The following is a 57671-nucleotide window of genomic DNA, read 5'->3' as shown; positions in this document are numbered from 1 at the left end:
ATGTTATTCCCTCTATTATCCAACTGCTTGACTCATTCAATGGTGAGCGAATTCCTTTAAATCACGTAAGTGTAAAAAGACAAGCTGACATAGAACTGATGAATAAATTTGAAACAACAAATGTACTTTTATTGACTGGGATCTCTTTCTGCGGGAAAACACATATTGCACGAGAGATTGCAAGTAATTATCAAGAGAAAGGATACAGATGTATTATTGAATCAGATATTAAAGAGGCAACTCGTTTTTTAAATCAGATTTCTATTGAAGATAGGTTGTGTTTAATTGAAGATCCTTTCGGGCAAGTGGAATTGGAAGTTAAATATTATGAAGTGTGGGCAGAATTAAGTGATTTAATAACGAGATCAACACCAAATAAAAAAATTATTGTAACAAGTAAAATTGAGCTATTGAGAGGTATTAGTAGGGGAGATGATCCTGATCAGTGGATGATACATGGTCATAGATGGAATGATCTCACCGTAACTAGTCATGAATTTGTTATTGATATATGGGAAACTTACTGTAATGAGAAAAAAATACCGGAAAATGTGTATCATCTTGTAAAAAATAATCTTACCAATACATCTAAAGAAAATTTGCTACAGCCTGGCCAACTTAGATATTTGGCTTATAATGATATATCAAATTTGCAAGGTAAAGATTTTTCTCAATTAATAGAGTTAGCGACTTTCGATGCCCAAAAGCTTGGAATGTACTTCGGAAATAAGTCGGATAATTTCAGGAAAACATTGATAGCTCTGGGGTTGGGTGCGAGCCCAAGGCAAGCCATTAATACAGAGGAACTTTCTTTTATTTTATCTGACTCTGATGCACATCCCAGCATAATAATTTTAGAAGATGATTCTTACAAAAGTATGAATTTTCCAGGTGAGGAAACTCCACCGCCATCTTTTCCTACGTGCGATGTTACTACATTACAGGATTGGGTTCTGGATCAGCTAGACGAGCTGGAATCACACGGTTATATTTCGATAATTAACAATAAGATAAGGTTTACACATCCAACCTATCATGAAGCCGCAAAATATGTAATCCTTCATCAACCAAGATTAAGATTGAGGTCAATGGAAGGTATTATATGGAAGGGAGTGTCTTGCCTGGAAACAGGTACAGCCCTATCCTTTACGAAATATTTAAACAAGCTTTACCAGGTGTATGTTGAGTATATAGATTTTCAAAAGAGAATTATATCATTCGCTATAAATGGTCTGAACTCGATCTTCCCATCTGTAAGAGATGCATCACTTGGTTTATTGATTTCTCATATCGATCATTTGGATAATGAAATTCAGTTAAAGGTCTTCAATTATGTTAAACATGCTGATATAGATAATGAGAGATTGCTTTGGCATGATGGCGAGCCTTGGATAGAGATTACTGATACTTATAACTTTCTAGATAGAATTCCTGATATGCTTAGTCAAAATCAACATGAAGATATTGATATTGTGGCAAATAGATTAATCAATCCAGCAGAAACTCATACCGTTTCATCAGAGGAAGCTTGGAGTATTCTTTCAAGTGGGTTTCTATTCGAAAAATTTGATGAAAATTTAATATTAATCAATCAGTTGTTATCTTATAAAGAGTCTTTCATTAGAGAAAAAATTGCATTTACATTTATGGATCAATTTTGTGAGGGTCAAAACGAATTAATAGCAATAGTTTTTGGTGATGAACATCCTAATGTAATATTCCAAGCTATAAGAGGGGCACTAAATGGATGGCATAGCCGATCAGCAGATTCAAAAATGTATCTATTGAGCCATATGAAGGAGGCAATGTTAAACAAAATAATCGCTGCTAAAGCCAATAGATTTATGGTTGATTTTGGTGATGAATACGGAGCAGATAGTATTGAAAGAAACGAAATTGATACTAACCAAAAAAAGGATTTATGGGAAGCCTGGAGTGAACTATTTGCTGTATTCTTACAGAGCGTACCAGATAAATTTGTATCAGTGGATGAATATCATCTATTTAATACCGTTACCAGTTCAATAAATAATATTTCTTCGGATAAAGTAGTTCAAGTTTGTGAATCGTGGTTAGATTGGATAGAAAGAAACATTCAAAATAGTATGTTATATGAGGCTGGATATGCTATTTCTGATTATCTTTTAGCAGGTACGCAGCCCGAACTAAGGGAACACTTAACTACTCGGATACTTAATCAACAGGATACTAATTTTCTGACTGTTTCTTTGGCAGAGTATATAAACCAATGGGATCACTTAAGTGAGCGAGAACAAGGAGAAATCTTATCTTTGTTACTGAGTCAACGGATAGATGTACAATGGTTAAAAGCAGTTAGTTTAACAAGAACTATTGTTTCTCCTGAAATTTTATCTGCAATTTTAGGTGAAGAGAAAAAGAATATCCTAGCGGAAGATATTGATGGAATTATTGAAAAGTTTCCGTCGGATCTCCTTGTGGATTGTATACGAGTTTATATTGGACATCCCCAGCCGCTGTGGTGGCTAGGGTATCATCATGCGAGATTAACTAAGTGGCCTGAAATTATATTGAGGCTTATTGAGTTACCGAATCATCCTGCTTTTACTATAGCAACCCAAAATTTCGTGAGTAGATTTATAATGGGTTATTTTAAAGGTGAAATTAGAAAAAAAGTAGTGGAGATTTGGGGCAAGCATATTCGATCAAATGAAGATGATGTAATTAACTTAGTATTTGATACTCTAAGAATACAATGTATTTCATACAACGGACCAGACAGTGAAGATCTATGGGTAAGTTTCTTTGATAATATAGATCGAAAGAAAAAAGAACACTATTTAGGTAGGGTAATTGAAGAAATTGAGGCTTACTCATACTTTAATGACCTAGAGGAAATTTTCGGAAAAAACATTTTGTTTAATCAAATACTACCGAGAGTACAAGTAGATTTTACAACTATTAATTTCATGATTTTATCTGGGGAAATGATTTCAAAAGAAGTAGATCCAGAAATACTTCAAGCAACATATGAATTTCTAATAAGAATTTATACTGAGGAAAAGCCTAGATTGGCACTCACAAATAAAATAGCTAAAAGATTCTCAAAAAAATTCCTTGTGAATGTAGACAAGGAAAATAAATTACTGGCACTCATTGAACAGATGGAAAAACAGTGCAGTGAAACAGGACGGATAATAAAAGAAAAGCTTAGTGACCATTATGACTTGGAAAACTGGATCTCAGTTCATAAGTAGGTTTAAGGCTACTGATAATTAATAAATTTACTTTATCTTAAGAGTTCGTTCCTTTATATTGCGCTATAGGATGGTTTTTTTTAAAAATAGTTTCCGATTTTTTTGCAAGATGATTTTTTAGTAGTTCCACACTTTCTTTTTTCATCTTTATCACGTGCCGCAGCAACCCCAATAAACTCAACAAAATCAGCTACAGAGTTTTTTATTACCCAACAGTTTTTTGATCAAAGCTGATATGAAAATATTCATCGATTAAGTTAATTCATCTTGAGCCGTCCTGAGACATTAGGACGGCTCATTTTTGATGGAAAGATACCAAAAAATAAATCAAATTCATCGTTAAATCCGGTAGAGTCTGCACGATTACATCCTGCGGGGCCTAGGGTAGTTAAGGTATCATCATTTTCAAAGAGACAGTAGGCATAGAACAGTAAACAGGTTGTCATGAAGGAGGGAATCCATATGCTTTATATTTTCGGCGGGTTGCCAGGCACCGGTAAGTCTACATTAGCATCAGCTTTAGCAAGCGAACTTCGGGCACCGTATCTTCGGGTTGATGTTGTAGAACAGGCTATGCGCGTGGCCGGGGGTAAGGATGATGGACCTGAGGGTTACATCGTTTGTTACGAGATAGCGAGGCAAAATCTCATTTTGGGTCTGGACGTGATCGCGGACACGGTCAATCCCATTCACTATACCCGCCAAGCTTGGCGTAATGTAGCAGAGTCTCTAGGAATTCCGTTTGTCGAAATCGAAGTGGTCTGTTCGGACGAATGTACACACAAGCATCGAATTACCACTCGTACAACGGATATTCCCGGCTTTACCCTCCCCACTTGGAGTGAGGTGAAGAACAGACATTACGAGGCTTGGGACCGTGACCACATCGTGATCGATACAGCGCATCAGACCGTGACGGAAAGCTGGATGTCGTTACGTGAACAGCTAGGTCTGAAGAAGTTAGCTACTTAGATAACCCAAGAATCCCCTGGACATCCGACATCGGAGGTCTTCCGTACTGGCGGGCGTATTCGCGGCTGAATTGGGAGGGGCTCTCATAGCCTACGCGGAAGGCGGCATCGGAGGCTTGGAGGGATTCGGTTAGCATGAGGCGGCGGGCTTCCTGCAAGCGGATGACCTTCTGGTATTGCAGCGGACTCATGGCAGTGACGCGCTTGAAGTGCTTGTGGAAGGCGGAGGTGCTCATATTTACGGACTCTGCAAGCTGTTCAACGACAAGGGATTGATCGTACTGCTTAGTGATCACTTGGATAGCTTGAGCAATCCGGTGCGCATGGCTGCCGATGATGGCGAATTGATGCAGGTGGGAGCCCTGGTCGCTTTGAAGAACGCGATACAGAATTTCGCGGATCAAGAGCGGGGCCAGAATGGGAATATCCTTCGGCGCGTCGAGTAACTGGATAAGCCTTACAATGGCTTCGAGTAAGTGCTCAGAGGTTCGGGCCACGGTGATGCCAAGAGATGTTTCACCCGCAACAAGGGTGGAGTCCTCCATCTCTTTTACAATGTCCAGGATCGAAGCTTAGCTTGATGCCCAGAAACGGATGATCAGGCGAAGCTCCGGTTATTCTCCCGTTGATCGGCAGTTCAACCGAAGTGACCAGGTAAGTGGAAGGATCGTAATGATAAGTTTCGCTGGACAGGGTGGCTGCTTTGGCTCCTTGGGCAACGACACAGATCGACGGCTTATAGACAGACTCCAGCGGTTCAGCTGTATCTGTGGCGTGCATCAACTGCAAGGAAGGGATATGCGTCTGGTAGGTGCCTGCAGATGGAGCATGGCGAAGAATCAGCGCAGCCAATTGCTGCAAAAGCGGGCCGGTCCGCAATGTATCGTTCAAGTTAGTATCCTCCTTTTTACATATACGTAGGGTTTGCTGTTAATCATAGCGAGTAGAAGAGAAATAGGCAAGAAGTGAACAGGTCTGTTATAACGGGATGCTCACCGATTGATTTACAATGAATCCATAAGGCCAACAGATCATCATCCGGCCTAAGCGAACTTAAGGAGAGTGGTCTAAGTGAGTCAGAACGGAAAAGTAGCCATCGTCACAGGTGCGTCACGGGGTATTGGAAGACAAATCGCCATTCAACTGGCCGGGTTAGGAATAAAAGTGGCTGTCAATTATTCATCTAACCCTGGGAAAGCGGACGAGGTCGTCCAAATCATTAAGGAGTCTGGCGGGGAAGCGATAGCCGTTCAAGGCGATGTAAGCAAGGTGAGTGAGGTCGAAGCCCTGTTCTCGGAGACAATCGGGCAATTCGGGTGCATCGATATTTTGGTGAATAATGCCGGAGTTATGGAATGTATGCCTATCGCAAACGTAACGGAGAAGATGTTCGACCGGCATTTTGCTGTAAATGTAAAAGGGACCTATTTCGCCTGTCAGCAAGCGATGAAGCATATGGAGCGGGGCGGAACGATTATTAACTTCTCGACCTCTGTATCGGGAGCGATGCTGCCAACCTATAGCGTCTATGCCGCAACCAAAGGGGCAGTCGAGCAGTTAACCCGCCAGTTAGCGAAGGAATTCGGAGTGAAGGATATCGTTGTGAATTGCGTCGCGCCTGGGCAAGTATCGACGGAGTTATTCCTGAACGGGAAATCTGAGGAGATGGTGGATTCCTTCCGGCGGATGAATGCTTTTGGACGGCTTGGCGAGCCTGAGGATATTGCGAATGTGATCGACTTGCTTGTCAGTGACAAGGCCCGCTGGATTACCGGACAGACGATTCGCGTCAACGGCGGATTCAACTGATCCAGATGATGAGTTCCTGCCTCTATCGTCTATGGTTTATAATGGATGAAAAGGAGGGGACGAAATGAATAAAGGCATGTTGCTTGTTCTAAATGGAACTTCAAGCTCCGGGAAGAGCTCCATCTCGGCTGAATTGATAAAGCAGAAAGAGATTCCATTTTATCATGTATCGATTGATGATTTTTTCATGAATTACAATGATTTCATTAATCATAAATTTCCAGACGAGCCTGTACGGGAAATAGACCATCAGGTGGTCTCGCAAATACTGGATGACTCCATAGTCTCCGTGTACTATTCGACGATTAAGCTGTTGTCGGAAATGGGCTTCAATGTCATCGTGGATACCGTATTCGACAACGATAAGAGATTTAATGAGTTTTGGGATCATTTTGCTGATCGGACTACGCTATTTGTTGGTGTCCTATGCTCCCGGGAAGAGCTTATCCGAAGAGAGCAGGCCAGAGGGGACCGGCAGATTGGACTGGCGGATGCCCAGTTCGACATCGTCTATCGTTATGATGAATATGACCTCGAAGTGAACACAGAAGAGCTGAATCCGGCAGAATGCGCCGAACAGATTTTAAACTACATTAAGTCAAAGCAGGAATACTCGGCATTTCAGAAATTGCGTAAAAGAGCCTAATTAACGGCATGAAGAACAGGCTTCTGTAAGTGGATGCTCCCCATATGGCAGGCAGGTGAGATGGTTAAACCTGTTAACTGTATGGGGAGTTTTTGCTATGTGCTTGACTATGACGTTGCGTCATAGTGCATAATTCACTGTAAGAATAGATGACTGGAAGTGATTAAGATGAATATAACAGCATTGCGTTCAGACCCCATTTATCAAAAGGTGATTCAAGCCTCGCCGGAAGACAAGCTGGAGTTATTCCGACACGAAATGTTGGCTCCCTTTATGAAACAATGGCAAATCCAACAGATTCCTTTTAGAGCTGAAGAAGCAAAAGGTTTCGACGTGATTTCGTTTAATAGTATGATGAACCGGGCACCTGATCAGATGACCCCGATTATTTTACCTGAAGTAGAATGGATCTCTTCGGATTCGCTCTGGTCCGAGTGTGAGCAAGCCGTAACCACAAGCCTCCGTCTATTTATCGAACATGGAATAAGTCTTCCTGTATCTGACTATTTATTCACTGTTCAACTGGGAGATCCAGAGAATCGTGCCTTGACTATAAACGAAGGGTATAGCGGCTTTGGGGGGATTCCCGGGTTTATCTGGATTACGCTATTGCCCAATCAGCATACCCTTTCCCGGATAAAAGCAGCGCTGGCGCATGAATGCAACCATAATGTCCGCTATCAATACATTCAGTGGGACCATACTGTTGATCTGGGCGAGCTTATTGTAAGTGAAGGATTAGCGGAGAATTATGCCACCTCCCTGTTTGGTGAAGAATTGCTGGGGCCTTGGGTAACGAGAACTGATACGGAAACCCTTAACAGGCGTATTAAGCCCGTGCTCCGCGAGCAGCTTCAACTAACCGGATTTCATCATTTTGCCCCGTATCTTTACGGTGACGAGCTTGCGGAGCTTCAGAACTTTAAGCCGGTCAATATGCCTTACAGTGCTGGTTACGCATGCGGGTATCATCTAATCAAGTATTACTTGAGAAAAACAGGCAAGACAATTTGGGAGGCCACCATAATGCCTGCTGCGCAAATACTGGAAGAAGTAAAGGGATATTGGGATGAAGAAACCATTATTAGCGGTTAAAGAGATCGTTCAGATTACAGGCATTACGGCGCGGTCTCTGCATTTCTACGATAAAATCGGTTTATTTAAACCGGCACAGCTAACGGAAAAAGGATATCGCTTATATGACCGCAGCAGTCTGGAGAAACTGCAAACTATCCTGATCTTGAAGGAAATGGATTTTTCCCTGAAAGAAATTGCGGACATTGTAAAGCTGACCCGGGAAGAACAGAAGCAAGTATTGAAGAAGCACAGACAAACGTTATTAGCAAAAAAACAAAGACTGGAAAATATCATGACAGCTCTGGATGAATATGTTTCAGGGAATGATGTTAGTACTCTGCATATTTTCGACCATTCTCCGATCCTGCCCTTGAAGGAACAGTATGCGAATGAGGCGGAGATTATTTATGGAGAAACAGAGGCGTACCAAGCCTATGATGAAGTGATGGCCAAGATGTCGGCAGAGGATCAAGAGAGATACTTCTCCAGTTTTGAGGAAATATTCAAGCGAATTGTGACTTGTTCGGGTCAAGAACCTTCCTCTGATGAAGTCCAGCAATTGATTGAAGAGTGGAAAAAAATTCTAATGCAATTCATGCCGTGTGATGCGGAGTTGCTAGCTTGTATTGCCCATAATTACAAATACGATGCCCGGTTCAACAACTATTTCAATCAATTCAAAGAGGGGACGGCAGATTTTCTGTATAGTGCGATAATGTACAACATCAGCTACTGACATAACGTTGTCAGGAAGGGTGGGTATAATGAAGACTATATTCACCTACAAACAAGAATATTAGGAGGCTATTATGTCAGTCATTGGACCCGATTTCATCTCCCTTCAGGTCAGCGATCTTGAAGGCTCTGCTGAATTTTATCAACACTATCTTGGACTCGTCCGTTCACAGGCGGGCCCGCCTCATGCGGTGGTTTTTGACACCAAGCCCATTGCATTTGCACTTCGTGACCTCATGCCGGGAGTCGAACTCAGTACGGGGACTCAGCCTGGACTTGGTGTTGCGCTATGGCTCTATGCCCCGGATACGCAAGACATTCACGATAAACTCGCAGCAGCAGGCGTGAAAATCACATCCGCCCCCATCGACGGCCCCTTCGGACGTACCTTTACCTTCGCCGATCCGGACGGTTACCTGATAACTCTGCACAGTAAAGGCTGATTCGCACCACAAGAAGACAGTGTTTCTGTACTGATTAGCTCCCCACACGGTAGACAGGCGAGATAAGGCCTGATACTTTGTGGGGAGTTTCTGTTTGACCGAATTGTATTTTATAGAGAAATCAGATGCGTGAGAGTAATTTGTGGTGAATTATTTAAGAGGAGGAAATATTATGATAAAAAAATGGACAATTGCATTGCTTTCATCAGCATTTCTTATGCTATCTTTAACAACTGGGTCTAGTTATGCGGCTGAGGTACAAACATCTACAACGATTAACAATGGTCAAATAAACAATGGTCGAGTATTAATCCCCCTACGTGCTGTCTCCGAAAATCTTGGCGCAAGTTTGGAATGGTTTCAAACAGATAAAGTTGTTAAAATCAAAAACGGGAATTCGACGATATGGCTTGCGGCAAATTTCAAACGTGTGATTATTGAATCTGCTCCATCGAGTGAAACTCCAGATACACCGTCACGGAAATATGTCGATTTGGATACTGCAACACAAGTCATCAATGGAACAACTTATGTCCCTCTGCGTTTTGTTAGTCAGTCGTTAGGGGCAACGGTAGTGTGGAACCAACTGTCTAAACAAGCTGCAGTAACAATGGGCAACAAAGGATTGGTTGTTCATATGGAGACCCCGCCCATTCAAATTCCGGAAAAAAATAAAATTTCTGACGCGCGTTTGAAGCTCCTATCTGATAAATTAAATCAAGCCTCAAAGGTATCCTCCATTAAGAATGTAAATTCAACCTTAAAACCGTACTTCACGGATAGATTCATGAAGTCTATTGTTCAGAACAAAGGATTGGAAACAGCGGGTACTTATGAAGCGCCTGTCACTTTACCCGTTTATACTAGTAAGAATGCTGCTACACTTTCGCAGTCTGTGATAGTGGCAAATGGTCTTACAGGTGAAGACCAATACGCAGAAGATCGGATAGTCTCGCTAGTATTCGCGAAAGGAACGTGGAAGGTGGATAGCGTCACTAAAGGGTCTAGAGTTCTGATTTCGGGATTCTCTGATTATTATCCACATTGAACAGGAGGTGAGGCATTTGAGTCCAGGGGTGAAGTGGTTGGGCTTTTTCTTATCCCTACTGGGTATTGGACTAAGTTTTCTGTTTCTGTTTGATAACCCTTACAGTGAGCAGGCGGTATCCAACAGCACACAAGTGATTGTGGTCCTCATGCTCATTGTACCTTCAGCCGTCATGGCCATTTCAATCTGGCGTGGTCTTCGCTTACTTATGGCCATTTCTTTGATCTGGCTGGCACCCTAGTCCTTCTATTTTGCCATTGCAACTATTCCGAGCATTTGGAACGTTTTTTTTCTGATCCTATTGGTTCAATTCGTAGCTACCATTTTAGGACCAATACGTTCCAAATGAACAGAAGCCCCCACCCCTTGTCTTTTCTAACACCACTGTGTTATCTTAGGATATATTTTCAGGGAGTCATACAGAAGAGGTGAAGCACCATGATTATCCGGCAGATTTTCAATAACAATGTGATTCGGGCTGAAGATCAGGTCGGACATGAATACGTTGTCATTGGGAACGGATTAGGCTTTAAGAAGAAGGCGGGGCAGCGGGTCGAAGAGGAACGGATCGAGAAGACCTTCATGCTCAAACCTGAGAAGGTTCCGCGCAAATTGATTGATCTGATCGGGGAGACGTCTGCTGAATATTTCTCGCTGGCCGATGAGATTATCGCTTATGCCAAGGCGGAGATGGGCGACATTTTCAATGACAATATCTATATCACATTAATTGATCATATTCATTTTGCGATTGCCCGCTACCGGAAGTCGATGAATCTGAAGAACGCCTTGTTCTGGCAGATCAAGAAGTTCTATCCCAAGGAATTCGCTATCGGTGTGCAGGCGCTGAGTCTAATCCGCAAGCATTTTGACATCGAGATGGATCAGGATGAGGCGAGCTTCATTGCGATGCACTTCGTCAATGCCCGGCAGGATGGGCAGGAGATGCAGCGGACGGTCGAGGTGACCAAGGCGATGAGCGATATCTTCAGCATTTTGACGGAGGAATACCAGGTTAAGCTTAATGAGAATTCGTTCAATTATTCCCGGTTCCTCACCCATCTCCAGTACTTCCTCCAGCGTATGATCAGCGGGGAACAGGAGCGGTCTGCATCGGGCGACAACTTCCTGTATGACCAGATTAAGGTGAAGTTTCCTAAGGCTTTTGCGTGTACGGGCAAGATCAACCGCTACCTGGAGCAGACGTACGGGAATGCCATGTCCATTGACGAGAAGGTCTATCTGACGATTCATATTCAGCGGGTAACCTCAAGAGATATGAACCCGTTGGAGTAAAAAGGAAGTCAAAAAGGGCTTGCAAACGATTACTTAATCCGCTATATTGGAGTCACAACTTAAATCTAAGGATTGTTACTGCTACAGCAGGCGATACCTAAACGAGATGTGGATCACACCGGTGTGATCTCACAACTTTCGTTTAGGTTTTTTTTATGCCCATTTTTGGCGGTAAAGCAAAGGAGAATCAGCATGGATAACCGAAAAATGTCGGAAGACATCATCCGTCTCGTAGGCGGAGAACAGAATATTAACGATCTTGTCCATTGTGCCACCCGGCTGAGATTCAGCCTCAAGGATAACAAGAAGGCCGAGCGGGAGACGCTGGAGAAGCATCCGGGCGTCATTACCGTGGTGGAGAGCGGAGGGCAATTCCAGGTTGTCGTGGGAAGCAACGTAGCGAATGTATATGCCGAAATTGTCAAAAGCACCAGCTTCCTGTCCAGCACCTCCACAGATACGCAGAATTCCGGCCAGAAGATTTCGGCGGTATCGAAGGTGTTCGAGGTTATCTCCGGGAGCTTCTCCCCGCTGATTCCTGTAATGGCCGGATCGGGGATGCTGAAGGCACTGCTGACGGTACTTACGTTGCTGGGCTGGATGTCTGATTCAGGCGATGCCTACAAGATTCTGTCTGCGGCCGGCAATGCGGTCTTCTACTTCCTGCCGATCTTCCTGGGAATTACCCTGGGCATCAAGTTAAAAGCGAACCCGTACGTAGCAGGAGCAATCGGCGCAGCGCTAATGGAACCGAACTTTACGGCGATGCTGGAGGGGGATGGCGGACATTCCTTCCTCGGAATTCCGGTGGTGATGGTCAGTTATGCCTCCAGCGTTTTCCCGATTTTCATTGCGATCAGCATCTATGCCTTACTGGATAAGTTGCTGAAGAAGATCATCCACAAGGATCTGCAAATCTTCATGGTCCCGATGCTCTCCCTGATGATTATGGTACCGCTGTCGGTGATCGCCTTCGGTCCATTCGGTACAAGTGTCGGCGACTGGATTGCTTCCGGTGTGACCTGGCTGATTGGCGTAAGCGGCATCCTGTCGGGGGTTGTGCTCGGCGGGGGGATGACCTTCATGGTTGTGTTCGGACTCCACTGGGGCTTCACCCCGATCACGCTGCAAAATATTGCGAACGGCGGTGACCCGATTGAAGCCATGGCTTCAGCGGCGGTGTTTGCCCAGATCGGGGTGGCCTTCGGGATCTTCCTGAGAGCCAAGAAAGACCGGAACCTGCGGAGTATCGCCGCCTCTTCCGGGATTACCGGACTGCTGGCCGGTGTCAGCGAGCCGATTGTGTACGGCCTGATTCTCCGCTACAAGCGGGTGATTCCAATCGTTATTATTGCCGGGGCACTGGGCGGAGCGATTAACGGACACTTCGGTGTGCTGTATACGGCGTATGTGTTCCATAATATTTTCTCGATTCCGGTGGAGCAGCCGATGTCGATCTTCATTGTCTCGATGGTGGTCTCCATGGGTACAGGGCTGCTGCTGACCTGGCTGTTCGGATATGAGAGTAAGAACAAATTGGAGGCTTCCGCTCCAGCAACAGTAACTGAACAGATTCAGCCGGACAAGCCGGCAGCACCAGTGGTGGACTTGAAAAAGGAACTGATCTTCAGCCCGCTGACCGGCGCAGCCTTCCCGCTTAGCACAGTGCCGGATGATGCATTCTCCACCGGGGCCATGGGCAGAGGGCTGGCGATTAATCCTGTAATTGGAGAAGCGGTAGCCCCGGTGGACGGGACGGTGACCTCCATTTTCCCGACAGGTCATGCCATTGGCATCACGTCCGCAGCCGGAACAGAGGTGCTGATTCATATCGGAATTAATACGGTTGGCCTGAAAGGCAAGCACTTCACACCAGTGGTCAAGGAAGGTGACCGGGTGAGCCAAGGTGATCTGCTGATCCGCTTCGATCTGGAGCAGATCCGGGCGGCCGGGTATCAGACGATTACGCCAGTGATCGTAACCTTGACCCCCAAAGAGGTCGAGATTTTCGAAACGAACCAGCAGCAGATTGAGCAGAACGAAGTGCTTTTGACATTGGTGGATTAATACAAGACTGAGGAGGAATAAGGTATGCTGCACAAACAACTTCACGCTTTTCCAGAGAATTTCTTGTGGGGCGGGTCCACTTCGGCTTATCAGCTGGAGGGTGCCTGGGATGAGGACGGCAAAGGGCCTTCGGTGATTGATCTGGCCAACCATGTGGAAGGGGTGACGGACTTCAAGGTAGCCAGTGACCACTACCATATGTACAAAGAGGATGTGGCCCTTATGGCAGAGATGGGCTTCAAAGCCTACCGCTTCTCCATCGCCTGGAGCCGGATCTATCCGCATGGAGACGGTGCTGTCAATCCGAAGGGGCTTGAATTCTACAGCAATCTAATTGACGAGCTGCTCAAATACGGCATTGAGCCTATCGTCACGATGTACCACTTCGATCTGCCTTACGGGCTTGAAGAGCGTGGAGGGTGGTCCAATCGGGCGACGATCGATGCTTTTGAACAATATGCCAAGACATTGTATGAGAATTACGGGGACCGCGTAAAGTGGTGGCTGACCATCAACGAACAGAATATGCTGATTCTGCATCCGGGATCGATCGGAACCTTGAATGAGAATATGACCGATCCGCAAAAAGAGCTCTACCAGCAGAACCACCATATGCTTGTTGCGCAGGCAAAGGCCATGGTGCTGTGCCATCAGATGCTGCCTGAAGCGAAGATTGGTCCTGCACCCAACATCGGTGTGATCTATCCGGCCAGCTCCAAGCCAGAGGATATGCTGGCCGCAGATAACTATGCTGCGATCCGCAATTGGCTCTACCTGGATATGGCGGTCTATGGACGTTATAACCATATTGCCTGGAGTTATCTAGTGGAGAAGGGCTATGAGCCGAAGATTGAGGAAGAGGATATGGATATCCTCCGGCAAGGCCATCCGGACTTCATCGCCTTCAACTATTACACTTCGCAGACCGTTGGGGAGAGCAAAAATGACGGCAACGACTTCTCCCACACGGGCGATCAGCACGAAATCGTTGGCGAGCCGGGAGCATACCGGGGGTCAGTGAACCCTAACCTGCAAACTACGGAGTTTGGCTGGGAGATTGACCCGGTGGGCTTCAGAACAACGCTCCGCCAGATTTATTCCCGTTACCACCTGCCGCTGATTGTTACAGAGAACGGGTTAGGGGCATTCGACAAACTGGAAGCGGACGGAACCGTAAATGATGCGTACCGGATTGAATTCTTTCGCAAGCATATCGAGCAAATTCAGCTCGCGCTTACCGACGGGGTAGAGGTGTTCGGCTTCTGTCCATGGTCTGCCATCGATCTGGTCAGCACCCATCAGGGCTCCAGCAAACGTTACGGCTTCATCTATGTAGACCGCGAAGAATTCGACCTGAAGGAGCTGCGCCGCATCCGTAAGATGAGCTTCTACTGGTATCAGAAGCTGATTGCTTCCAGAGGCGAGATTCGCTGATTATAATTACAGAGGGTTGTCCCGGTAGCCACGAGCGGCTGCTTGGGGCAGCCCTATTTTTTTCTTCCAAATCATGCACAACAAAACCGGTACAATCGCCGTCTATACATAAAGAATGGAAAATAGTCTCAAAGGAGTGTGAACCGCAAGTGTTAAAAAAACTGGCTTTAACCCTACTTATGACGACGATGGTGTTCAGTGCAGGTGTAACGGGTCCATCGCAGGACAAGGCCCAGGCCGCCGGTGCTGGTACTGTGCAGGCCAAGACAGCAGATCAATTATATCCGGTTGAAGTGAACGGGAAATACGGCTTCATCAACGGCAAGGGCAAGGTGGTTATTGAAGCGGTGTATGATAGTTATGGTTACTCAGGAATGCCCGGAGGGACGGTGTATGTCGAGGACCATGCAGCCAAAAAGCAATATTATTTCAGTTCGGCCGGTACGAAGCTGTTCGAATATAAGCTGAGAGACGCCGGCATTCTGTATAATGACCGCGCGCTGTATACAGCGAAGGTTCAACTCGCCGGCGGGGCCACGGCGACCCGGTACGGGTATATCGATAGCCAAGGCAAGGTGGCCATACAGCCAATCTATGTCCGGGCATTTAATTTCTCCGAAGGTCTGGCCCGGGTCAATATGGGTAAAGCCTCGGGTTACATTAACACGAAGGGCAAGCTTATCGTTCCTTACAGATATAGCTTTACTTCTGATTTCTCTGAAGGTATGGCAGCCGTTACACTTGCCGTTGGCGGCAAATACGGCTATATCGACACCACTGGCAAGCTTCGCATCACCCCACGGTATGATTACGCCACACCGTTCTCCGGGGGGGCGGCAGTTGTGTATGTGAACGGCAAATACGGATACATCGACAAAACAGGCAATTACCTGATTAAGCCGCAGTTCAGCATGGCCCAACCGTTCTCGGAAGGTCTGGCGTTCGTCGAGCGCAATGGAGCCACCTTCTATATTAATAAGAAGGGCACCAAGGTCATTCAGGGATTCACGGCTGGAGGTTTGTTCAAGGGTGGTCTGGCTCCGGCAAGCCCGGGGCAGAGGTACGGCTATATTAATACCTCCGGACGCTTCGTGGTTAAGCCGCAACTCTATTGGGCCTCTGATTTTAAAGGCGAACTGGCAGAAATCACCCTGCTGGTTCCAGATACTCGCGAGGAAATCAGAGGGTACATGAACCGCAGCGGAACCATCGTCTGGCCGCCGGCTTCCGAGCTTCCGGGCGGAGTGGTGAAACCGTAACTAAATCAATCAAGGGTAGAGGAGGCAATAATATTCCATGGGCAACGACTTATACAGAAAACTAGGGGCAGCCTTTCTGATTACGGCCGCGTTAATCTACACGATCGAACGTGTAGGGACATTGAGCGCTCGAATTCATGAAATTTCTGCGTTATACCAGGCGCAAATGTACGATGTCCAGCCTAAAACTCATGTCGCAGGCTTCTTCGATAATCTCTTTGTGCCAATCCTTACGTTAATTGGTGTGATACTATTCGTATACGGTTTTCCGAAGAAAACAAAATAGGAGAGTGAACAGCGATGAACAGTGGTGAAAGGTTTACAGACCGGGTCGATTCCTATTTGAAGTATCGCCCAAGCTATCCACAAGAGGCTATTGATTATTTGTACGACAATATTGGTCTGCGCCCGAACAGTAAAATAGCAGATATCGGTTCTGGCACTGGGAGCCTGTCCAAGCTGCTTCTGGAACGCGGCAGCGAGGTAATCGCGGTCGAGCCCAATCAGGCCATGCGTGAAGCCGCAGAGCAAAGGCTCTACAGCAATCCGAACTTTCAAAGTAAATCAGGGTCTGCGGAAGCTACCGGGTTACCGGAGCAGTCGGTTGATTTTATTGTCTGTGCGCAGGCATTTCACTGGTTCGACCAGGTAGCCGCGCAAACGGAGTTCCGGAGAATACTACAGCCTGGCGGGAAAGTCATACTCATATGGAATTCCCGGCTTACACACGGTACTTCATTTCGAGAAGAGTATGATCAGCTGCTTCACACCTACGGAACCGACTATGAACAAGTGAATCATAAAAATATTTCTCCGGCGATGCTTCGCTCTTTTTTCAAAGAGAATACGATGTATACAAGCCGGTTTGAAATGACTCAGGAGTTCGATTTCGAGGGTCTGAGCGGCCGGCTGTTATCCTCCTCCTATAGCCCTGTTCCCGGACATCCGAATTACAATCCGATGATGACAGAGCTGCAGAATATATTTGACAGGCATAATCAGGGCGGTGTGGTTCCATTTGAATATGAGACTGAGATTTTTTGGGGAGAAGTATAGTTAAAAGGTATAGGTTGGCTGATGTGTAAACCGAGGGCGCATTAACACTGGCGCTGAAGGTTGAGAAACGGATAAATGGATAATCGAGAACGCAGAGTTGTAATCAACAACTCTGCGTTGTTCCTTCTCAGAATAAATCAATATTAGTGTCAAAATGTAGTTTTCTCATTACTGCCAATTATTTGGTTTCGTTGTTTTTCAATCCGGGGATTGGTTTGCCTCTTGGAAGGTCTAAAGACCATTGAAGATCTGAATAATACCGATCGACAATACTTCGAATTAAAGTTAGTCTCATTGGTATATTGTTTAAGCCTTTAACGATAAAAATTCCATCTTGTTCTTTCTCTTCGAGACTCGTTCTCCCTCGAAATTCTACTGGATAATTATTGCCTTTATCATCAATGGCTTGCCATTTATCAATATCAGGACTGCCCGTATTTACATAGGCACCCTTAATTTCGAAAACTCCCGCCGATTTTGGTTCTTGATTCTTGATAACTCCAGCCGCTATTGCTGCTTGTTGATCAGGGTCCTGAGTGATTTTAAAGGATTTGAACCTTACTATATCACCAGAATTATTAAATACGGCATTTTCTTTGCTTAGCTTTGATGGATAAATGACTATGGAACCCTCGCTCTTCTCGGGTAGGGAGTATCCATCTAAAACCATCTTTATGTGTTGTGTATCATAAGGCAGATCAATAAAGGTATAAGCCCAATGAACCCCTTTTTCAGTACGCTCTGATATATCTCCCACCAACATATTAAAAGAACCTAGTCCATTAACTTGTGATATTATTCTTCCTTGTTCATCTTCAAAGTGAAATATCAGTTTCTGCTTCTCTTCCATATCAGCCGGAACTTTATTTCTTGCTTGTTGGCTTAGTGATGTTGTAAGTTCCAATTTTACTCCGCTCGGAGTACGGGTCAGTCTATCCATCTGAATTGTCAGGCCTTCTGGGGTAACATAGCGCTCATTCAACTCATTTACAGTAGTCAGAGGAGCTGCTATAGTCAAATCCACAGGAAAAGAAAATTTCCAGTTCCCTTTGGTTTCTTTGATCTGATCAATATGGCTTTCTACAATAATTGTTGATGAAGTAAGTTCCCCTTTATAAGTATATTTATAAACATATACACCACCAACATATCCTGCAATCCCACTCCCTAAGCCGACTTCATTTCCTTGCTCATCTTTAACGATAAGTTTCTCTGGATCAAATCCATCTTTAATCGGTTGTCCAAAACGGTCAGTGATCTTCAACGCTATGGTGAGTCTGACCGCATCTGCTGAAACTTCATTTACCTGAATTCTGTAACCGTGATTACTAACATTTATTCCTGGATCTTGAATCAGCCCTAATTCTCTGGATTGTAGCAGTCCAGGGTCTAACGAGGCGTTAGATGAAAACATGGATCGAACGAATTCCGCTATAGATGGACTTGCAAATACTAAGGACCCACACAATATAAGAATCGTCGCAACAGCCGTCCATCGTTGTAAGGTTCTATGTGTCCGGTGAGGAGAATTTTTAGAAGGGAGATTCATTTGCACTGGCTCTACGACAGGCTCTATTAAAGTTCCTTGTAGTGATTCCATGACTTGATTGGTGAATGAAGATGGTAATACAGCCGGGAATAAGGCATCAGAGAATTCAGATTGTTCTTGCAGGAGCTGATTATAACGCGCCAAACAACCCGGGCAGTTTTCAATATGCTTCTCCAACTCATCCAGGTGCCCCCTAATGAGATACTCTTCCATCTCCGCAATGCTCCAACATTTCATTTAAGTTCACCCCTTCCTTTATGAGTAATTTATGAAGTCTTTTTTTAGCCCGATGCAATCCGTTTCTGATTTGATTAATACTGTACCCTGTAATTTGCTCCATTTCTTCATAAGTCAAGTCATTTGTATATCTCAGTAGTATCATTAATCTGTATTTGCTTGGAAGCTTGTTGACTAGAACGGAGAGCTCTTTTCTATTCTCCTGATGTATAGCTTCACTTTCCGGATCAGGTAACGAGCTTAAGAGATCGTTTGTGATTTCTAGATGAACCTGGTGCTTTTTTCCTCTGTATCTATTCTGGAAGATATGAATCGAAATGGTATAAATCCATCCTGCAAAACTTCGGTCTGTGCGATGACTTCCCAGCTTCCGATAAGCTGTTATAAAGGCTTCCTGTGTCATATCTTTTGCATCTTCAGAGGAGGCACCCATTTTTAAAAGTAGGCCATAAATCTTGTTTTTATATTTGTCTACCAGGAAAGTGTAGGAGGCCTTATTTCCTCTTAAAATATCCTGGATTATGCTAAGCTCCTGTTCCCTGTCATTCATTTGTAATCCTCCTTTCCTGCTGTTCTACTTCTAAGATGCAAAATACCATTCATTATTCTCACTTCATTACACAAAAATTTATAACAGACCAGTTTTAGATAGGAAAGTGGAGCATAAAGAAGTAGCGTTCGCTGTTGCGATTCAGGTTTCTTTTCTGCTATAAAGCCTGCAACCCCATACCGGGATTGCAGGCTTTTTGCGGAACTAGATATAGGATATGATCTCAATGTCCGTCACTTTTACTCAAAAGGTATACACATGATCCTTAATATCCGCCCAAGCCAGCGTTCCGTCCGGCATCCAGCCCAGCAATGTGCCTGCGGATACGAACGTGAAGGTCCGCTCCTGTGTGTCGTACACCTGAATGGCGCCTGTGCCGGATTTGAAGGCTGCGAATCTGTTGTCGGGTGACCAATTCAGTCCGGATAGCAATAGGTCATTATGCGGCTGCCGCTCATGCTCTGCGAGATCCTTCTTTAGCTGGTCCGTGATTCGCTGATCCTGCATCACCGTGGACGTTCCGCTTCCGGTGTTGTAACGGACTTGTCCAAGCGGGTTATGCTCACCTCTGTCTGCGGGAAGGATCAGATTTGAATCGTCCTCCCAAGTCAGAGAATACACGAACAGGAAGCCGTCACTATGGGAGATGAAGGCGGCGTTCTGCTGCGAATGCAGTATTTTCCCCTTCTGATCCAGCACCGTCAGGTCCGCCCCAGGTCCAATGTATTCGTCATGAGCAGTTAATACAGCTATGCGCTTGCCGTCAGGCGAGGAGGACATGCCGTAGACCGGCTTGCTGAATACATGAAGCTTCGTACGGGTGAAGCCCTTCAGGTCTACCCGATACAGCGTCTTATTGCCTGAGATCATATAAGTAAAGTCCCCATAGAAGCGGTCAGAATACATCTCATGGTAACCATAGTCATTGCCGTAGGCATCCTTCTCCTGAGCAAAAACCGGAATCTCCAGCGCCTCGCCTGTCAGGGCGTGCACCAGATGATGCTTCTCCTGTCCGTAGAACAGATAGGAAGCGGCAACCGATTCCCGGGTCTGAATGGACTTGATCCAGCCCGTGTTCCAGGCAGGTACTACGCGCCGGGTACCGGAGGTGACGCCTTGGAACAACAGACTGCCCTCGCCGTCTCCAGCTCTGATCACTACCGTGTTACGGTACGGCTGCTCTGTACTAGCATACTTGCGCCCGTCTGTGGTGACGGCTTCGTCCAGATTGAACGTCCCGGACCAGACACTGCCCTCATCGAGATGCAGGCGGATTTGCAAAAACCGCGGGGACTCCCATTCCAGCGTGTAACGGAATTCAGTCTCGGGATCACTGGTCTGCAGACTATTCTTTATCGCTTGCTCCAATGATTTTTTATCGATATCGCTGTTCGACTTCACTTGTATCAGTTGTCCACCGCCGCCGATCACTTTCAATTGCTCAATATAGAGCAGCGGCTCCTCCTCGCTTGAAGGTGCTGAAGTGGTAGGTGTGGCTGACATAGCCGTGGGTGACCCTTCTGCGGGTGAGGATGGGGACGGGGAAGAGCCGTTCACACCGGCCTTGTCTGCCCCCTGACACCCTGAGAGCAGAGCTGCCGCCAGCACAATTGCTGCCATATAGCGCATATAGAAACCTCCTGTAATGTTCGATTGTCCTATTGTTTTCAGAGAATAGATAGATTTTCCATATTGTTATGGACGCGGATGCTGCACAGAAGTTGCAGATGCGGGTTTGACTTCAATGCTCTTCATGGATACCATGGAAGCAAAGATCTGGCTGTTATGCCACAAACAGAGGTGATCCTAGATGATAAAAGAAGTAGAGATGTGGACCCATACCTTAGAAGAAATGAAATACTTTTATGAGAATACTCTTGGGCTGACGGTAGTCCAGGAACATTCAGCCTGCTTCAGTGTACAAGCGGGAGTGTCTACTCTAACCTTTACTGAGTCTAACCCAAGCAGACAGCCGAAATATCATTTTGCCTTTAATATTCCTGAGAACCAGATCAATGAAGCGTTGCGCTGGATTACTCCTAAGGTGTCTGTCATTCCCGACGAAGGGCAGGAGGTTGTGCGCTTCGAGTCTTGGAATGCCGATTCCATCTATTTCTATGATCCGTCAGGTAACATTGTAGAGCTGATTGCCCGGCACAATTTGAACAATTCCGCCAATGAAGCCTTTTCTCCGGCCAGTCTGTTATGTGTCAGTGAGATTGGTCTGCCTGTACCCGATGTGGAGGAAGCACTCCTTAAGCTATCCCGGGTAGGGATCGTTCCTTGGCAGGACTATAGTAACCAGTTCGCTGCTGCCGGTGACGAGCATGGGCTGATTATTGCTGTGAAGCAAGGCCGGGTCTGGTTCATGTCTGATCAGGAGGAAGCCTATCCGCATCCGCTAACGATCAGGACAGATGTCTGTGAAGTGACGCTGGATGCTTCAGAGGGGTTGAAGGTCCAGGGGCTTCGTTAAGCTAACCGTACAGAATGAGTATAACGGTACAAACATATAAGAATAAACTAGGCAAATGAACCTTTTCCCCGCTCCGTTTGTTTATAACTTGCCAGGCTCTGAGTAGTGAAGCTTAACAACCAAAGCGGGGGGATTACAGGTGTCTATGATATTGGCAATGCATATTGCTACACATCTGCTTACGGGCAGTTTTATTGTATCGATTGTGCTTATGCGCAAGGCGATTTCTTTTAAGGAAAAAGTGGTTCTGCTCGGACTGACCTCGTTCCTTGGAATTGTGCCGGATCTGTTGGGGAACAGGTATGTATCTCCTTGGTCGCATTCCATTATAGTCATGGGGCTGGTTATGGTTCCGATTGTGTTCCTGTTCAGGCTGCTGCTGAAAAAATATTCGTATACCCAGTTATATCTGTGTCTAGCGGGGAGTGTGCTGGGGCATATTCTTGTGGATTATTTGGGACATGGGGTCCATTTGGTCTATCCGCTGTCCAGCGAAGCTTATACTCTGCCCTTGATCTATCTTGGTGATCCTACGGTTTGGATGCCTATGTTAGTGGGGGTTATGAGTTTTGTGCTTCCGGTGTCGTTGGGCAGGAGACGGGTGCTAAGTACGGGCTGTGCTGTGTTTATTGTCCTGTATCTCAGTCTTAAGCTTGCCATGCTAATGCAACTGGAACAAGGGCTTCCGCGTAAATTCACACTCACTCCACAGGCAGCCGTTCAGGTGTATTCGCTCGGGGATTATCAGATTCACAAGCTGAGTGATTTTTGGAAAATGGGGTTTGACGTCATCGACTCCCAGCGAAGGGTGCTTGGGGTGTTGCCTGTCTTGGGCGGAGAGGTCCGTTTAGACTTGAATATGATCTTTGCCGTTAAGAGTGACGTTGTCCGCAGCAAGACGGGAAAAGACGGGCTGGAGCAAGTATACCGGAAGCTCCCTGCCGGGGATGAGGCTTCATTTGAAGTGATGGAGGAGAGCGGGGAAGGGCCTGCCGGAGAGATTGTTGCACGCGACCGGGAGGGGAATCCCCGTTATTTCATCTATAAGGATGGAACTTGGGTGGAAGAACAGAGGGAATAGACTATTGCAAAGTAGGGATAGCACGTGGAAGATATTCAAGCACTTATTCAAAAGCTAGACTGGGACACACCTGAAGCCGAACAAGCGGAGGCTATGGGTCCATCAGCCAGCCTCAATATCTTAATGCAATCTTAATATCTATGCGTAATCCTTAACGCTATATTAATGCCGGACATGATATGTTGAAGGTCACAGAACATTCTTCTGTGGTCTTTTTGTTGTGTCCGAGAATGGGAGCAGATGGGGTACAACCAAGATCCTACAAATAACAAGCGAGTGGTGAAACCGAGTGATTTCATTTTTAAAACGATTTTTAATTGGCAGGCCCTTAAAGTCCAGTGAATTGGGCGAGCAAAAGTTAAATAAAAAGAAAGCGCTGGCTATACTGTCTTCAGATGCGCTGTCATCCGTGGCCTACGGGCCGGAGCAAATCCTGATTGTTCTGGTTACGATTGGGGCAGCCGCCTTCTGGTATTCGATCCCGATTGCGCTGGGTGTGTTGATCCTGCTGACCGCGCTCATTCTGTCCTACCGGCAGATTATTTTTGCGTATTCCCACGGCGGGGGCGCCTATGTGGTGTCCAAGGAGAACCTGGGCAAGTATCCGGGGTTAATTGCCGGCGGTTCGCTGCTGGTTGACTATATTTTAACGGTGGCTGTAAGTATATCGGCGGGTACGGATGCCATCACCTCAGCTTTTCCCAGCCTGCATGAGCATAAAGTGGTGATTGCCATTGTGTTTGTGCTTCTGATCACGATTTTGAACTTAAGAGGGGTCACGGAATCTGCCTCCGTCCTCGCTTATCCGGTCTACTTATTCGTCTTGGCCTTATTCATCCTGATTGGTACAGGTCTGTACAACATCTTGTCTGGTAACGTTCCGGCGGAACTGCATACCTCACTGGGGACTCCGGTAGCGGGGATCAGCCTATTTCTATTATTGCGCGCATTTTCTTCCGGGAGCTCTGCGTTAACGGGTGTAGAAGCGATCTCCAATGCCATACCGAATTTCAAAAGCCCGGAAGCGTCCAACGCCTCCAAAACCTTAATCGCCATGGGAGTTTTATTGGCTGTGATGTTCTCAGGCATTGTGGTGTTAGCCTATTATTACGGGATTGCTCCCCGTGCTGATGTTACTGTTGTCTCGCAGATTGCCGAGCAAACCTTTGGCCGGAATGCGATGTACTATTTTATCCAAGGAACGACTGCATTAATCCTGATTCTGGCTGCCAACACCGGTTATTCCGCCTTTCCATTGCTGGCCGTGAACCTTGCCAAGGATAAATTCATTCCGCGAATGTTCACCATGCGGGGGGACCGGCTGGGTTACTCCAACGGTATTATCATATTGGGTGTGCTGTCCATGATTCTGATTTATGTCTTTGAGGGGAAAACGGAGCAGCTGATTCCTTTATATGCTGTAGGTGTGTTCATTCCCTTCACGTTGTCGCAGAGTGGGATGATGGTGAAATGGCTCCGGGAAAAGCCTGCGGGCTGGGTGCAAAAGTTCATCATCAACACGGTTGGCGCGCTGATCAGCTTCGTTGTAACGATGATGTTCTTCATGACCAAGTTTACGCAGGTCTGGCCGGTATTTGTCTTTCTGCCGATTCTGCTCCTGGTGTTCCACCGGATTCATAAACATTATGAGGCCATTGCGGACCAGCTTAGAATTACTACCTGTGAGGAAACGGTCAAGATTGAAGGCAATGTGATTATCGTGCCGGTTGCCGGAATCACTCATGTCGTGATGAACTCCCTGGAATATGCCAAGTCGCTGTCTCCGCAGCAGATTATAGCCGTCTACGTGCCCTTCGAGCGGGAAGATGAAGCGGTGTTCGAGGAGAAGTGGAGAAAGTGGCAGCCGGACGTAAGGTTAGTAACCCTATATACTCCTTATAGAAGCATTGTACAGCCGTTGACCAAGTTTATTGATAAGGTGAATTGGAAGGCTGCAGAGTTGAACCATAGGGTAACGGTAATTATTCCACAGTTCATTCCGAAGAAAGGCTGGCATAATATCCTTCATAATCAATCGAGTCTGCTGATACGCGCCCGTCTGCTGTTCCGCAGCGATGTGATTGTCACTACAGTGCCTTATCATTTGAAGAAGTGATTGAGTATAAAAAGCCTGCACCCCATGCCGGGAGTGCAGGCTTCTTGCTGTTATTAAGGTTCGTTAACTTAGCCTAGCTTAAGCAGCCTGCTTCGCAGGCAGCAGCCGGCGGATCAGCTTCGCCAGCTCCATCACAATGACTGCGCCTAGGGCGAGTCCGGTGGCGGTTAGCCAGTGGTTCATCCCGAAGGTGGCAGGGATCGAGAAGATCTCTCTGACACCTGGCAGGACCGCAATGCCGTAGAAGGCAAAGCAGATCAAGACCGCGCCGATTACATATTTGTTGCTGAAGAAGCCGGCCTCCACAGAGGTCTGGCTGTTGGAGCGGGCAGCGAAGGTCTGCAGGGTGCGCGCCAGAATCAGCGTGGTGAAGGCCATCGCAATCCCCATTTCATCCGAATGCTGCAGCCCGATATACTGGGAGATAATCACGGCAATCCCGATCAGCAGACCGCGGGTGATCACTGCCTGCATCATCCCGCCTGCAAAAATGCCCTCGCTGATGTCCCGCGGCTTGCGGCTCATTACATCCGGCTCGGCCTTTTCCATGCCCAGCGCAATCGCCGGGAGGGAGTCGTTCGCCAGGTTAATGAATAACAGCTGAATGGCCGTGAACGGATTGATCCAGTCGAAGATCAGGGCGAACAGGATGGCGATAATCGCACCCAGATTGCCGGCGAACAGATAGGCGATCGCCTTCTTGATGTTATCGAACACCGTCCGGCCCACGGCCACCGCATTGACGATGGATACGAAGTTATCATCCGTTAGGATCATAGCCGCCGAATCCTTGGCGACATCGGTTCCGCTGCCCATCGCAACCCCAATATCGGCCTGCTTCAGTGCCGGGGCATCATTGACGCCGTCCCCGGTCATGGCGGTGATTTTGCCCTTACGCTGCCACGCCCTGACGATCCGGATCTTGTTCTCCGGGGAGACCCGGGCATACACGCCGATCTGCTCCAGTCTGTTGTCCAGCTCCTCATCGGACATGGCATCCAGCTCCTGGCCGGTGACGGCGATCTCATCCTCTGCCATCAGCCCAATGTCGCGGCCGATCGCCTGGGCCGTAGTCTTGTGGTCCCCGGTAATCATAATTGTGCGGATACCGGCTTTGTTCGATTCGGCGATAGAGCCATATACGGCCTCGCGCGGCGGGTCAATCATCGCCGACAGGCCGACCAGCACCAGGTCCTGCTCATCGTCAAGCCCCACCTCAGTCACTGTGTCCGGCACGTTCTTATAGGCATAAGCAAGCACGCGCAGCGCTCTGCCGGAGAACTGTTCATTCGCTTCATTGAAGTTTTCCAGGACCTCTGCCGTCAGCGGAACCTCCTGGCCCTCCAGCAGGACATGGGAGCATCTGCTGAACAGAACATCCGGGCCGCCTTTGGTAAGCAGAGCTTTCTGTCCTTCGAACGTATGCAGCGTGGTCATTAGCTTGCGTTCCGAATCGAACGGCAGCTCGGCCTCGCGCGGGAAGTTATCGCGGATCTCGCGGTAATCCCTGTCTTTGCTGTTGCTGAAGGCAATCAGCGCTACCTCGGTCGGGTCGCCCAGCTCTTTGCCTTCCTCATTAATGTTGGAATCGTTGCAGAGCACGGCAATATGCAGCAGCTTGCGGGCTTCCTCCGACCAGTCATCGGCCTTCAGCTTGAACTGCTCTTCTGGCCCTCCGGGGAGAAAATAATCGACAACCGTCATTTTATTCTGGGTCAGCGTCCCGGTCTTGTCCGTACAGATGACGCTCGTTGATCCGAGTGCCTCTACAGCAGGCAGCTTACGGATAATGGCATGCTGCCGGGCCATTTTATTCGTGCCCACGGAGAGTACAATGGTCACGATAGAAGACAACGCCTCGGGAATAGCGGCAACGGCTACTGCTACAGCGAACATCAGGGCATTCAGGATGGCTTCGGTGGTGTCCACCGTGTCATTCGAGAGCCAGACGCGTGCGGCCTGAATGCCGAAGATCAGCACCGACAGCAACAGGACGGCGATCCCCAGCTTTTTGCCGAAGCTCTCCAGCTTGCGCTGCAAGGGCGTCTGCTTGGCTTCGGCACTCTCGATCAGCCCGGCAATCTTCCCGAGCTCGGTGCCGAGTGCCGTTCCTGTAATGACCAGCGTTCCCCGGCCATAGACGACCAGCGAACCGCTGAAGGCCATGTTGCGCCGGTCGCCCAGCGGAGCCTCCTGCAGGATCGGTTCGGTATGCTTATCGACGGCTTCGGATTCGCCGGTCAGCATGCCCTCATCAATCCGCAGACTCCCGGATTCAATAATCCGTCCATCCGCAGGCACATAATCGCCAGCTTCCAGGAAGACGATGTCGCCCCGGACAAGCTCCCTTGCCGGAATCGACAGTAAGGCCCCGTCCCGCATGACCTTGGCTTCGGGTGCGGACATTTTGCGCAGGGCGTCCAGTGAGCTCTCCGCCTTCCGGGTCTGAACTACACTGATTACAGCATTCAGAATCAGCACCACGAAGATGATAACGGATTCCATAATATGTCCCATTACGATCTGAACTGTAGCCGCGATGAGCAGCACAATGACCATAGGATCTTTGAAATTCTCCAGAAACAGCTTCCATAGCGGGTCCTTCGCTTTACCCTTCAACTCATTGTAGCCTTCCTTGGCCAGCCGGTTGTCTACTTCAGCAGACGTAAGCCCGCTTGCGGAACTGTTGACTTCTTCCAGGGTGTCTGAACTATTGCGGCGGTAATACTCCATCAGGAACAAGCTCCTCTCCCGTGTTTCTTTGTCTGTATGGTTCAAATCTACGTTAGGAATGATGACAAGTTTCAGCATTCTCAGCTCGGGCGACTAATTACTTATACCCCAATAGGCCATAGTTAGATAGAATGAATGAAGATAATTATTCGTTAATGGTGAAAAATATTTCGTAAAGGCAGGGTTCTGCTTGAATCGGCAATGAAGATAACTATTTCCTTCCGCTGATTTTCCTCGTTTTGAACGGCTGGACCATTGCAGTTAACCTATACCCATCTATCATTGCCAGGAATGAGGCATACTATTTTAGCGACGGCCTGCTTCTGGCAAGAATTATGAAGAGTAGAGAGATCCATCACGAATGATTCTTCTCCTATGTGTTAAGGCGCTTCGGCATATAGCCCAAGCGTCTTTTTTTGTACTTTTTAGAGCAAAACCCATAAATAGTGGTATTTTTCCCAATGAGGGGTTCCTTATGCGGGGGAGAGACAAGCACTATAATATGAAGGCGGTTACAAAAAACCGAGGATGAATATAAAAGGGGAGGCAAAGTATGAAAAGTATGAAGCGTGTTTTAACGGGGCTCTCAACAGTACTCGTGATGTCATCTGCTCTGGCAGGATGCGGCGGCGGGAATTCGGATTCCAGCTCATCCGGCGCAGCCGCGACAACGGCTCCGACCGCATCGAATGCTGCAGAGGCCACCAAAGCTCCAGCTGGTAGCGGTGAGAAGGTAACGATCAATCTGTGGAGCTTCACCGATGAAATTCCGAACATGACCAAAAAGTATATGGAAGCGCATCCTGATGCGAATGTGGAATTCAAAACTACGGTAATTGCAACTACAGACGGTGCTTATCAGCCTGCACTTGACCAGGCACTGGCAGGCGGCGGGAAGGATGCCCCGGATATTTACGCAGCGGAATCCGCATTTGTACTTAAATACACGCAAGGCGATGCATCCACCTATGCTGCGAATTATGCAGACCTCGGACTTGATGATCAAATGGTAAAAGATGCTGGCATCGCCCAGTATTCTGTAGATATCGGCAGCAGCCTTGACGGTCATCTGAAAGGCCTCGGTTACCAGGCTACAGGCGGTGCCTTCATCTATCGCCGCTCCATTGCCAAGGATGTCTTCGGAACCGATGATCCGGCTAAGATCAAAACAGAGGTTGGGCCCGGCTGGGATAAATTCTTCGATGCAGCGAAGAAGCTGAAGGCTAAAGGCTATGGTATCGTATCCGGCGACGGTGATATCTGGCACCCGATCGAGAATAGCTCGGACAAGGGCTGGATCGTGGACGGCAAGCTGCACATCGATCCGAAGCGTGAAGAATTCATGGATCTCTCCAAGAAGCTGAAAGACAACGGCTATCATAACGATACAACAGACTGGACAGAAGCATGGTATGCCGATATGTCCGGTGCAGGCGCTCAACCTATCTTCGGATTCTTCGGTCCGGCTTGGCTCATCAACTACGTGATGAACGGTCAGGTGAAGGATACCAACGGCGACTGGGCTGTAACTGAACCAACCACAGGCTTCTTCTGGGGCGGTACTTGGCTCTTGGCCAATGCCGAAGTAACCAAGGATGAAGCGAAGAAGCAAGCCGTTGCAGACTTCGTTAAATGGGTTACACTCGACAGTTCTGAGACGGGCCTCCAGTATTACTGGGCTAACGGTACGATGAAAGCAGGCGAACAAGGCACGAAGGATAGCGTAGCTTCCTCTGTGGTGATGTCCAAGTCCAATGGTGAAGTTCCATTGCTCGGCGGACAGAACATGTTCGACGTCTTCGTTCCGGCCAACGCGAATGCTTCAGGTAAGAACCTGACCCAATTCGACGAAACGATTAACAAAGCCTGGCGCGAACAGGTACGTGAGTACACTGCAGGCAATAAGACCAAGGAAAAAGCAATCGAAACCTTCAAGTCGCAAGTCAAAGACCAGCTGGGTATTGAAAGCGAATAAGAGGAATTCGAAGGGGCGGGGGATTATCCCCGCCCCTATAATCAACTAATGAGGTGAGAGCATGCGCCGCAAGGATGTCAGCTATGCGAAATTCGGCTATATCTTTACTTTTCCATTTGTACTTGCCTTTCTGATTTTTTCGCTGTATCCGATTCTGTATACAGCAGTCATCGGGTTCACGGATATGAAGGGGCTCATTCCGAAGCCTATACATATCCTTGATAACCCGTTCCAGAACTTCAAGGATCTCCTGTTCGATAATGTTTCATTCCGCAAGTCCCTGATCAATACCTTCCTCCTGTGGATTACCAACTTTATTCCGCAGATGGCCCTTGCGCTTTTGCTGACCGCCTGGTTCACGAACAAGCGTCTGAACGTCAAAGGACAAGGCTTGTTCAAGGTTCTGCTCTATATGCCGAATATCATCACTGCAAGTACGATTGCCGTGCTGTTCAGTACATTGTTCGCATATCCTATGGGTCCGGTCAACAGCCTGTTTCAGATGCTGGGCTGGAGTGATTCTCCAATCTTCTTCCTGCAGGATAAGACGACAGCCCGCGGCATTATCGCCTTCATCCAGTTCTGGATGTGGTACGGGAACACGATGATCGTCCTGATTGCAGGCGTAATGGGGATTAACCCGGCGCTGTTCGAGTCGGCGGCGATTGACGGCGCGAACGGGTTCCAGACCTTCTTCCGGATCACCCTGCCGAGTCTGCGTACCATCCTGCTGTTCACCCTGATTACCTCGATGGTCGGCGGTCTGACCATGTTCGATATTCCGCAATTATTCCTGGCGGGCGGACCGGATGACTCTACGCTTACTACGTCCATGTTCATCTATGGGCAGGCGTTCAAGGGCAGCTACATGTATAACCGTGCTGCAGCCGCGAGTATGATCATGTTCCTGATTTCTGCTGTACTGTCCGGCCTCCTGTTCTACGTGATGCGTGACCGGGACGCAGCCAAGTTGAAGAAGATCCAAAAACAAACACACAGAAATGCTGCCCAGGCAGCGGCTAGGGAGGTGTAATCCATGGAGAAGAATCGGGAAAGCAGTAAAGTCACCCAAACTGTCAACAAGACGATTATCTACGTGGTTTGCATCGCTTTGGCAGTACTCAGCATTTTGCCGTTCTGGATTATGTTCGTGAACGCTACACGCTCTACACCGGAGATTCAGAGCGGACTCTCCTTGCTCCCTTCGAGCCACATGATGGGCAATCTGAAGGTGCTGCTCGACAAGAGCTTTGATCCACTGCAAGGCTTCATGAACTCCTTCATTATTGCCAGCGGTGCAACACTCTGTACGGTCTACTTCTCCTCACTGGCTGCTTACGGACTGGTAACCTACAGCTGGAAGCTGCGGGGCGCGTTCTTCACCTTCATTATGTGCGTGATGATGATTCCTTCCCAAGCCAGTGCGATCGGCTTCTATCAATTCATGTATAAGCTGCACTGGACCAACAACTTCCTTCCGCTGATCTTGCCGGCCATTGCAGCGCCTGCAGTGGTGTTCTTCATGCGTCAATACCTGCTTGCTACACTATCCATTGAGATCGTAGAGGCAGCCCGTGTAGACGGATCTGGCGAGTTCCGTACCTTTAACCGGATTATTATGCCACTGATGATGCCGGCCATTGCGACACAAGCCATTTTTGCTTTTGTAGCCAACTGGAACAACTTGTTCATGCCGTTAATCCTCCTTACTCAGAAGGAGAAATATACGATGCCTATCATGGTCAGCTTATTGCGCGGGGACATCTACAAGACGGAATTCGGCTCCATCTATATGGGGCTGGCGCTGACCGCATTGCCGCTGTTCGTAGTCTACTTCCTGCTGTCCCGTTATATTATCGCAGGTGTAGCACTGGGCGGAGTCAAAGAATAACCGGATCAGGATAGCTGTGAAGACAAACCATACTGCAGAGAAGGTCCATTCCGGTGGATCATTCTACTGCAGTTTTTTGTATGCTTAGATTCGGTTCAGTACGGATTAATGTTACAATTCTAGTGACATTATCTGTGATATGGAGGTAGCCATGACCTATAACACAAGAGCCGCCAGCGAGAGCGATCTGGGCAGTTTATGTTCAATCCGCAACCATGAGGGCATATTCCGCAAGTATCTGGATCAGCAGAAGCGAGGGGAGATATGCTTTATCGTTGCTGAGCAGGGTAGAAGGATTACAGGGTTCGGGCTTCTGAAGTTAAGCGGGAGTACCGAACCCAAATTAAGTGATCTCTATGTACAAAAAGCCAGCCGGGGAAAAGGAGCAGGCTCCGCTCTGATCCGTTATCAGGAGGAACTGGCCCGGAAGCTGGGCTATTCTGAACTGTTTGTCAGTGTTGATCCGCTGGACAATCCAAGGATGATACAGCTCATTACAAGGCTTGGCTATCAAGCGGTTACGGAGCCTTACCTGAGAACAGCTGTTTTTTATAAGGAAGACGGTAGCGAATATGAGACCACCTATACCAGAGTGGATCTGCACAAGCGGTTGAATGAACATCCGGCATCAGGTAAGGTGGAAGGATAAGCGGATAGGGGGAAGCAGGAGTGAAAATCGGATTGTTAATTATTGATCTGCAAGAGGTCCATGTCAGCGGGGTGGAGCAGAAGGAGATTGACCGTGCCTGCGAGTATATCAATTATGTCTCCGGGCTGCTGCGGGCCAAGGGCCATGCCGTGATTCATATTCAGGACATTGAAGGGATGCAGCCCTCTGAGGAAGCGAAGTTCGCGATCATCCCCGGAATTGAGATTCAGGAGACGGATTTCAACGTGAAGAAGGAATACTCGAATGCCTTTTGGAAGACGGATCTGGACAAGCTTGTGCGGGAGCAAGGCATCGATCTGCTGATTCTCTCCGGCTATGCCGCCGAGCATTGCGTTCTGTTCACCTATAACGGGGCTGCCGAAAGGGGAATCAAGGCGGTGCTGCTGCAAAATGGGATTCTAAGCTCTCATCAGGATGTAATCACGGCGGCGTACAGGGACCGGAATCTGGTTTCGTATCCTGTGATTCAAGCGTTGGTGCAATCTTAGTTTTCAACAACAAGGAAGCCTCAAGCACCGTTTGGCGCTTGAGGCTTTCTTGTTGTTTAGGAAATTATGATTTTCTTCTGTTGTGGATAAGTGGCGCGCAGGTAATCTCATTCACCCGCAAGGTGATTTTGTTCCGGATAGAGTAAAATATTCCGGGTTAGAGTGAAGCCGGACTTTATTTCCCCTCAGTACGGGCTAACTCCGCATGCACGATAGGGGCAACCTTGGAGCCTAGCAGCTCGATGGCACGCAGGACCTCGCGGTGCGGCATGTAGCCGACATTCACATGCAAGAAGAACCGGGTCACGCCGAGATTCTTGCGCAGCAGAATGATCTTCTCGGCGACATACTCTGCGTCACCGACATAGAGTGCTCCGCGTAAGCTGCGGGCATCGTCGAAGGCTGCGCGGTTGTAGGTTCCGCCCCAGCCCCGTTCGCGGCCGATGACATTCATCTGCGCCTGGGTGGACGGGTAGAACAAGGCCGCAGCCTGGTCGTTAGTTTCACCTACGAAGCCGTGGGAGTGTGTGGCGATTTGCAGTTTGTCCGAATTATGTCCGGCGCGTGCTGCCGCCTCCTTGTACAGGTTCACCAGCGGAGCGAACCGTTCTGGCATTCCGCCGATAATGGCGAAGGCGATAGGCAGACCAAGGGTTCCAGCCCGCACAGCGGATTCAGGGTTGCCGCCGCTGGCGACCCAGACCGGAAGCGGGTCCTGAACAGCGCGTGGATAGACCGGCAGATTATTTATAGCCGGACGGTGCCCACCGCGCCAAGTGACCTTCTCGGAGGCGCGGATCGCCAGCAGCAGCTCCAGATTCTCCTCGAACAATTCATCGTAATCTTCCAGACTGTAACCGAACAGCGGGAAGGACTCAGTGAACGAACCGCGTCCGGCCATAATCTCTGCCCGTCCGTTCGAGAGGCCGTCCAGCGTAGCGAACGCCTGATAGACCCGCACCGGGTCATCCGAAGACAAGACGCTGACCGCACTGGTCAGTCTGATCCGCTTGGTTGTCGCTGCCGCTGCGGCGAGGACTACAGCCGGGGCACTCCCTGCATAATCCTTACGGTGATGCTCGCCTATTCCATATACGTCCAGGCCCACTTGGTCAGCGAGCACAATCTCCTCGACAGCTTCCCGCAGCCGTTCTGCATGGCTGATTGTCTGCCCCGTCACCGGGTCAGGTGTAGTCTCCAAAAACGTGCTTATCCCTATTTCCATAATCTTCTTCTCATCGGCCATGTTCATCCGCCCCTTTCTTTCTTCATGTCATCATTCTACTATACTTTTTAATGTTTCTCAACTTTAGTAAGTGAAATAGGTGATTTTTATTGATTTCTTATTGTATGGGAAACTATAGTTTTAGCAGATCGAATCGATGTATGCGAAAAACCCAGCACAATTGGATCGGACAGGTAGCGTAGGCGAAATGTAATCGAAAAACCGATTACAATTGGACCGGACGCGGTGCGTAGGGGAAATGTAGTCGAAAAACCGATTACAATTGGACCGGACGCGGCGCGTAGGGGAAATGTAGTCGAAAAACCGATTACAATTGGACCGGGTGCGGCTCGTAGGGGAAATGTAGTCGAAAAACCGATTACAATTGGACCGGACGGATGGCGCATAGGCGAAATGCAGTCGAAAAACCGAACACATTGGGCAGGTAGGAGGGTGCGGGGGCGAATGTAATCGAAAAACCAAACACATTGGGCACGTACGAGGGTGCGGTCCACACTTGTTCTCACGCCAAAGAGACCGGGTTGCCCCGGCCTCTTCGGCGGGCCTGCTGTCTTCAGGATTCAGGATTTATCCTTCTTGACGGCAAGCTGTACAATCATAATAACAAGAACGAGCAGTGCGATGAGCTGGTCTGTACTCATGGTAGTCCGAACCTCCAATCCCGTAACAAGGATGGCTCTTTACGGACCTGCATCTCCTCTCCAAGAAGCTGCTTCGTTCCCCTTAATCCAGCCTATGTATTCATACATACACTTAGTACTTAAGCATATAAATATTATTGCAGCAGACGGCTGCCGGTCGGACGGTAATGTCTCTGAACAGGCTTGCGTAGCGCAGGTGAACCTTCCAGCAATTTTTATCTTGTACTTCGGATGAGGCTGCTTTAGTATATATAAATTGGCTTATATTTATATCTACTGTAAGGAGTGCATCAGGGAATGCTGCAGATCAAATGGGGGGCTGAATTATGGTTGTGATAGCCTGCCTGATTTTTGTTGTGACTTTGGTTTTTGTGATCTGGCAGCCGCGGAATTTATCAATTGGCTGGTCCGCCTGCGGCGGGGCGATTCTCGCGCTTGCGGCAGGAGTGGTTAGCTTCGGCGATGTCCGTGATGTGACGCTGATTGTATGGAATGCAACGCTTGCCTTTGTAGCGATTATTCTGATTTCCTTAATTCTCGATCGTGTCGGCTTCTTCGAGTGGGCGGCGCTGCATATGGCGGCGGCGGCACGCGGCAACGGCACGCTGATGTTCATCTATGTGATTGTACTGGGTGCAGTCGTGGCGATGCTGTTCGCCAATGACGGGGCAGCGCTGATTCTGACGCCGATTGTGCTGGCGATGGTCCGGGCGCTGAATCTGGACGAGCGCAAAGTCTTTCCTTTTATTATTGCCAGCGGCTTCATTGCCGATACCACCTCGCTGCCGCTGACCGTCAGCAATCTGGTGAATATTGTCTCTGCCGATTTCTTCGGCATCACCTTCATGCAGTATGCAGGACACATGTGGCTGCCTACCCTGTTCTCGCTTGGAGCAAGCATTCTGGTCTTATATCTCTACTTCCGCCGCAGCATTCCGAAGGAGTATGACACCGCCGGAATGAAGCTTCCGGGGGATGCCATTAAGGACCAGCGGATGTTCCGGCTATCCTGGTTCGTACTCGCGCTTCTGGTAGCCGGATATTTCGTCAGTGAATTTCTGGACATTCCGGTATCCGTGGTAGCGGGAGTGATCGCAATCTGTTTCCTGCTGATGGCCCGCAGAAGTCCTTACGTGAAGACGATGGAAGTGGTCAAAGGGGCGCCTTGGGCGATTGTTTTCTTCTCCATTGGCATGTACGTAGTGGTGTATGGCCTGCGTAATGCGGGACTGACGGATGTGCTCGCAGAGATGATCAGCGGAATTGCGAAGCACGGGCTCTTCGCAGCCACGATGGGGATGGGCTTCCTGGCCGCGCTGCTCTCCTCCGTGATGAATAATCTGCCGACCGTGCTGATCGGGGCGCTGGCCATTGATACCGCACATGCCGCGGGTCTGGTGAAGGAGGCTCTGATCTACGCCAATGTTATCGGTTCGGATCTGGGCCCCAAGATTACACCGATTGGTTCACTGGCCACCCTGCTGTGGCTGCATGTGCTGTCCGGCAAGGGTGTGAAGATCTCCTGGGGCTCCTATTTCAAAATAGGGATTATCCTGACGGTTCCCACACTGTTCATCACGTTGCTCGGTCTATATTTGGAGCTGAAGTGGCTCTAATCAGAGACCTGGTAAACGAACCGGAGGCCACGATCCCGTGTACAATTCATAATATAGAAGGAGCGGTGCAGACCTAGTCTGACCGCTCTTTTTTCGACATCTAAGGCAGATCATTCCTTCTTCTTGCCCTGTCCCTGCTCCTGCTGCTCCGGGTACTTCACCACAGGCCATTTCACCTTGCGCAGGGCGTTCATCAGCTCCGGCCCGGCATGAAGATTGCTGCTGACCAGCTCATGGGGCGTGAGCGCCATCCACTGGTTGAGGGAGACGTCGGCGAACCGGTCGCTCTTGAACATTTCCAGGAACCAGAGCGTCTCTGTGCCGGTATTCTGAACATAATGCCCCTGGGCAAAAGGCACATAGCCGACATCCCCGGCCCTTACATTGAAGGTACGCGCATCGCCGTTGCCTCCGAAGACGGTCATTCGTCCTTGCCCGCTGAGGTAATACTGCCACTCGTCGTTGTTCGGATGCCAGTGCAGCTCCCGCATCACCCCGGGCTCAATCTCTACTAGAGCTGCGGCGATATTCCGTGAGATGGGGAAATTGCTGGAGTCGACAATCCGCACACTGCCACCCGGGGTCTTGAGCGGCGGCTGGGCCATCAGCCGATGCTTGAAGCTCAGCGGAATCTCCCCGTAAGGCGATTCGATCCGCTGGCTCGCAATTGGACCTGGCACCTGGTCCTGATAGATGTACACCTGCTCCTTGGGAAGATAGGCGAAGGCGGATTCAGGTACACCGAAGTTCGCGGACAGGACTTCACGCGGCGTATGGGCGAACCAGTCGGAGATGGACAGGGTGTTCAGATCCGAGAAGCCTCCGTCGTCGAACACAAGCAGGAATTCACATCCCTCAGCCAGGCCCTGAATGGAATGCGGGATGCCTGGAGGGAAATACCACAGATCGCCGGGGCCGACATCGGCGATGAAGTTGCGGCCATTCTGGTCCACAGCTGTAATCCTTGCGCTGCCCAGCAGCATGTAGGACCATTCTGCCTGCTGATGCCAGTGCAGCTCACGTACGCCGCCCGGCGTCAGGCTCATATTTACGCCCGCAAGCGTAGTGGCTACCGGCAGCTCCCTGACTGTCACCTCACGGGACCAGCCGCCATGATTCAGCTGCATGTGGGCGTCGGAGAACGAGAACTTCAGATTCGGGATCAGCCCGTTGTCCGTGACCGGAGGAACGAACATGTCGGGATTCTCCCGGTCGCGCATGATGTCACGTGGACCCAGGTCGATATTGCCTGCACCGTCACTGCGTATGGGCTGGGGAATGACGGGCTGGCCTGGAGAACGGGGATGCTCAGGATTCATCACATAGGCTCCTTTCTGGAACGCACAGCATTTCAAGAAAATATATGCGCAAATGTGATAATATTTGACTACCGGACAAAGATCCGTACGATAATCAGAGAGCAGGGTTAGAACCAATGACATTAAGTGGACAAGAACGCTACCGCTTCAGCGAAGCGCCTATATGGGAATTGCAGCGCACCTACTATGAACAGCTGGGGCTCCAGGCTTGGGCCAATGACCAGGTTCCGCAGTATATTACAAGCAATCCGATGATTGGAACAGCGTATGCGGAGATCATCTTCGGCTTTCTTCAGGACCGTGCGCAGAAGGGATTCACTACAGAGCCGGTAGTGGTACTGGAGCTGGGTGCAGGTGTGGGGCGTCTCGCGTTCCATGTGCTCCAGCAGCTCTGTGAGCTGATCCAGTATGCGGGCGTGCCGCTGCCGCCGTTCCGTTACGTGATGAGCGATTTGCCGTGGAAGAACATTGAGGGCTGGCAGCAGCATGAGGGGCTGAAGCCTTTTGTAGAACAGGGAATGCTGGACTTTGCCCGCTTCGATGCGGTCCGGGATACGGAGCTGTCCTTAACGCAGAGCGGATTGGTAATTAAGCCAGGGGAGCTGGGGCAGCCGCTGATGGTGATCGCCAACTACTTCTTCGACAGTATCCCGCAGGAGCTGCTCTATGTGGATGAAGGCAAGATCTATGAATGTGAGGTCTCGCTGAAATATCCGGAGCAGTCCGCTACCATGGGGCCGTCCGAGGTGCTCCGTGATCTGGTGCCGGAATACCATTACAAGCGTGCAGCGGGCTATGAGGACAGCTCGTATCCTTATCATGAAGTGATCTCGTTCTATCTGGACAAGCTGGAGGATTCACATGTGTTGTTCCCGGAGGCAGCCCTGTCCTGTATGGAGCGTCTGGGTGCACTCTCCCGGGGAAGCTTCCTGCTGCTCACTGCCGATAAGGGAGACCACCGTCTGGAGAACTGGGAGTTCGCCGAGCCGCCGAAGCTGATTCATCACGGAAGCATCTCGCTTACAGCGAATTATCATGCGCTGGTGCATTATTTTGAACGGAAGGGCGCACAATCCCAGTTCACGCAGCATCATTATAAAAATCTCAATGTGGGCTGCATCCTGATGCTGGAGGAGCCGATGCTGCATCCGCATACCCGGCTGGCCTACCGGCGGTTTGTCGAGCGGTTCGGACCGGATGATTTCTTCAGCCTGAAGGTGTGGATCGACAAGAATTACGACACCATCGGCATGCAGCAGATCCTGGCCTTCTGGCGGCTGGGGAGATATGACGCGGAGCTGTTCATTCAGAGTGCTGAGCGGATCTCTGCGCTGCTGCCGGAAGCCAGCGACGAGGAGCTGCTGGACCTTCAGCGGGGGATCGACCGGATGTGGCGGGGCTTCTACCCGATGCCGCAGAAGTATGATCTGGCGCTGGACTGCGGCCTGCTGCTGTTCGAGATGGAGCAGTACGGGGAATCCCGCCGCTTCCTGGAGCATTCGCTCCAGTCCAGTGAGGAGGAGCCGGTAATTACCGTGCTGTACTGCCTGGCGATCTGCAGCTACGAGCAGGAGGATGATGAGGCGGCGCTGGATTATACGCGCAGATCGCTGCTGATTGAGCCGGAGCATGAGGAAGCGCTGGAGCTGCTCGCGGCGCTAAGCCAGGACCCGGCAGAGGCTTAGGCTGCTGCTCCCGGCAGTCCGGTGCAGCCCTTTACACCCGTTGTGAGTTTTGTTATTCTGTATCCAATAACGCAAACGCGATGACGAGAAGAGTACATTCATTTCTTCCCTCACAGAGAGCTCCGGCTGGTGTGAAGGAGCAGGGAAGACTGGATGGAAACAAGCCTCTGAGCGGCTTACCGGAACCAGGCAGCAGCCGGGGATGGTACGACAGGAGCTCCTGTTACAGAGCTAGAGTATAAGCCTGCCGGACGGCAGCGCCGTACTTGATGAGATTAATATGGTGACATATTAATGAACCTGGGGTGGTACCGCGAGAATTTCGTCCCCAAGACTTAGGGTCTTGGAGGTGAGGTTCTTTTTTTGTATCCGAAATTTAGGTAGTCCCACCTATAACAGGAGGAGATCATCATGACAGTTGCCAATGAGAATGAGAACACACCGGCCATGCCGGAGAATTATATGGATAAGCTGATTAGAGAAGATGTGGAGGCGGGAGTCTTCAGCAGGGAGATCTGCACCCGGTTTCCGCCGGAGCCCAATGGCTATCTGCATATCGGAAGTGCTTTTGCCATCCATACAAATGTGGAAATTGCCCGTAAATACGGCGGCCGCTTCCATCTGCGCTTCGATGATACCAACCCGCTCAAAGAGGATAAGGAATATGCGGAGGCAATCATCCGTGACCTTGAATGGCTGGGCTGCAGTCCCGGGGAACACATCTACTACGGCTCGGATTATTCGGAGGAGATCTACCACAGGGCAGAGACACTCATTCTGAAGGGGAAAGCCTATGTCTGTGATCTGACGGCAGCAGAGGTAACGGCTTACCGGGGGACCTTAACCGAGCCGGGGAAGGACAGTCCTTACCGCAGCCGAACGCCGGAGGAGAATCTGCGGCTGTTCCGGGAGATGCGTGCGGGGAGCTATCCGAATGGCGCTAAAGTGCTGCGGGCCAAGATTGACATGGCCTCGCCGAACATGAATTTGCGAGATCCGGTGCTGTACCGGATTATTCATGCCGCGCATTACCGCACGGGCGTTGCCTGGTGCATCTACCCGATGTATGATTTCGCCCATCCGATTCAGGATACGCTGGAAGGGGTGACGCATTCGCTCTGCTCGATCGAGTTCAAGAATCACCGGCCGCTGTACGAATGGGTGCTGAACGAGCTGGGCACCCCGGAACCGCCGAGACAGAGGGAATTCGGCCGGGTGAACCTGACCGGAGTGGTTACAAGCAAGCGGCATCTCCGGGCACTGGTAGCCGGAGGCTTCGTGGACGGCTGGGATGATCCGCGCCTGCCTACGCTCAGCGGGCTGCGCAGACGGGGTTTCACGCCGGAGAGCATCGAGGCCTTCGTACGGGAGATCGGCATGGTCCGCAATACGACGATGGTGGATTTCTCGCTGCTGGAGCATTGCCTGAGACAGGACCTGAAGGCGAAGGTGCCGGCGGTCATGGCGGTACTGGACCCGCTGAAGGTCGTGCTTACCAATTACGCCGCCGGGGCCTCTGAGCTGCTTCCGATCCCTAACAACCCTGAGAATGCCGGGCTGGGTTCAAGAGAAGTACCGTTCTCCGGCACGCTCTACATCGAGCGGGCCGATTTCATGGAGGTGCCTGTGAAGGGCTTCCGCAGACTGGTCCCAGGCGGTGAGGTGCGGCTTAAGGGCGGATACATTATCCGCTGCAATGAAGTCATGAAGGACGCAGAGACGGGAGAAATCCTCGAACTGCGGTGTACCTACGACCCGGAGACCCGCAGCGGCGGCCCCCTAAGCGGCCGGAAGGTGAAGGGGACTGTGCAATGGGTCTCGGCTGCTCATGCGCTGAAGAGTGACGTATACCTGTATGAGCAGCTGCTGACGGATAACAACGGGCCGAAGGAGGAAGGAGAGAGCTGGGAGGAATACATCAATCCGGGTTCCGTGACCCTGCTTACAGATTGCCTGCTGGAGCCGCTTGCGGGTAACCCTCAGCCTGGGGATACCTACCAGTTCCTGCGTCACGGCTATTTCTGCATCGACAGCAAGCATAGCACAGCTCAGAAGCTGGTGTTCAACAGAATCGTCCCGCTTAAGGACACCTGGAAGGGCAACGCAGGACACGTAAGCAGCAGCGAATAAGTAGTGGATGAATCTAGAATTTGGCGGGTTGTGCGGGCTATGCCAGGCTAACTTCTTAAAAAGTTTAGAATATACAAGCAGCGGTGCTCCTGTTACTGGAGGATCGCTGATTTGCGTATGCGTCTGCCAGGCTAAAGGTCGACAAGTGGGAGAAATATCGGGTTGGGAGTAAAGCGTTGGCTGCACTTTGTACATTAGATTTCATTATAATCGACCAAAAAGCAGCTTCTATTGTAGTTTATACAGCAGATTATTGGGAAAATGGCCTTTGAAAACAAAAACCCGAAAATCAAATGTATGAAATACAACAGAGTGAGTTTTATCGCAAATTATTGTGTAATCTACTGCACAAAGTACAATCACCCCCGGCAGAGGAGTCAACTCGATAATGGGAGCGGGTAATAACATAAGGCAAGAGCCTCACTTAACAGAGTGCCTTTACATAATATGGGTGGAGGATTGGGAGCGCGGGCATTAGCTCAGGCATTACATGAAAACCCAATGAAAATACATTTACAATTCTCAACTTGAGGATTATAATAAAACCAGATCAAATGTTGCACCAGGGAAACTTTCGTGTGTATAGACAACTTTTTCCGGGCAAGAGGAGGACAGAACATGATGGAGCAAAATACCGCAGTAGAATCATCCCCTATACTAAAAGGTCATATCAATACACATTCGGCACAATCCGTGCTTAATGGAGATGTCAAAGGACTGAAGAGACTTCTTCCTTTTCTGGGCCCGGCTTTTATAGCTTCCGTAGCTTATCTGGACCCCGGAAATTTTGCCACTAATATTACGGCAGGCTCGAAATACGGTTACCTGTTATTATGGGTCATCTTTGCCTCGAATCTGATGGCTGTACTGATTCAATCCTTATCCGCCAAGCTGGGCATTGCGACCGGCAAGAATCTTCCGGAGGTCGCACGGGAGAAATTCCCGAAGGGCGTATCCATCTTCCTGTGGATACAGAGTGAGCTGGTCATTATCGCTACCGATCTGGCGGAGTTTATCGGGGCAGCGCTCGGACTGTATCTATTGTTCGGGATACCGATGCTGCCGGCCGCACTGATTACCGCCGTCGGGTCATTCGCCATTCTGGAGCTTCAGCGGCGCGGCTATCGGACTCTTGAGGCCGGCATTGCCGGAATGGTGATGATTGTTGTGCTGGCCTTTGCGTTCCAGGTCATCATGGCGAAGCCGGATGCAGGCAGTATCCTTACCGGGATGTTCACCCCAAGATTCGAAGGTGTCGACAGCATCCTGCTAGCGGCCGGGATTCTCGGCGCGACGGTGATGCCGCATGCGATTTATCTGCATTCCTCGCTGACCCAGAGCCGGGTCATCGGGATTGATGAACGGGAGAAGAAGCAGATCTTCCGGCTGGAATTCATCGATATCCTGATCGCGATGCTGATTGCCGGTGCGGTGAATATGGCCATGGTGATCGTGGCAGCAGCACTCTTTTTCAAGAATGGGCTGGTCGTTGAGGATCTCGATATCGCCTTCGAGCAGTTCCGCAATCTGGCGGGACCCGTTACAGCCATCTCCTTCGGCCTCGGTCTGCTGATCGCAGGTCTGTCGAGCTCGTCGGTCGGCACGATGGCCGGTGATGTGGTCATGCAGGGCTTCATTAATAAAAAGATCAATCTCTACCTCCGGCGGGCGATTACGATCATCCCTCCGCTGACGATCATCGCCTTCGGCATTAACGCGACCAGCGCACTCGTGATGAGCCAGGTCGTTCTCTCCTTCGGGATTGCCTTCGCCCTGATTCCGCTGGTGATCTTCACCAGCGACCGCAAGCTTATGAAGGGGCTCGTGAACCACCGCATCACCACCATCCTCGGCTGGATCATCTCAGCCCTGGTGGTGTCGCTGAACCTGTTCCTGGTTGTGGAGATGTTTGTGTAAAGCATTGAACTTGAAGCATATGTATTGTAACAGAGCAGCGGTCCTCCTAAGAGGGTCGCTGCTCTGTTTGCTGCAGGCGCTGCTGATTATAGATGATGTGCCCGACCCGAAACAGAATTCCCCTGTTTTTAAACAGTATATCCCATTCATCGCACGGCCTATCCTTTGCTATAATTAATGTGTTTAAGATATTTCGGGATTACAGGTCGCAGAGCCAGGGAGGAAGCCGCCATAACCGGAAGCTGGAGAGGGCTGCGTTCGATCCGCAGCAAGCTGATCGCTACCGTACTCATCGTGATTGCCCTGCCGACGCTGATCGTGCTGTACAGCTACTTCACAACATCGGTCAGCGTGGTGGAGCAGGAAGTGTATGCTGCCAATCAGAGCCTGATCGAGCAGGCAGCCTTGACGATTAATGATAAAGCCAAACGGATGATTCAGGCGACTTATCTGCTGGAGGCGGATATGGCCCAGTCTTTCGGCTCCAATACCTTCAATTGGGACTACGGGAATGCGGAGGCGATGGGGGCTATTTTTCAAATCCAGAAGAAGATGGGCTATTTAAGGGATATCCTGCTGGATAACAGCGCCTTCATCGGACTTGTCGATGCGGAGGGCAGTGTGGTGACGACCTTATACAATTTCAACCGCCAGGCAACGGGTACGATTATCCGCGAACCCTGGTTCAAGGCGGGGATGGAGCAGAAGGGCTATCCCTATTGGGAGCGGGTCTACCGGCTGCCCGCAGCCCTGGGGTATACCGAGAATGCGCCGGATAAGGAGTTCATGCTGCTGTCGCGTTCCTTTGCGTTCGAATCCTCCATCCGTAACTGGGGATTAAGTGTAGTAGCCATTCCAGTGAGTCAATTCTATGGCATCCCCGCCAAAGGGCTGCCCGATAATACGCAGCTGCTGGTGATGGATACGGCCGGAGCCCTGTATGATATATACGGCAAGCAGCAGTATTCCCTGACGCCGGAGCAGCTGGAAGACTTAAGGAAGAGTCCGTCTGTAACGAGGAAGCTGTCCTTGGGCAAGGAAACCTATCTAATGAATGCGGCTTCAGTCCCGCAGGTGGGCATATCCATAGTCTCCCTGCAGCGGATCGGGGATTTCTCCGCCCAGCTGGATAACTCCCGGACGAAGTCCATTGCCCTGTTCCTGCTGTTCTTCGGCGTGGGGATCTTGATCGTGATCTACATCCTGCTGCGCCTGACGAAGCCGCTCTATGCACTGGTGCGCTCCATGAGCAGGGTGGGCAGCGGCAACTTCAGCACCAAGGTTGAGGTGCGCGGCAAGGATGAGATCGCCGTACTCGGAAGCCATTTCAATAAAATGGTCGCGCAGCTGGAGGAACTGGTCCATCATGTGGCGGAGGAGCAGCGGCATAAGGAGGAGGCGCATTTCCAGGCGCTCCAGGCACAGATTAATCCCCACTTTCTGTTCAATACGCTCAATTCCATCAAGCTGATGGCCATGCTCTCGGGGACCAACCGCAATGTCAGCGATATGATTACCGCGCTGGGTAAGCTGATGGAGTTCTCCATGAAGCAGAATACGCTATTCGTAACGCTGGGGCAGGAGCTGGAATATCTGGAGCTGTATATGTCACTGCAGAAGATCCGGTACCACGACGACATCACCGTCTCTATTCAGGTTGCGGAAGAGCTGCTGGATTGCACGGTGCTGAAATTCACGCTCCAGCCGCTGGTGGAGAACAGTATTATCCATGGCTCGCAGCTGCCGCTGCATATCCGCATCGAGGCGGAATGCACCGGTCCCTACCTGCTCATTCATATTAGGGATAACGGCAAGGGGATCTCTGAGGAGACCATGCAGGTAATCTCTAATCAATTGCAGCAGGATCATGTGAAGACGAGCGGCATCGGGCTGCTGAATGTGGACAGGAGAATCAAAATCCACTTCGGGCAGCAATGCGGTATTCTCCTGTCCCGGCCGGAGGCTGGCGGACTTCAGGTGACGGTGCGGATTCCTTATCGGAAGGAGCTGGAAGGATGACAACACGCATATTGATTGTGGATGATGAAATTCTGGTGCGGGTGGCGCTCAAGACGCTGATTCCGTGGGAGGAGCACGGCTTTGAGATTATCGGGGAAGCCGCGAACGGCGTGGAGGCTCTGGAGCTGCTGGAACGCGAAGCCTGCCATATCATTCTGTCCGATATCCGGATGCCGGAGATGAATGGCCTTGATCTCATGAATCATGTCCGGGTGAAGTGGCCGGATATAAAGTTTATTATTTTGTCCAACCATAATGACTTCGAATATGTGCAGAAGGCGCTGCGGCTGGGGGCTGCCGATTATACGCTGAAGCTGGCTTATACGCCGGAAGAGCTGCTTGATAAATGCAAGCGGCTTCAGCAGTCCTTCCACAGTGAACAGCAGGAGCGCTCGGAGAAGCATAAGCTGGATTACCGCATCAAGGTGCTGGAGTCAAAATCCGCCGAGCTGACGCTGCTTGATTTGCTTGTGAAGCAAAGGTCGAGGCTGGAGGTGGACCATCTGCAGCGGGACGGGAACCTTCCGGCGTTCGTCCTGGAGGGCTGCCGGGTGATTGTGGCGGGTGTCGACCATTACCGGCAGGTCCTGGAGGAGAACCGGTTCCAGAGTGAGCAGCTGCTCATCTATACGGTCAGCAATATTTTTGCGGAAATATTGAAAAAATATGAAAAGTGCCAGCTGGTGGATATGCATAACCGCAAGCTGGTGATCCTGGCCGGCTCCTATGCTGAAGGGATGCTGGATGAGCTTAAGGCTGCAGGCAGCACCTTTGCCAAGGTCAATGTAAGCTTCGGCGTGTCCGGGGACAGCTGCAGCCCGTATCAGTTAAATGAAGGCTTCCGGCAGGCGGAGCTGGCGCTCGGGCGGCGGTTTTTTCATGAAGACCGTCATATCTTATACCCGCTGGCCGAGGCGGGGGAAGTTCAGCCCAAGGTGAGTATTCTGAGAAGCGGGCACTGGGATACCTTGCTGGAAACGGCGGAAGAGGCTGTGATTCTGGAGGAATTACGGCACTGGACTGCCTGGCTGCAGGCGGAAGAGGCGATGGGAGCCGCCTGGGTCAGGGAGCAGTGGCTGCAGTGGCTGCATCTGGTCTTCCGGCATATGGGGCAGTCGGGGGATATTCTGTATGTCATGCCCGAGCATCAGGGAAGATACCCCTTCGATGTGATCCGCAACGCGGAGACGCTCGGGGAGATCGGCAGCTGGTTTCTGGGCTGGCTTCCGGAAGCCTTAACCCTGACGGGACAGAACAGCCAGCCGGTATACCGTGATGAGGTGAAGCAGATGATCGCCATCATGGAGGAGGAGTACGCCAGTTCACTGAAGGTGGCCGACTTGGCCAGAAGGACGGGATTTGCCGAGAATTATCTCAGTGTCATGTTCAAGAAGGAGACAGGTGTGAAGATTGTGGATTATCTGACGCAGATCCGCATGCAGAAGGCCCGGGAGCTGCTGCGCAATCCCACCTACAAAATCTATGAAATTTCGGAAATGGTCGGCTATGCCGATTCCAATCATTTCAGTAAGTATTTCAAGAAGATAGAGGGATTATTTCCGCTGGAATACCGCAAAACTGTGATCGGCCGCAAACCGGGCAGCTTGGAAAATCCCTCGAAGACCAAAGAATAAGCCGTTCGTTATTGGGCAGCGCTTTGTTATAACTAAGGTGTGCTTACTGTTCAACTAACGAAAGGGGAAATCATAATGAAGCGTGGATTCACATTAAGCCTGTCCTCTGTCCTGCTGGCAAGTGTGCTGCTAAGCGGCTGCGGAGGCAATAACGGGAATCAGGCCGGGGAACCGGGCAATGCGCCGCAGCAGAGCGCACAGACCTCCGGGAATTCGAAAACGGTTACACTAAAATGGTGGGGCGGCGTGCCTGAAGAGAACGGGCCCAAGGCGGTTGTGGACCGCTGGAACGCGGAGAACACTGACATTCAGGTGGAATATGTCCGGTTCGTGAATGATGATCCGGGCAATGTGAAGCTGGAGACGGCGCTCCTGTCGAATACGGATGCTCCGGACTTATTTGTCAGCTACGCGGACGCCCATCTGGAACGGCGCATTAAGGCCGGTATGGTAGAGCCGCTGGAGGGTCTGATCCAGTCCAGCGGGTTTGACCTCGAGGGAATCATCGGCTCGGAGAATATTACGAAGGTCGACGGAACCATCTATAACCTTCCGGGGTCCAGGGATGTGAAGTTCATCGCCTTCAACAAGGCTTCGCTGGATGCTATCGGAGAGAGCGTCCCGGAGCCGGGCTGGACCTGGGATGACTACGCAGCACTGGCCGGGAAGCTGACCCGGGACGGACAGTACGGGGCGTTCTTCACGCCTACCTGGGAGCCGATTGCCTTCGATGTGCTGAATTCTGCCCAGCCGAAGGATGCTTATTATGCCGCCGACGGCACATCCAACTTCGGGCATGAAGCATTCCGCAAGGGGCTTGAGCTGCAGAAGAAGCTCATTGACGGCAAGAATGTGATGCCTTATGCGGAAGGGGTAGCGAACAAAGCCCAGCCGCAGGATGAGCTGCTGAACGAAAGAGCGGCTTCCACCTATACCTCCGCTTACTTTGTCCGCTATATCAAGGATGACACCGCGTACCCGAACCGCGATTACCAGATTGCCTTTGCGCCAATGCCGCAGTGGACGGCGGGGGGCAATATCAACAACAGCAAGCTGAATGATATGACCTCGATCAATGCCAAGAGCCCGAACAAGGAAGCAGCGATGAAGTTTCTGAGCTGGTTCCTCACCGAAGGGAATACCGAAATGCTGCCCGGCGGACGTATTCCTTCCAGCAAGAAGGCCGATGTCGCGCAGGTGGCGGAAGCCATTATGGGCGACAAGGCCCAATATTTTGACAAGGAATCCTTCGTGAGTCTGCTGAACACAGAGTATACGAATACAGAGATTACTCAGACTGCGGGGCTGACCGAGATGCGCAAAGCCTTCATGGAAGAAGCCGAGAAGTACTTCATGGATGCGCAGGATCTGGATACTACGGTACAGACGATTAAGCAACGGGCTGACGAGGCGATTGCCGCGGCGAAGTAGACCCGGGTGCAGCCCCTGAGACAGATGAATACGATACATGGCCGTTCCCTTAATATCGGGGAGCGGCTTTTTTTGAACCGCCGGATCAGCAGCAGGCAACTCCAAAGAATATCACGGTTTAAGCACAGTTTATGACATTCAGGGAGCGGGGCTCCGCCTCTATAATACTGGTAAAAGGAGTTGAGTGTATGAGAGAAAAAACGAGGGAGAATATTGCCGGTTATCTGTTTATTCTTCCGAACCTGCTGGGCTTTGCCGCCTTCATCCTCTTCCCTATGGTGTTCAGCTTCGTCCTTATTTTCACGGACTGGGACTACCTCAAAGGAATGGACGGCTTCAGCTTCGCCGGTCTTGACAATATCCTCAAGCTTGGGGGCGATCCCATTGTCTGGAGATCCTTGCTGCATAACGTAGTGTTCTCCCTGACAAGTGTGCCTGTGGCGCTGGTGCTGGGCCTGCTGCTGGCCGTGGTGTTGAACAGGTTCGTATATATGAAGACAGCGATCCGTACCATGATTTTTCTGCCGTATATGAGCAGCATTGTGGCCATTTCCGTGGTCTGGAGGGTACTCTACAATCCTTCCCAGGGGCCGGTCAACTCGGTGCTGAAGGCGCTGGGAATAGACCATCCGCCGGGCTGGCTGTCCAGTCCGGACTGGTCGCTCACGGGAATCATAATCATGACCATCTGGACGTATATCGGCTATGCAATGATTCTGTATATGGCCGGTATCCAGGGGATTTCCAAGGATTTGTACGAAGCGTCAGAGATTGATGGAGCCAGCGGCCTGAAAAGCTTTCTGTACATCACCGTACCGATGCTGAAGCCGACCACCTTTTTGACAGCGGTTACGCTGATTATTTCATCCTTTCAGGTATTCGCCTCTGTGCAGGTGATGACGGGTGGCGGGCCGATGCGCTCCTCCAGCGTACTTGCGCTGTATATCTATGAGCAGGCCTTTGAGCTGCGGAACATGAGCTACGGAGCCACGGTGTCCTGGCTGCTGTTCCTCTTCATCTTCGTTGTGACGCTGGTGCAGTGGCGCTCGCAGAAAAACTGGCAGGATCAATTCTAGGGAGGAAGGGTGAGGTAGTTGAACAAGCGCAGTACTTATCTGGTGGCCGCAAAAATATCGATTACAGCTGTATTCCTTCTGATCGGAATTGTGATGCTGCTGCCGTTTATCTGGATGCTCTCGGCATCCTTCAAGAACACCTCGGAGCTGTTCCGCTATCCGATCGAATGGATTCCGGATACGCTGAACACCGCCAATTATGAGAAGGTCTGGAACGGGGCCGTTTCCTTCGGTGTGTATTACAAGAATTCAGTCAAAATCACCTTCTTCCAGGTACTGGGCTCGCTGATTACCAGCTCGATGGCCGGATATGCCTTCGCGAAGCTGCGGTTCCGCGGCAAGGAGACGATCTTCCTGCTGTATCTGGCAACTATGATTATTCCCGCCCAGGTATTCTTTGTCCCGCGGTTCATATTGTTCGACAGCCTGGGTATGGTCAATACGCATCTGGCGATTATTCTGCCGGGGATGTTCACGGTGCTGGGTACCTTCATCATGCGGCAATTCTTCAGCACGCTGCCCGGCGAGCTGTTGGAAGCAGCCCGGGTAGACGGGGTCGGGTACTGGCGGATGTTCTGGCAGATCTGTCTTCCGCTGACGAAGCCGGCGCTGGTCACCCTGCTGATCCTGACGTTCACCTGGCACTGGAATGAATATGAGAATCCGCTGATTCTGCTGCGGGACCGCAATCTGTTCACCATCCCGCTTGGACTGACCACCTTCACGGACGAGAACGGCACGGATTATCCGCTGATTATGGCCGCTTCTGTATCGGCACTGGCACCGCTTGTGCTCGTGGTTACCGTCTTCCAGCGCTGGTTCGTTGAGGGGATTGCCAGTACGGGGCTTAAAGGCTGAGGAGCTGGAGGGTTGGAGAGTTGGAGCGTTGGAGCATTGGAGAGTTAAGAGATGAGGAGCTAAGGAACTGGAACGCCGCAGTTACAAACAGGAGAGGGATGACGTTATGATGCACAAAAAGGAACAGTATGAGTTCGCAGTGATCGGCGGCGGAATGGCCGGATTCTGCGCAGCCGTTGCGGCTGCCCGGCACGGGGCGAAGACCTGCCTGATTCAGGACCGGCCGGTATTCGGTGGCAACAGCTCGTCGGAGATCCGGGTGACGCTGCACGGGGCAGCGGCCTTTCATACGTACGCGAGGGAGACAGGGATCATCTCCGAGCTGTTCATCGAGGAGCGGGCGCGCAACCATGAGGAGATTACCGAGAACGGCTGGACGAACAGCGTCTGGGATATGACGATGTATGATATGGCCTTAAGCACGCCGAATCTGTCCTTTCATTTGAATACCTCCGTTCATGAGGTCGTGATGAAGGATGACAAGACCATCCAGTCCATCCTGGCCCGGGTTGCTAATGCGGAGACGAATCTGGAGATCACGGCGGATCTGTTCATTGACTGCACCGGGGATGGCGTGATTGCCGATCTCGCCGGCTGTGAGTGGAGAATGGGCACCGAAGGGCGGGACGAGTTCAACGAGCCTCATGCGCCCGAGCAGGCGAGCGGGGACACGATGGGGAACTCGATACATTTCAAGGCCAAGGATATGGGGCGGCCGGTGCCCTACACAGCCCCGGAGTGGGCCGCCAAATATGAGGATGCGGCGTATTTCTACGACCAGGGTCGCATACCCTACGATATCCGCAGCGGATACTGGTGGATCGAGATCGGCGTGCCCTGGCATACGATTACGGAAGCCGAGGATATCCGGCATGAGCTGACTAAGCATACGCTGGGCATCTGGGACTGGATCAAAAACCGTGATCCCCGGACGAAGGAGCTTGCGGCGAACTACGCGCTGGACTGGATCGGGCAGGTGCCGGGCAAGCGGGAGAGCCGGCGGATTATGGGCGAATATTTCATGACCGAGCATGATCCGGTGAACCGCAAGGTGTTCGAGGACGAGATCGCCTACGGCGGCTGGTTCCTGGATTTGCATACCCCGGGTGGCCTGCTGGCCGCGACCAGTGAGCATGCCAGCTCCGAAGGCTACAACGAGACTTCCGACTATGCGGTCAAAAGCTACTGCGGCCCCTATGGCATCCCCTTCCGCATCATGCTGGCCCGGGATGTGGATAATCTGATGATGGCCGGCCGCAATGTCAGCGTGACGCACGCCGCGCTGGGGACCGTGCGCGTCATGGCCACCGGCGCCCTGATGGGCCAGGCTGCGGGGACAGCGGCGGCCATCGCCTTGAAGAAGGGCATAGGGATCAAGGCGATGACCACGGAGGGCATGCAGGAGCTGCAGCAGACGCTGCTGCGCGACGGCTGCTTCCTGCCGAACGCAGAGAACCGCGATGCGGGTGATCTGGCCCGGCAGGCTGCGGTCTCGGCCAGCAGCGAGGTAGCGGTCTACGGCGCAGGGCCGGAGACCGGGACTTACCTGCCGAAGCTGAGCGAATGGAATGACCGCAAGGACTGGAGCGGGCAGGATGAGCTGCTGCTTCGAAGACGCGGCCAATGGATCGCCGTGTCCTCCCCGCAGCTCGACAGCCTGGCGGTCTGCCTGAGCAACATTACGGACCAGCCGCAGGAGGTGGAAGCTGTATTGCTCCAGGTGGACCATATATGGGACTACCGTTTGGAGCCAGAGGAGGGGCAGCTGGCCTCCTGCACCCTGACCGTTCCGCCGGGAGGCAGGCACTGGATCGAATGGGCCAGCCCGGCCGGAGCTGCAGAGGGGCTGAAGCGGGGCAGGTATGTCCGGCTGGATCTGGCCGCGAATCCCCAGGTCATCTGGCATGCGGCAGGCTCGATAATCCCCGGCCATATCAGCGCCTTCGAGATGGGCGGCGGCAGAATGCGGCGCTTCGAGAAGGGCATGACGATGAGCTACCGCATCGCTCCACCGCAGCAGCCGTTTGGCGCTGAGAATATTGTGAGCGGAGTCAACCGGCCTTACCGGTACACGAATCTCTGGCGCTCCGATCCGGTGCAGCCTTTACCGCAGTGGGTGCAGCTATCCTGGGAAAAAGAACAACAGATAGGTACGGTGGAGATCACCTTCGCCGGACATATATTCCGTGAGTACCATGCCTACGGCCCCTTCTACCGTGATCCGCAGTGTGTGAAGGAGTACCGTATCCAGTCATGGACGGGCGGAGAGTGGAACGATGTCATTCATGCCGTGGATAATTATCAGCGTCATGTGCGTCATACGCTGCCGGACTCCATCCGGATGGAGAAGCTGCGGATCGTGATCGAAGCTACGAACGGCGACCCCTCTGCGGCGGTGTATGAAGTGCGCTGTTATGAATAGAGCGGATTCTGAACAAACCTAATCCCAGTAAAGGGTGAAGGATTCGTAGAGTGACTTTGTTGCTGAACGTGGCTGAAGGATCGCCGGGAGGAACAGGAGGTGTCCCTGATATTACTGGTCAGAGGCTGGATGTATGCGAAAAACAGAACACAATATGCTACCGCTAAGGTAAGCGGCCAAATGTATGCGGAAATCCGAATACAATCGGTGCTGCTGCGATGAAGTATGGGCTCCATGCTCCACAGCCAGTAACATTTGTAGAGAATTCCTGCAAGATGTGCAACAATGCTATCCATACAATCGGTCGGTGAGAGAAAACGCTCAGAATTGGCAAGAGATAGCGGCGAACGTAAATGAAGAGCAGAAGTGCACTTGAATCTGTGTTTGTAACTTCCCCTCTTAAACAGCTGAGCGTGCTCACCGAGCATCGTACGTAAATCATGCGCATAACAAAAGAGGTGTCTCAATTGCCGTTTGCCGGCTTCTGAAGACACCTCTTTTCTGTTAAAGGATTAGCCCCCTATTGCTTCACAATATCCTGCACCGCTTTATCCAGCTTCTCAAGCAGCTGATCATGGTTCAGCTGGCCGCCGAGGTATTCCTGCATGGCAGCGCCGAAGCCCTGGGTCACGCCGTCAGGGAACATATCCCAGTTCCAGCCCAGCGCGTTGCCGGATTTCTCCTGCACGGCAACGGCGACCTGGCCGATATCAGCAGCGTCTGCGGTGATATTTGCTTCCGCCGGGATGAACTTGAACTCCTTGGTCAGATACTTCTGGCCGGTTTCCGAGCTGACCATCCAGTTCAGGAAGGCCTTGGCTTCCTCCGGATGTGCGGATTTGCTGTTCACGATATAGTTGTTAGGCACGCCTACCAGGATGGTGCCTTCTTCGTTATTGATCGGGAGCGGGAGGAGGCCCAGGTTCAGAGCCGGATCGATTTTGTCGATATCGCCTTGCGTCCAGTTCCCCTGCAGCATCATGGCGGCCTTGCCGGAGGCGAATTCAGCCACCTGGGTCGCGTAATCGGTAGTCATCTTGTTGTCTTGGGCATTATCGAAGATCACATCTACGAGATCCAGCCACTGCTTGAAGACGGCATTGCCCTTAATGGTCTGTTTGCCCGCCTTCACATCGTCAATGAACTGCTTCGGATCAGGCTGGTGCGCCATGCCCACGTTAACGAGGTGAATCCCCATCGACCACCACTCATTGGTGGCTTCAAACGGCGTGATGCCGGCGGTCTTCAGCTTGGCTACGGCATCCTTGAGCTGCGGGAGTGTCTTGGGCTCTTCCGTTATGCCGGCTTTGGCGAACAGATCCTTGTTGTAGATCAGCCCGTAGCCTTCTACATTCATAGGCATACCATAGAGCTTGCCGTCTACGGTTGCCGGTGTTTTGGCGGTCGGAATCAGCTGGGCGGCCCAAGGTTCATTGCTCAGGTCAGTGGCACGGTCCATATAAGGAACAAGAGCAGTATACCCGCCGTTATTGAAAATCTCAGGCTCAGAGCCGGAAGCGATCTCCGCCTTCAGCAGTGCGCCATAATCCTCACCGCCGCCGTGCGTTTCGACCTCCACCTTCACCCCCGTCTCCTTCTCATATTCTTCGGCGAGTGCATTCAGCTGCTCGGCAATCTCCACCTTGAACTGGAACATCTTGATCGTAACATCCTTGGCAGGCGTCTTGCCGGCTTCCGGTGCTGCGGATTCGGTTGACGCGTTAGGAGCATTCGTAGCGCTTCCATTGCCTGCGGAATTCGTATTGCCGCTGTTCCCGCAACCTGCGATAATGAGGGTGCAAACGGTTGCCATGATGAACGCGAACTTTCTTTTCATAGAATAACCTCCCTGGTCTGTGGTTCCTGCTCCTAGAGCGTAATGGAAATGATAGAGGACTTACACTTCATATGTTGCTCGAAAAAGTGGATATTATTGCTGCAAAGGAAAGCTGGCCGAGTGATCATCCCTTAATGGAGCCTGCAGTCACGCCTTCCACAATATAACGCTGGAGCGACAGGAAGAACAAGAGAATAGGCGTGATCGCCATGACGAGACCCGCAAGGGCCAGATCCCACTTCTTGGTGTACTGTCCGAAGAACTTGGTCACAGCTACGGGCAGGGTCGTCAGATCCTTATTCCCGCCGATCACCAGGACAGGCAGCAGATAGTCATTCCAGATCCACAGCGTATTCAGGATAATGACGGTTACAATAATCGGCAGCAGCAGCGGGAAGACGATCCGGAAGAACACGCCGTACGGATTCGAGCCGTCCACCCGCGCGGCTTCCTCCAGCTCCAGCGGCACCGTCTTAATGAACCCGTGGAACAGGAAGACCGACAGCGGCATCCCGAAGCCGAGATAACAGGCCACAATACCGTACAGCTCGCCGCGCAGCTCCAGCAGACTGGTCACCCGGACCAATTGCAGCATGAGCGACTGGAACGGGATGATCATCGCCGAGACCAGCAGCAGGAACACGAAGGAATTGAAGCGCGTCGGCTTGCGCACAATCTGGTAAGCGGCCATCGAGCTGAACAGGACGATGAAGATTACGCTTAGAATCGTAATGGTCAGAGAATTGAAGAAGGCCTGCGGGAAGTTGATGGCATCCCATACCTTGGAATAGTTACTCCAGTGGAACACCTGCGGCCAGGAAGCGGCATCGATCAGGATATCCTTCAGCCCCTTAACCGAGTTGCTCAGGACCAGATAGAACGGCGACAGGAAGACAATAGCCAGCAGAATGGCGGCAATTTCGAGGATGAAGTTGCCCGGGCGGTAGCGGCTGCTGTTCATTAGGCGGACACCTCTTTTCGTTTGGTAAGCCAGACCTGGGTGACGGTAATCAGGGAGACGGCGGCGAAGAAGAGCAGCGCTTTGGCTGTACCGAGGCCATACCGGTTGTTGATCAGTGCCTCCGCATAAATGTTATAGGCCAGCGACTGAGTCGAGGTGCCGGGTCCGCCTTTGGTCAGCGACAGGTTGAGGTCGAACATTTTGAAGGCATTGGAGGTCGTCAGGAACAGGCAGATGGTGATCGCCGGCATAATCAGCGGGATGTAGACGCTCTTGAACAGCTGCGGAGCGCGGGCACCGTCTATGCGGGCAGCTTCAATGAGATCCTTCGGAATCCCGGCCAGCCCGGCAATATAGATGACCATCATATAGCCGGCTGTCTGCCAGACGAACACAATGACCAGCCCCCAGAACCCGGTGCTTGGCGTCCCCAGCCAGGGCAGCTGGAAGAACGAAATCCCGGTCAGCTCGCCGATCGTAGCGAAGCCCTTGGTGAAGATGAACTGCCAGATGTAACCGAGCAGAATGCCGCCGATCACATTGGGCATGAAAAAGACGGTACGGAGCAGCTTCTTCGTCTTCAGCGTCGTCATTAAAATGAAGGCCAGCAGCAGTGCAAGCACGTTGGCAGCCACAACCGAGATCACGGTGAAGCGCAGGGTGAAGACCAGGGACTCCCAGAACTTATCGTCATTCATGAAGATCCGTTTCCAGTTGGCCGCGCCGGTCCAGACCGCTTTGTCCAGATCCAGCCCGTTCCAGTCCGTGGAGGAGTAGTAGAAGCCGAGGAAGAACGGGGTGACCACAATGGTCAGGAAAAAGAGCAGACAGGGGCCGAGAAATACGATTTGCTGTCCCCAGCCGCGCTGTATACCTAGAGTTTTTCTCATATGGACTCTCCTTTGGGTAAGTTTGGGTAAGATATCTACGGGTTCACAGCTTGATTATAGAAAGCCCGGGCCACCGCTAACACTTCATTTCATGCCGGGAAAAGTGGATTATATTGCAGGCCATACGGCTCACACAACTTGTAGGAGGTTCCCCCATGTTCAAGAACAGCATCCGGACACGGCTGATGGCCTTAGTGCTGCTGGCGTCAGTGATCCCGTCAGGCATCTCTGTGACCTTCTCTTATCTCTATACGAGGCAGTCGGTTACGGACCAGTCCGTGAAGCAGAATACGAAGCTGCTGACGCTGGGGGAGGCGAATCTCCGGAGCTATTTCAGCGGCATGAACCAGCAGGCGATGTCGCTCTACAGCGGGATCAATGTTCCCAGCTCCTTCTATACCACCCTGCTTACCGCCAAAAGCGCTGCCCAGGCCCCGCCCGGCACGATTCTGCCGGATACCCGGGCTATCATCTCCACCCAGCTGTACAATCTGTTTCTCTCCGACCGCAATACGTATCAGATTCATCTGTATGTGAGGGCCGCCAGGCAGTCTAATCTGCTGCTTAAGGGATTTTTCCGCCGTGAGGATAATGCCAGCTATGCTGCGGAGGGGCAGGCCGGAGGCACTTACCGCCCATATCTCGAAGTGACGCATATGGATCATCAATACGGAGTGAAGTCCGGCTTCCCCAATCTGAAGCCGGGGAGCGTGCCGGTCTTCACGGCCCATTTTCCCATCTACCGGACCCCTAGTGACAGCGTACTGGCAGATTTGTCGATCGATTATACGCTGGGGGAGCTGGAGGGGATCGTGGAGTCGATGTACAATTCGGACACAGAGCGCCTGTATGTGCTGAATGAGCAAGGCGAGGCGCTGTTCGCTTCCGATCCGGACTGGATCGGGAAGCCGGTCGCAGCGGGCTGGAGCCGTCTCCCCGCAGAGCAGGACAGCGGGCATTTCGCCTGGAAGAAGGACGGCTTCCAGGGAATCGTAATGTACAAGCAGATCAAGGCCCCTTTGTTCAGCGGAAGCATTATCAAGCTGGTGCCCTATGAGGATCTGTACACAGACGCGAGAGTGATTACCCGTTTCAATATGGGCATCGGACTGCTGTTCCTGCTGATCGGAGGCATCAGTGCCGTGC

The 57671-nt window shown here is 50.8% G+C and carries 44 protein-coding genes, 1 pseudogene and 1 other annotated feature (2 of these 46 running past the window's edge); of the genes and pseudogenes, 34 read left to right on the top strand and 11 right to left on the bottom strand.

Features of this window, described 5'->3' with window-relative positions:
• A protein-coding gene (locus tag MKY12_RS27755; RefSeq protein ID WP_339311700.1) for a hypothetical protein crosses the window boundary here: on the top strand, positions 1–3236 show its 3' portion. Its footprint begins 685 nt before the window's first position; 3236 of the gene's 3921 nt are visible here — the last part of the coding sequence; the start codon falls outside the window, past its left edge; it ends in the stop codon at positions 3234–3236.
• A 462-nt stretch (positions 3237–3698) separates the two neighbouring features.
• Positions 3699–4208, top strand: a complete 510-nt coding sequence (locus tag MKY12_RS27750) for an AAA family ATPase (protein WP_339311698.1) — start codon at positions 3699–3701, stop codon at positions 4206–4208.
• On the opposite strand, the gene MKY12_RS27745 is transcribed toward MKY12_RS27750, so the two are convergent.
• Together MKY12_RS27745 and MKY12_RS27740 are read right to left on the bottom strand one after the other, a co-directional pair.
• Entirely contained in the window at positions 4201–4443 is a 243-nt protein-coding gene (locus tag MKY12_RS27745; protein ID WP_339314994.1) for an AraC family transcriptional regulator, read from the bottom strand. The genes MKY12_RS27750 and MKY12_RS27745 overlap by 8 nt on opposite strands.
• A gap of 180 nt (positions 4444–4623) precedes the next feature.
• Positions 4624–4987 (bottom strand): annotated as a pseudogene (locus MKY12_RS27740) (AraC family transcriptional regulator); the annotation flags it as partial.
• A 291-nt stretch (positions 4988–5278) separates the two neighbouring features.
• On the opposite strand from MKY12_RS27740, the gene MKY12_RS27735 reads away from it, so the two are divergent.
• The 13 genes from MKY12_RS27735 (at position 5279) to MKY12_RS27675 (ending at position 17077) form a co-directional block, all read left to right on the top strand.
• A complete protein-coding gene (locus tag MKY12_RS27735; protein WP_339311696.1) occupies positions 5279–6016 on the top strand; it encodes an SDR family oxidoreductase in 738 nt (245 codons plus the stop codon).
• Between the two features lie 64 nt (positions 6017–6080).
• Positions 6081–6662, top strand: a complete 582-nt coding sequence (locus MKY12_RS27730) for an AAA family ATPase (RefSeq protein ID WP_339311694.1) — start codon at positions 6081–6083, stop codon at positions 6660–6662.
• 168 nt (positions 6663–6830) lie between these two features.
• Entirely contained in the window at positions 6831–7757 is a 927-nt protein-coding gene (locus tag MKY12_RS27725; RefSeq protein WP_339311692.1) for a DUF2268 domain-containing protein, read from the top strand.
• Positions 7732–8475: a MerR family transcriptional regulator gene (locus MKY12_RS27720; RefSeq protein WP_339311690.1), complete on the top strand. Its 744-nt coding sequence runs from the start codon at positions 7732–7734 to the stop codon at positions 8473–8475. The genes MKY12_RS27725 and MKY12_RS27720 overlap by 26 nt, the downstream gene beginning before the upstream one ends.
• Before the next feature lie 73 nt (positions 8476–8548).
• The gene (locus MKY12_RS27715; RefSeq protein WP_036694853.1) at positions 8549–8917 is read left to right on the top strand and encodes a VOC family protein; all 369 of its coding nucleotides are present in this window, start codon (positions 8549–8551) and stop codon (positions 8915–8917) included.
• A 172-nt stretch (positions 8918–9089) separates the two neighbouring features.
• A complete protein-coding gene (locus tag MKY12_RS27710) occupies positions 9090–9965 on the top strand; it encodes a copper amine oxidase N-terminal domain-containing protein (protein ID WP_339311689.1) in 876 nt (291 codons plus the stop codon).
• A gap of 16 nt (positions 9966–9981) precedes the next feature.
• Entirely contained in the window at positions 9982–10206 is a 225-nt protein-coding gene (locus MKY12_RS27705; protein ID WP_339311688.1) for a hypothetical protein, read from the top strand.
• 197 nt (positions 10207–10403) lie between these two features.
• Positions 10404–11261: a PRD domain-containing protein gene (locus MKY12_RS27700; protein WP_339311687.1), complete on the top strand. Its 858-nt coding sequence runs from the start codon at positions 10404–10406 to the stop codon at positions 11259–11261.
• A 192-nt stretch (positions 11262–11453) separates the two neighbouring features.
• Positions 11454–13328: a beta-glucoside-specific PTS transporter subunit IIABC gene (locus tag MKY12_RS27695; protein ID WP_339311686.1), complete on the top strand. Its 1875-nt coding sequence runs from the start codon at positions 11454–11456 to the stop codon at positions 13326–13328.
• A 24-nt stretch (positions 13329–13352) separates the two neighbouring features.
• Positions 13353–14762, top strand: a complete 1410-nt coding sequence (locus MKY12_RS27690; protein ID WP_339311684.1) for a glycoside hydrolase family 1 protein — start codon at positions 13353–13355, stop codon at positions 14760–14762.
• Positions 14763–14941: 179 nt separating this feature from the next.
• Complete coding sequence (locus tag MKY12_RS27685; protein WP_339311682.1) at positions 14942–16021, top strand: WG repeat-containing protein; 1080 nt, start codon at positions 14942–14944, stop codon at positions 16019–16021.
• A 37-nt stretch (positions 16022–16058) separates the two neighbouring features.
• Positions 16059–16307 carry a hypothetical protein gene (locus MKY12_RS27680; protein ID WP_339311680.1) on the top strand — a complete coding sequence of 83 codons (249 nt, stop codon included), beginning with the start codon at positions 16059–16061 and terminating at the stop codon, positions 16305–16307.
• Between the two features lie 14 nt (positions 16308–16321).
• Complete coding sequence (locus MKY12_RS27675) at positions 16322–17077, top strand: class I SAM-dependent methyltransferase (RefSeq protein WP_339311678.1); 756 nt, start codon at positions 16322–16324, stop codon at positions 17075–17077.
• Between the two features lie 178 nt (positions 17078–17255).
• Here the strand turns inward: MKY12_RS27675 and MKY12_RS27670 are convergent, their stop codons facing one another.
• The 3 genes from MKY12_RS27670 to MKY12_RS27660 form a co-directional block, all read right to left on the bottom strand.
• Positions 17256–18839 (bottom strand): DUF4179 domain-containing protein, encoded by a 1584-nt coding sequence (locus MKY12_RS27670; RefSeq protein WP_339311676.1) that lies wholly within the window; start codon positions 18837–18839, stop codon positions 17256–17258.
• Positions 18820–19413: a sigma-70 family RNA polymerase sigma factor gene (locus MKY12_RS27665; RefSeq protein WP_339311674.1), complete on the bottom strand. Its 594-nt coding sequence runs from the start codon at positions 19411–19413 to the stop codon at positions 18820–18822. Before MKY12_RS27665 ends, MKY12_RS27670 begins: the two co-directional genes overlap by 20 nt.
• A gap of 243 nt (positions 19414–19656) precedes the next feature.
• The gene (locus tag MKY12_RS27660; RefSeq protein WP_339311673.1) at positions 19657–21042 is read right to left on the bottom strand and encodes a hypothetical protein; all 1386 of its coding nucleotides are present in this window, start codon (positions 21040–21042) and stop codon (positions 19657–19659) included.
• Positions 21043–21223: 181 nt separating this feature from the next.
• On the opposite strand from MKY12_RS27660, the gene MKY12_RS27655 reads away from it, so the two are divergent.
• From MKY12_RS27655 to MKY12_RS27645, 3 genes are all read left to right on the top strand, one after another.
• Complete coding sequence (locus MKY12_RS27655; protein ID WP_339311671.1) at positions 21224–21889, top strand: VOC family protein; 666 nt, start codon at positions 21224–21226, stop codon at positions 21887–21889.
• A 145-nt stretch (positions 21890–22034) separates the two neighbouring features.
• Positions 22035–22970, top strand: coding sequence for a metal-dependent hydrolase (locus MKY12_RS27650; RefSeq protein WP_339314992.1), 936 nt, complete (start codon positions 22035–22037; stop codon positions 22968–22970).
• Between the two features lie 289 nt (positions 22971–23259).
• Positions 23260–25086, top strand: a complete 1827-nt coding sequence (locus tag MKY12_RS27645) for an APC family permease (protein ID WP_339311669.1) — start codon at positions 23260–23262, stop codon at positions 25084–25086.
• A 78-nt stretch (positions 25087–25164) separates the two neighbouring features.
• Here MKY12_RS27645 and MKY12_RS27640 read toward each other — a convergent pair whose 3' ends face one another.
• Positions 25165–27819 (bottom strand): cation-translocating P-type ATPase, encoded by a 2655-nt coding sequence (locus MKY12_RS27640; protein WP_339314990.1) that lies wholly within the window; start codon positions 27817–27819, stop codon positions 25165–25167.
• Between the two features lie 553 nt (positions 27820–28372).
• Here MKY12_RS27640 and MKY12_RS27635 point away from each other — a divergent pair.
• The 5 genes from MKY12_RS27635 (at position 28373) to MKY12_RS27615 (ending at position 32843) form a co-directional block, all read left to right on the top strand.
• The gene (locus tag MKY12_RS27635; protein WP_339251483.1) at positions 28373–29794 is read left to right on the top strand and encodes a carbohydrate ABC transporter substrate-binding protein; all 1422 of its coding nucleotides are present in this window, start codon (positions 28373–28375) and stop codon (positions 29792–29794) included.
• A 61-nt stretch (positions 29795–29855) separates the two neighbouring features.
• Positions 29856–30827, top strand: a complete 972-nt coding sequence (locus MKY12_RS27630) for a sugar ABC transporter permease (RefSeq protein ID WP_036730473.1) — start codon at positions 29856–29858, stop codon at positions 30825–30827.
• Between the two features lie 3 nt (positions 30828–30830).
• The gene (locus tag MKY12_RS27625; RefSeq protein ID WP_036730471.1) at positions 30831–31685 is read left to right on the top strand and encodes a carbohydrate ABC transporter permease; all 855 of its coding nucleotides are present in this window, start codon (positions 30831–30833) and stop codon (positions 31683–31685) included.
• A gap of 151 nt (positions 31686–31836) precedes the next feature.
• On the top strand, positions 31837–32334 hold the full coding sequence (locus MKY12_RS27620) for a GNAT family N-acetyltransferase (RefSeq protein WP_339251480.1): 498 nt from the start codon (positions 31837–31839) through the stop codon (positions 32332–32334).
• 20 nt (positions 32335–32354) lie between these two features.
• Positions 32355–32843, top strand: coding sequence for an isochorismatase family cysteine hydrolase (locus MKY12_RS27615; protein WP_339251478.1), 489 nt, complete (start codon positions 32355–32357; stop codon positions 32841–32843).
• A 175-nt stretch (positions 32844–33018) separates the two neighbouring features.
• Here MKY12_RS27615 and MKY12_RS27610 read toward each other — a convergent pair whose 3' ends face one another.
• Complete coding sequence (locus tag MKY12_RS27610; RefSeq protein WP_339251476.1) at positions 33019–34089, bottom strand: LLM class flavin-dependent oxidoreductase; 1071 nt, start codon at positions 34087–34089, stop codon at positions 33019–33021.
• A gap of 967 nt (positions 34090–35056) precedes the next feature.
• Between MKY12_RS27610 and MKY12_RS27605 the strand changes: the two genes are divergently transcribed.
• Positions 35057–36346 carry an arsenic transporter gene (locus tag MKY12_RS27605; protein ID WP_209876682.1) on the top strand — a complete coding sequence of 430 codons (1290 nt, stop codon included), beginning with the start codon at positions 35057–35059 and terminating at the stop codon, positions 36344–36346.
• A 110-nt stretch (positions 36347–36456) separates the two neighbouring features.
• Here the strand turns inward: MKY12_RS27605 and MKY12_RS27600 are convergent, their stop codons facing one another.
• Positions 36457–37665, bottom strand: a complete 1209-nt coding sequence (locus MKY12_RS27600) for an oxalate decarboxylase family bicupin (RefSeq protein WP_339311668.1) — start codon at positions 37663–37665, stop codon at positions 36457–36459.
• 116 nt (positions 37666–37781) lie between these two features.
• Between MKY12_RS27600 and MKY12_RS27595 the strand changes: the two genes are divergently transcribed.
• From MKY12_RS27595 to MKY12_RS27555, 9 genes are all read left to right on the top strand, one after another.
• Positions 37782–39350 (top strand): tetratricopeptide repeat protein, encoded by a 1569-nt coding sequence (locus MKY12_RS27595; protein ID WP_339311667.1) that lies wholly within the window; start codon positions 37782–37784, stop codon positions 39348–39350.
• Between the two features lie 71 nt (positions 39351–39421).
• Positions 39422–39683: a binding site (T-box leader), on the top strand.
• Between the two features lie 78 nt (positions 39684–39761).
• The gene (locus tag MKY12_RS27590) at positions 39762–41480 is read left to right on the top strand and encodes a glutamine--tRNA ligase/YqeY domain fusion protein (RefSeq protein ID WP_339311666.1); all 1719 of its coding nucleotides are present in this window, start codon (positions 39762–39764) and stop codon (positions 41478–41480) included.
• A gap of 621 nt (positions 41481–42101) precedes the next feature.
• Positions 42102–43397, top strand: coding sequence for an Nramp family divalent metal transporter (locus MKY12_RS27585; protein ID WP_339314988.1), 1296 nt, complete (start codon positions 42102–42104; stop codon positions 43395–43397).
• A 177-nt stretch (positions 43398–43574) separates the two neighbouring features.
• Positions 43575–45416: a sensor histidine kinase gene (locus MKY12_RS27580; protein WP_339311664.1), complete on the top strand. Its 1842-nt coding sequence runs from the start codon at positions 43575–43577 to the stop codon at positions 45414–45416.
• Positions 45413–47050: a response regulator gene (locus tag MKY12_RS27575; protein WP_339311663.1), complete on the top strand. Its 1638-nt coding sequence runs from the start codon at positions 45413–45415 to the stop codon at positions 47048–47050. The genes MKY12_RS27580 and MKY12_RS27575 overlap by 4 nt, the downstream gene beginning before the upstream one ends.
• A 75-nt stretch (positions 47051–47125) precedes the next feature.
• The gene (locus MKY12_RS27570; RefSeq protein ID WP_339311662.1) at positions 47126–48481 is read left to right on the top strand and encodes an extracellular solute-binding protein; all 1356 of its coding nucleotides are present in this window, start codon (positions 47126–47128) and stop codon (positions 48479–48481) included.
• 188 nt (positions 48482–48669) lie between these two features.
• The gene (locus MKY12_RS27565; protein ID WP_339251462.1) at positions 48670–49557 is read left to right on the top strand and encodes a sugar ABC transporter permease; all 888 of its coding nucleotides are present in this window, start codon (positions 48670–48672) and stop codon (positions 49555–49557) included.
• Between the two features lie 18 nt (positions 49558–49575).
• Positions 49576–50415 (top strand): carbohydrate ABC transporter permease, encoded by an 840-nt coding sequence (locus MKY12_RS27560; RefSeq protein WP_339311661.1) that lies wholly within the window; start codon positions 49576–49578, stop codon positions 50413–50415.
• Between the two features lie 106 nt (positions 50416–50521).
• The gene (locus tag MKY12_RS27555; protein WP_339311660.1) at positions 50522–52837 is read left to right on the top strand and encodes an FAD-dependent oxidoreductase; all 2316 of its coding nucleotides are present in this window, start codon (positions 50522–50524) and stop codon (positions 52835–52837) included.
• Between the two features lie 520 nt (positions 52838–53357).
• On the opposite strand, the gene MKY12_RS27550 is transcribed toward MKY12_RS27555, so the two are convergent.
• The 3 genes from MKY12_RS27550 to MKY12_RS27540 all read right to left on the bottom strand — a co-directional run bounded on the left by MKY12_RS27550 (position 53358) and on the right by MKY12_RS27540 (position 56525).
• Positions 53358–54674: an extracellular solute-binding protein gene (locus MKY12_RS27550; RefSeq protein ID WP_036730443.1), complete on the bottom strand. Its 1317-nt coding sequence runs from the start codon at positions 54672–54674 to the stop codon at positions 53358–53360.
• Between the two features lie 124 nt (positions 54675–54798).
• Positions 54799–55635: a carbohydrate ABC transporter permease gene (locus tag MKY12_RS27545; RefSeq protein ID WP_036730441.1), complete on the bottom strand. Its 837-nt coding sequence runs from the start codon at positions 55633–55635 to the stop codon at positions 54799–54801.
• Positions 55635–56525 carry a sugar ABC transporter permease gene (locus MKY12_RS27540; protein ID WP_036730439.1) on the bottom strand — a complete coding sequence of 297 codons (891 nt, stop codon included), beginning with the start codon at positions 56523–56525 and terminating at the stop codon, positions 55635–55637. The genes MKY12_RS27545 and MKY12_RS27540 overlap by 1 nt, the downstream gene beginning before the upstream one ends.
• Before the next feature lie 155 nt (positions 56526–56680).
• Between MKY12_RS27540 and MKY12_RS27535 the strand changes: the two genes are divergently transcribed.
• A protein-coding gene (locus tag MKY12_RS27535) for a sensor histidine kinase (RefSeq protein WP_339311658.1) crosses the window boundary here: on the top strand, positions 56681–57671 show its 5' portion. It continues 836 nt past the right edge of the window; only the first 991 of its 1827 coding nucleotides appear in the window; its start codon is at positions 56681–56683; its stop codon lies off the right edge, out of view.

The organism is Paenibacillus sp. FSL M7-0896, assembly GCF_037975415.1.
Taxonomy (GTDB): Bacteria; Bacillota; Bacilli; order Paenibacillales; family Paenibacillaceae; genus Paenibacillus_AQ; species Paenibacillus_AQ silagei.
Note: the sequence above shows the minus strand (reverse complement) of the source record. Positions and strands in the feature narration are given on the sequence as shown.

Excerpts from the sequence above, each read along its gene's own strand:
- MKY12_RS27750 (WP_339311698.1), top strand. The coding sequence starts at position 3,699 with ATGCTTTATATTTTCGGCGGGTTGCCAGGCACCGGTAAGTCTACATTA.
- MKY12_RS27745 (WP_339314994.1), bottom strand. The coding sequence starts at position 4,443 with ATGAGCACCTCCGCCTTCCACAAGCACTTCAAGCGCGTCACTGCCATG.
- MKY12_RS27730 (WP_339311694.1), top strand. The coding sequence starts at position 6,081 with ATGAATAAAGGCATGTTGCTTGTTCTAAATGGAACTTCAAGCTCCGGG.
- MKY12_RS27725 (WP_339311692.1), top strand. The coding sequence starts at position 6,831 with ATGAATATAACAGCATTGCGTTCAGACCCCATTTATCAAAAGGTGATT.
- MKY12_RS27720 (WP_339311690.1), top strand. The coding sequence starts at position 7,732 with ATGAAGAAACCATTATTAGCGGTTAAAGAGATCGTTCAGATTACAGGC.
- MKY12_RS27715 (WP_036694853.1), top strand. The coding sequence starts at position 8,549 with ATGTCAGTCATTGGACCCGATTTCATCTCCCTTCAGGTCAGCGATCTT.
- MKY12_RS27710 (WP_339311689.1), top strand. The coding sequence starts at position 9,090 with ATGATAAAAAAATGGACAATTGCATTGCTTTCATCAGCATTTCTTATG.
- MKY12_RS27700 (WP_339311687.1), top strand. The coding sequence starts at position 10,404 with ATGATTATCCGGCAGATTTTCAATAACAATGTGATTCGGGCTGAAGAT.
- MKY12_RS27695 (WP_339311686.1), top strand. The coding sequence starts at position 11,454 with ATGGATAACCGAAAAATGTCGGAAGACATCATCCGTCTCGTAGGCGGA.
- MKY12_RS27690 (WP_339311684.1), top strand. The coding sequence starts at position 13,353 with ATGCTGCACAAACAACTTCACGCTTTTCCAGAGAATTTCTTGTGGGGC.
- MKY12_RS27685 (WP_339311682.1), top strand. The coding sequence starts at position 14,942 with ATGACGACGATGGTGTTCAGTGCAGGTGTAACGGGTCCATCGCAGGAC.
- MKY12_RS27680 (WP_339311680.1), top strand. The coding sequence starts at position 16,059 with ATGGGCAACGACTTATACAGAAAACTAGGGGCAGCCTTTCTGATTACG.
- MKY12_RS27675 (WP_339311678.1), top strand. The coding sequence starts at position 16,322 with ATGAACAGTGGTGAAAGGTTTACAGACCGGGTCGATTCCTATTTGAAG.
- MKY12_RS27670 (WP_339311676.1), bottom strand. The coding sequence starts at position 18,839 with ATGGAAGAGTATCTCATTAGGGGGCACCTGGATGAGTTGGAGAAGCAT.
- MKY12_RS27665 (WP_339311674.1), bottom strand. The coding sequence starts at position 19,413 with ATGAATGACAGGGAACAGGAGCTTAGCATAATCCAGGATATTTTAAGA.
- MKY12_RS27660 (WP_339311673.1), bottom strand. The coding sequence starts at position 21,042 with ATGCGCTATATGGCAGCAATTGTGCTGGCGGCAGCTCTGCTCTCAGGG.
- MKY12_RS27655 (WP_339311671.1), top strand. The coding sequence starts at position 21,224 with ATGATAAAAGAAGTAGAGATGTGGACCCATACCTTAGAAGAAATGAAA.
- MKY12_RS27650 (WP_339314992.1), top strand. The coding sequence starts at position 22,035 with ATGATATTGGCAATGCATATTGCTACACATCTGCTTACGGGCAGTTTT.
- MKY12_RS27640 (WP_339314990.1), bottom strand. The coding sequence starts at position 27,819 with ATGGAGTATTACCGCCGCAATAGTTCAGACACCCTGGAAGAAGTCAAC.
- MKY12_RS27635 (WP_339251483.1), top strand. The coding sequence starts at position 28,373 with ATGAAAAGTATGAAGCGTGTTTTAACGGGGCTCTCAACAGTACTCGTG.
- MKY12_RS27630 (WP_036730473.1), top strand. The coding sequence starts at position 29,856 with ATGCGCCGCAAGGATGTCAGCTATGCGAAATTCGGCTATATCTTTACT.
- MKY12_RS27625 (WP_036730471.1), top strand. The coding sequence starts at position 30,831 with ATGGAGAAGAATCGGGAAAGCAGTAAAGTCACCCAAACTGTCAACAAG.
- MKY12_RS27620 (WP_339251480.1), top strand. The coding sequence starts at position 31,837 with ATGACCTATAACACAAGAGCCGCCAGCGAGAGCGATCTGGGCAGTTTA.
- MKY12_RS27610 (WP_339251476.1), bottom strand. The coding sequence starts at position 34,089 with ATGGCCGATGAGAAGAAGATTATGGAAATAGGGATAAGCACGTTTTTG.
- MKY12_RS27605 (WP_209876682.1), top strand. The coding sequence starts at position 35,057 with ATGGTTGTGATAGCCTGCCTGATTTTTGTTGTGACTTTGGTTTTTGTG.
- MKY12_RS27600 (WP_339311668.1), bottom strand. The coding sequence starts at position 37,665 with ATGAATCCTGAGCATCCCCGTTCTCCAGGCCAGCCCGTCATTCCCCAG.
- MKY12_RS27595 (WP_339311667.1), top strand. The coding sequence starts at position 37,782 with ATGACATTAAGTGGACAAGAACGCTACCGCTTCAGCGAAGCGCCTATA.
- MKY12_RS27590 (WP_339311666.1), top strand. The coding sequence starts at position 39,762 with ATGACAGTTGCCAATGAGAATGAGAACACACCGGCCATGCCGGAGAAT.
- MKY12_RS27585 (WP_339314988.1), top strand. The coding sequence starts at position 42,102 with ATGGAGCAAAATACCGCAGTAGAATCATCCCCTATACTAAAAGGTCAT.
- MKY12_RS27580 (WP_339311664.1), top strand. The coding sequence starts at position 43,575 with ATGTGTTTAAGATATTTCGGGATTACAGGTCGCAGAGCCAGGGAGGAA.
- MKY12_RS27575 (WP_339311663.1), top strand. The coding sequence starts at position 45,413 with ATGACAACACGCATATTGATTGTGGATGATGAAATTCTGGTGCGGGTG.
- MKY12_RS27570 (WP_339311662.1), top strand. The coding sequence starts at position 47,126 with ATGAAGCGTGGATTCACATTAAGCCTGTCCTCTGTCCTGCTGGCAAGT.
- MKY12_RS27565 (WP_339251462.1), top strand. The coding sequence starts at position 48,670 with ATGAGAGAAAAAACGAGGGAGAATATTGCCGGTTATCTGTTTATTCTT.
- MKY12_RS27555 (WP_339311660.1), top strand. The coding sequence starts at position 50,522 with ATGATGCACAAAAAGGAACAGTATGAGTTCGCAGTGATCGGCGGCGGA.
- MKY12_RS27550 (WP_036730443.1), bottom strand. The coding sequence starts at position 54,674 with ATGAAAAGAAAGTTCGCGTTCATCATGGCAACCGTTTGCACCCTCATT.
- MKY12_RS27545 (WP_036730441.1), bottom strand. The coding sequence starts at position 55,635 with ATGAACAGCAGCCGCTACCGCCCGGGCAACTTCATCCTCGAAATTGCC.
- MKY12_RS27540 (WP_036730439.1), bottom strand. The coding sequence starts at position 56,525 with ATGAGAAAAACTCTAGGTATACAGCGCGGCTGGGGACAGCAAATCGTA.